We start from the raw sequence: 53,517 nt of genomic DNA on the forward strand, positions 1-53,517 counted from the left end.
CGGCTTGTGTGCCAATTGTGTGCCATAATCAAAAAAATCACCGGCCTACCCTGTACCGACGTTCGATCTCCCTCACGGTCCGCTCCGTGGCCCCATACCTGATGGCGGCCAGGTCTGCTCTGATCTGCATGTGCATGACGGCGAGGCGCTCGCGGTCCTGCCGGCTGAGTCCTGTCTGCTGCTCCTGGTCGATGATCTGGTCGAGCCGCTTGTGCAGGAGGATGGTCAGACGCTCCCGCTCGTCATCCGATGCTGGGATGTAGGAGGGGTGGCTGTCGGAGATTTGGGAGATTTCCTCAGGGATATAGGCCATACCTGGATGATAGGCTGGAATCGACGGAATCATGCGGAAAGCAGATGCTCTACTTACTACGGCATACAACGCCAAGCGATGCACGGCAAGGCCTTCCCAAAGCGTTGAGCTAATACTTCGAATATAATTTAGCAATCATCGTCATACGAAAGGCGAATAGGCGTGATGTCTACTTTTTTGAGTTTCTTCTGGTTCTTAAGAGATGAGATAAAGGGCATGCTAGACAGATTGCCCAACAAGAAAGAAACGCTTCAAAAACTAATAATCTCTATTACAACCGCAATCTTGATCTTTTTGTGCCTTTGGCTTTTGGTCACAAAAAAGCCGTTTGGCATCCCGGCACAAGCGGACATGACAACAATCACAATAACTTCTGTAGAAGTATTCTCATGCTGTTTCTTTATACTTTCTTTCTACTACGCACATAGCGCCAGATATCATGTCTGGCAGGCCACCTATGGTATAGGCGCGCTGAAAACCATATTTATTGCTCTTCTATCTTTGGGCCATTATGATTATATTATTAAGGTATTCTCTCTGAATCTTCGGGATTTTTCTCATAATCTAGTATTCACGGCTATGATGCTTGTCCAGGTGATCACAGTAATTTACGCTGGCTTCGACCTTCTCAATTTTAACAATCTGCATTGGTTTCTGAGAACATGGCCGTATAGCGCAACTGGAATTTTTTTCATTCAAGTCGCCTTCCACCAACTGGAAGACCGCAATCATTCTCTTCTTCTGGAAAACAACTCAGTTGCGAATACTATCCTTTCATTCATCACCATAACATATTTCGTTCAGGTGTTTAATGAACGCTTCTGCAAGAAACAGGACGACCAACCGAAAGCTCAAAGCCGAAACCGGCTAACGGGCACAAGGAAAAAATCGATCATGACAACAACGAATGACGAGATCAAAACTGCCATGAAACGACTACACTCGGGAAACAAGAAGAGCTGCTACGTGCTGGTCAACCCATCATTCCTGAGATTCTCCTGCCCCATCAGAGAACCCGTCAATCATGGCATCTCATACAGGTTTAACGTGGCCAAGTTTGAGGGTATCCTCCTGTATGATTCTAAGACCAAGCTGTATCTGGGATACTTCTCCTTAGGCCCTAAGCATCACAGGGAGACATTGCTTCTGCCTTGCACCAATGGCGAACAATATGACAAGACCGGCGAAGAGCGCCTGGCACCACCACCAGTCGACGCTGCATACGGAACTTGCACCATCGACGGATCCCCCAAGAAGCCTTAGGAAGGGTCATGCAGTCCGTATTATTCGGGGGAGTGGGACGGTGTGACAAAACCAAGTTACAGGCCATCGGCAGCACAAGATGGCCTGGCTGCAAAATGTGGATAAGTCATAAAGGCCCCGCCGAATGGGCATCAGGACTCATGTCCGAGAGGCAGGGCGGGGGACAATCAACTCCCATTTTACACGCTGAGACGCGAAAAACGCCCTCGCTCCGGTCTCCCGAAGCGAGGGCGATGTAACTATTGAATGCGGGATTGAGTAACTCTGGTATCGAGATTGTTCAGTTGGAAACGCCTGTAGGGCTTTCGATGTGCGAAACTCTTTTGCCCTCGTATACTGCCGTGTTGCCGGCTGGGAAGCTGCCGATCGCATAATAGTGTGTCCAAAGGGACCACAGCACTTTCCATTCTTTGCTGTCTAGATCTGGTCTTGTGACGGGCAGGCCGCAACGCTTCGCATTCTCATAAGAGAATACGGCTGCATGGTTCGTCGGCACATCAATCAGAGGCCCCTTCAATTGATCGCATAGGCGGTCCACGTCATCTTTGCCTCGTGGTTTGACCGCCTCCAGCGCCTCTCTCATCAACGTTCCCGAACGGTCAATAGCCGATTTTGACTGCTCGTATGTCAGCATATTGACTTCAGACAATAGTGACGAGTACAAGGCATACGCTCCGGGATTATCCCGCACTTTTGCCTCGGCATCCTCCACGGCACGCACCAGTTCCTTTGCACTGACCATGAATCTTGACTGAAGGATCATCTGGGGGTCGATGGGACCCAGATCACCAGCCGGTCCCATCACTATCTCGTCAGCACCGAGGCAAAGCACGGTAGCAGCGCTTTTTGCCATATCAGGCACGATCACGCGCACGGCTCGGCACTGATCCTGCATGGATTGCACCATGCGCAACGCCATCTCCCCGCTCCCGCCGGGTGACGACAAGAGCACATCAAGCTCTTTATCCGGGTCGCAATCACCCAGGAGCTCCTGGAATACAGTCATCTTCCCTTCGTATATCTGATCGACGACTGCAATCAGATTCCTGCCGGTGATTTGCTCGTATCCCCTGATGAGCTTCTGACGTTCATACCGCCCTGAATGCTCCGACGCATACAGAGGGGTCCTGCTGTCTATAAGGAGATCCTCCCAATTGTTTTCTGAAAGCTTATCGGCTTTCCTTCGCGTAGCTTTGCTCCGAGAGCCCTTGCTTCTAACGCCATCGTTTTCTGCTCCTGCCATGAAGTATCCACCTTCTTTTCAAGGAGCTTTCGACGCTCCTTCTTCGTTTCCTCCATAGAGTCCTCCAAGGGTAGGTATCGGACATTATTACACTGGGCCCGGATTAACGCTGGCTATCAGAATTTAAAACCGCCCCCACTCTGAAAATACCGGAGCGGAGGCGAGTTACAGACACGACGTGGGGACAGATCTACTTGCTGAGCGCGGCTTTAGCCTGACTGACTCCGATGCAGCCTGCGATGAGCACTCCCAGCGCGTAAATCGTAGTCACGATGGCATCCGTGTGAGGCAGACCCCAGACGGGGCCGACGCTGTGGACGAAGCCCCCCAGCAATGGCAGGAAGCCTAGTCCCACCCATTTGAGGATCTGGTAGAGCCAGTCGGGCAGCCAGTAGGGCTTGCCCTCGTCCTCGGGGATCGTATCGGTCATAAATATCACCTCCTCAGTAGTGAAGCACTTCGCCTGCATAGATCAGGCTGGGGTTGCCGGACCGGTAGCCGTGCAGCCGGCTTTGAGGGATGCCGAGCCTGGCGGCAATCCCGGAGAGCGTGTCACCGCGACGCACGGTCACGGTCCGCCCACCGCCTCCGCCACCGCTGCCGGTGGCGAGACGCTGGCCCGGATAGATGACGTAGGGTGCTCGGATGCCGTTGAGCTGGGCTATCACAGGCCAGGAGCCGCCGAAGACCATGCTCAGACAGTCGCCGGGACGCACCACATAGGTGCCAGAACCGTTGCCGCCGCCGGAGTTGCCTCGCAGGCGCTCGTTGACCACGGCCATGACCTCGGCATAGCGGTTGCCTAGGAGGGCGTGCCGCTGCGGGTCGTTGCCGTACTCGCCCCGGATGACTGCCGTGGCGAGGCTGCCCACGTCACCGACAGGCGCACCCTGGGATGGCGTGGGAGACGGCGTGACCGGATTGGCCTGCGTGCCGATGGGAGCATTGGCGTACTTGGCCCAGGTCCCCGCGTCGCCGTAGAACCAGTTGACGTCAACGGCGTTGCCCACGCCGGGCACGTTCCCCGTGGAGGAGTACTGCCAGGCAGCCGCAAACGGCCAGGGTGCCACCGAGTAAGGCGGTGCCCCAGGATCACGCAGACGCTCGCCTGTGTAGCCTCGCGGATAGCCGGCCACCCAGAGCCCATAATCGGCTCCTGCCACAGCCTGCCAGTTTCCGGCCTGGATGTTGGAGGCCTGCATGTAGATGATGGGCTTGGTACCCCAGTAGGAGGTCACCCGGTCAAGCCACCGCTTCGCCCAGTCCGTATGCGAGTTATACGGTGCTGGCGGCTCCCAGTCCAGGAAGGGGATCACGCCAGCATGCACGAGCCCGCGGGCGTTGGCCTGGGCGTTGAAGTGGTCGGCCTCGGCCTCCGGGCTGGTGCCTTTCTCCGGCCTGGCGTAGGCGTAGGCCCCGAGTCTTAGGCCGGCGGACCGGTTGGCGGCGATCTGGCAGTCGGCGGCTGGATTGACGTACCAAGTGCCCTCCGTGATCTTGGTGATCGAAAAGCTTGCTCCCGAGTCCTTGGCCGCCTGGGCGTTGTAGCACCCTTGATAGGACGCGTTGTCGAAGCCGGCGTCCGCGTAGGCGGCACCTGGGGTGAGCATGGCCAGGACGGCGAGCGCCCCCACCATGATCCGCGCGTATCTGGGCTTGGCGCGGGCGTGCCGCGCATGGGACCATCGCATGCATATCCTCCTATTTTTTGGCATGAAAAAGCCGCCCGGATGGGCGGCGGGACAGGTGATGGGCGGTCAGTCGATGGTGGGCAGGGCCTTGATCTCCTCGTAGATCTTGGTGCCCGTGCCGTTGCCTCCCAGGCTGTGGTAGGCGCGGTAGACGCGGTCGGCCTCGTCCATGACCGCCACCGGGATATAGCCGAGCGGCACATATTTGGCGTGGATCTCCAGGAGCTCGGCCCGCAGAAGGGTGCGCAGGCCCGTCTCCATGGCCCGGTCCCTGGCTTCCTCCTTGCGGTGGCTTTTCAAAAGCCATCCGCACAGGCCGCCCACGCCGGTCAGGAGCATGGGCACGATGGACTCCAGGATGATCATCAGCAGGTCAGGCATCCACAGGCCCCCTCTCAGCATTCCGTGAGGAAGACATAGCGGGCGAAAACGTGAGGTTTCGTATAGGGTTCGGCGAAAGCCCAGTCGGCGTTCATGTCGATGCTCACGTCGCCGAACTTGATCGTCTGGATGCGCAGAACGTAGGTGCCGGCCTTCATGAACACCATCCTGCTGCTCGTGAAGTTGTCGATACCGCCGTTTTTTGGCGGGGAGAGCAGGGCATGCCTGACAGGGTCCCACCCTCCGGGGGTGAAAATTTCCAAGCGGATAGCGTATTCGCCGGATCCTGCCACGCGGGCACCTATATCACACATGTACCATCGGCCCTCGCCCGGCCCGGGAACCACGAACGTCTGGTTTGCTACTTCGGTGACCCAGCCGTCTACTGGTACGCCCGACCAGTTTGACATCCACTGGTAAACGCGGCGACCCACCCCGTACCGGGGCATGGCGTTGACCGTGATGTCCCCCGAGATGCTGGCGGACTCCGACCCGGCGATGTCCACCCGGTTGGCCGCCACGCCCGCGGTGCTGCCCTGCGGGCCGATCGTGGCCGAGAACTGCGGCTGCTGCGGGCTCGTGCCCATCAGCAGCCGGCTGGACATTCCGTTGTGGTCCCCCCAGATCAGCCAGTAGGGGTGCGTCGGATCATCCCCGATACCCTGCAGGCCGCCAGTCGTGGATCCTTGGATCAGGGTCTGGCTCAGCTGGATGCGATCCCCGGACAGGGCCGTTTGGAAGCCGCCCACCGCTTGCACGCCGTCACCCGATGCACGGAAAAGATACTTGCCGTCCTTGCCCTTGGCCCAGTATCCAGACTCGTCGAAGCCCACCAGCCCGTCAGGCGTGGAAAACTGGCCCGACCTGACGATGGCGGCCGTCAGGCTCCCCACGTCGATCTCGTCGGCCTTGATCTTGCGCACGAGCAGTTTTTCGAGCAGGGCCTCGCTGGCGGTCACCTTGTCGGCGACCACCGCCCCGTCTGCCAGGCAGATGGTGCCCACGCTGCCCGCCACCAGCACCTGCTGCGCCATGAGCACGTAGTCGATGAAACTCTTGCCGTTCCACACCTGGATGCCCGTGACGTTACTGGCCTTGTCCAGCTGCATCCACAGGTCGCCCAGGGCCAGACCGCCGTGCGAGGGCTCGGATGCGGCGGCGATGATCCGGTTCTTCCCGTCGGCCGTGGTCTGCGCCCTGGCGGCCTGGTCCTTGGCGTCCTGGCTGTCGGTCACATCCCGGACGGTCAGGCCGGTGATCCACCAGCCCGTCGCCTGGTCCCCATAGCCGGCGATGTTGAGCCACACGCTCAGACTATGGTCCGTGTCGGTCCACTGGTCGGGCGTGCCGACGACGGCCTCCCGCCACACCCAGGAGGACGCCTCCCCCGGGGTGACCGTGACCGCCTCATCCCAGTGCGTGCCGGGGTTGACGTACCGCCAGCCGATGCGCAGATCCTCACGGTTTTTCCCGTCGCAGATGCACCAGAAGCCGAAACGATACTTGCGTCCACGATCCAACGGAAAGCGCCAGGAGCTGAAGTAATCCCTCTGCGTCAAGGCCCCGTAGGTGGCGTAAGGCAGAGGCGGCTTGGCCGGGGCACCGCTCGTGCCCATGCTCAGCCCGAAGCCGTCCAGGTTCCCCCACGCCGGGTCGAAGGCCGGATTGCGGACCAGCTCCACGCCACGCGAGAGGGCCGCATCGGCCTTGCTGCTGGCCGCCGCGCTCTGGCTGACCGCCGTGGTGGCACTGTCCACAGCCTCGCCGGCTTTCAGCTTGGCGTCGCCGGCGTCCTTCGACGCCTGCTTGGCCGACTCTGCTGCGTTGTTGGCCGTGGACACGGCCGTGCCCACACTGCCTGACAGGCCGTCGGCGATGCTCTTGGCCTGGCTGGCCGTGCTGCCGGCGTCTGCCGCAGCCTTGCCCGCGTCGGCGGCCGCCTGGCTGGCGCTGGACGCGGTCTGCTGCACCCCGGCGATCTGGTTGATGGCCTGCTGCGCCTTGTCCTGCGCATCTTTGATCTCGCTGGCGTCCACGACACTCTTGACCGTCACACTCACCGGCCCGGTCAGGTCGGACCCGTTGGGGGCCGGGCTGCCGTCCTCCGCATGCGCATCATCCCACGCCCTGACGGTCACCTGGTGGACGCTGTCCGCCTCATACGGGCCCAGGGTCGCCGTGCCACGGACCCGCAGCTGGCCAGCCTCCACACCGTCCACCAGGATCTGCACATGATCGAAATCCGCAGGGATGCAGCCCTGCAAAGTGCCGTCCCAGGAGACCAGGATCATGCCCGCAGCCGAGTCCACACCCACACCCGTGGGCATGCCCGGAGGGGTCGTATCCCCCACCCAGGGGGCGATGCCCTGCAGACCGGCCGCCTCGCCGGCGATCAGCTTGGTGCCGTTCGCCGTGGGGATGGTGACGCTGCCGATGTTGCCCGTCTGCTGCCGGCTGGCCATGTCCAGGGCTCCGGCGGCCAGGGCGGCCAGCTGCTCCCCCGGGCTCTGCGGGGTGATCAGCGTATGCTGCACGATAATCCCTCCTTACTGGTAGGGGTCTTCCATCACGTCGAAGGTGACCTTGGCCGTATTGGTCTGGTCGCCGGACAGGAGCATGACCGCCGTCCGATAGTCGCCGTCCGGCAGGCTCGGAAAGCCCTGGATGCTCAGCACGACCGGCATGCCCGGACGAAGGCTGGCCGGGGACAGGGCCACGTTGCCGGCGGTCAGATCCCCGAAATGCACCTGGGCGGTGATCTGGATAAGCTTGCGCCGGCCTGCCTGCAACTGCGCCCGGGCGTGGGACTTGAGCACGGCCGGATTGTCCGTGTCCGTGTCCGAGTAGGCCGTCTCCCGGAGGATCTGCGGGTCGGGCCCGCCGGTGATGCCCGACAGGTCCTGGGCCAGGGCCGTGAGCACGCTCTCATCGCTCCCGGCCCCGGTCGCATACACCCGCTGGACCGGGGAGGCGTGCGCCACCTGCAGGTCATCCAGCAGACTCGCCCCCTGATGATAGGCCAGGCAGACCGGAGGCCGGTCGGCGAACAGCCGCCGGTCCCCGTCGCTGCCGGCCTCGAAACGCACCCGTACATGCGACCCGTCAGCAGTCAGATAAGGGATGAAGGCGAAGTCCGGCCCGTCCTGCAGGTCGGCGATGTCGCACAGGAGCTTCTTCGCACCGTTGTTCTGGATGTTCCAGGCTTTCCAGCTGGTCTTCTGCCGTGTCCCGTGCTCGCCCTGGTAGGGCCAGTCGATGGGCAGCTGGCCGCCCTGCTTCCGCCCGCTCGCGTACAGGCCGGCCTCGCACATGATGCCCCGGTAGGACAGGCCGTCCACGCCGATCACATCCGTGCTCTTCCCGTCCCGGAAGGCCCCCTCGCGGACGACCAGCCGCTGGGCGAGAAGCTCCAAGGGCGATGAGAGGGGGAAGGATGTGTCCTGCTGCGTGTCCTGCCGCTCGCCGATCACCCCCCAGATGGCCGGGTCGCCGAAGTCGTCGCCCGCCATGGAGCCCGCCCAGGTCAGGCACAGGGCACGCCTGGTCGAATCCAGGAGCAGGCTGCGAGCATCAGGTGTGTCCGCCGGCAGGGCCGTCCAGGGCAGCGTCATGTTGGAGGCGCTCCGGTCGCCGGGCTCACGGGACGTGGTCGTGAAGGAGGAGTCACGGATGCCCATCTGCCATTGGAATGAGGGGATGTCCACGGGGGCGATGACCCGCCCGTCGCGAGCGTCGGTCAGCCAGGCCCTCCAGCTCACCGGGCCGGCCCCCGGTCCCACACCTGGACGGTGCGCCCCGGGTAGGTCAGCCCGTCGTTCTCCCCGTAGTGCATGTAGGACTGGCCGTTGCCCTGCTTGCTGGCCAGACCCTGCTTGACCTTGATCGTATGGGTCCCCTGCCGCATGGTCATGATCACACTGTCATGCGCATGCGTCCACACGCCGTGCATGAGCAGCGTCTCCCTCGTCGACCCGGGGATATCCTGGTCGTCCAAAATGAAGGTGACCGCCCAGGACGCCCAGTCGTTGTCGCCCACAGGCAGCATCTGCCCCTGGTCGCCCCTGATGGCGTAGGCCACGTCCGCGTCGTAGGTCAGCTCCACCACCCGGTCGGTCGGCAGGTAGACGGTCACCGGATACTCGATGGACCACTGGCGGGGCCGGGGATCCCCCCACACGTTCGTCCGCCGGTCCACATACTCCTCCAGCAGGCCCAGGTTGGCCTCGTAGGAGATCGCATAGTCCACATCCCCCCAGGCCATGGCCGACGCGGTGCTCATCGCCCCCGCAGGCAGCCGACGGTAGCCGACCACCAGGCCGCCGGCCTCCACCTGCGGAGGCTGCGGAGCCGCGGACGGCGTGCCCTGCTGCACCTTCACATGCACCCGGTTGTCCGGCTGGCCCGTATAGGAGACGATATAGACCGCGTCGATACGCGGATAGGCCGAATCCCCCGCATCCACCGCATTCTCCGTGAAGGGGCTGCCGCCGCCATCCCACCAGGCGATGCTCATCCCGTCCGTCTCGCCCATGGAGCACACCGCCAGGCCCGGGCTCACCCCGTAGCGCAGATCCTGACGGCCCGACACCGACAGGCCGCTGAGCACGCCCGTGCTCGCCCACTGGCCGGCGATCACCCTCCGGTGCGTCAGCGCATCACACCCCTGACCGTTGCTGTCAGGGGCCACACCCAAAGCTGTAGACATAGATCACTCCTTACAGATACGTGTCACGGACACTCACGGTCGCCCAGCCCGAGCCAGGCGACATCAGCTGCACCGACAAAGACCCCATCGCCGGGACCGCAGGAAAGCCCCTGCTGGCGAGCAGACGGCTCACATCTACGCCCCCCATGGACGCCGTCTGCGTCCGGCAGTCGAGGACCAGGGGGACCATGCCCACGCTCCCCGACCACTGCAAAGCCCTGCCGTCAGAGCCCACCAGGAGCACCCCGTCAGGCATCGGACCCGTCACCGTGATCACCGGATACGCCATGGCCGAGCCAGCATTACGCAGCAGGGCCACACTCTGCGGGGAGCCCGCATCAGCCCCATACGAGAGCGGATACACCAGGCCCAGGCCCTTGCCCCCATAGGAGAGACCTCCGGATGCGGAGGACACAGGGAAAAGCTGCACGTCCATCGACCGCCAGGAAAGACGCTCGGGACGGCGACACAGGACGGTGATCAGGCCAGTATCGGTCTGGGCTGCCATGTTTTGTGGTGCCTTGTCGGGGAGCACCTGGAGCACCTCCCCCACCTGGTAGGTGTCCTCGGGAGGGTCCACGACCCGCAGGCGGACCAGCCGGTGCGTCAAAGCGCCCAGCATGCCGCGCAGCTGCTCCAGCCTGCCCCGGTCGCCGGCCAGCAGCCGGTAGGAGACGGACACAGTGCGCGCCCCGTAGGCGATGTCCGCCTCGCCCACGTCATGGTCGCCGTCACCCCACTTGCGAGGCGTGGCCTCAGTCCGCGACTCCGGGGTGCCATACCAGCCGTCGATCTCCCTCATGATCATCTCCCGGTCCCCGTCATCCCCATACAGGCGGCACAGCTCCTTATCACCGGTTTGCGGATAGAAGATCACCGTGCTCACAGCATGCCCCCTCTCCTCAGCAGGCCGAGGGTCGCATGACGCACCCTGGCCGAGTCCAAGGCCGACTGCGCGTAAGGGTCCTGCACCACATGCTGGTGGAAAGTGACCGGCTGCTCATACACGATCCGCGGCTCCTGACTGGCTGGCTGTAGCAGGTTCGGGGTGATCGGCGTGGCCTCGTACTTCTGCACGTAGCCTCCGGTCGCATAGCGCTGCCAGTTGATGGCATTGAGCATCTCCGTGCCGTACTGGCGCACCGCAGCAGCCCTGATCACGTACTCCCCGTTGGACAGGCGGGCCGGGATGTCATCGCTGGTGCCCGTGCCGGGGCCGGTGATCAGACCGCCGATGGCACGGCCTGGGACCGCTCCGATGTTGATGTGGAAGGGCTTGCTGAGGATGCTCCCGATGGTGTCCCAGAAACTGTGTGTATCCGCATCCACGGAAATGTGCTTCCCATCTATATGAGCGTCCTCGACTGCTTTCTTGGCAGACATGAAAGGTCCGTTATCACCGGAGATGAGCCCGGTCTTCGGCGCTATCTTCCAACCGTTGGCCTCGGCGATCTTGTGCCAGTAGTGGTTGTCTTCGCCCTTGAGCTGGCCGGTCTTGGTGTCGATGGTCGCCCCGTTGGCCAAGGCGAGCGCCATGTCGTACTGGTGCTTGTCCAAGGTGAGCTTGGAGTGCTTGTCGTCGATCTTCGCTCCGGTCACCTCGCGGATGGCCATCATGGCATCCTTGTTCTTTCCTGTAATCTGGATGGTCTTCCCGTCAGGCAGTCCCTTGGCCGCCAAACCCACCTGCTTGAGGGTCTTCGATGCTTCGTCCTTTATTTTGAGTGGCTTGGCATTGGCTCTCTCGATCTGGTTCACCAGGTCCTTGACCCGTCCCGAGGACAGACCCACCGAGTCAGCGAAAGCTGCGGCGTCGCCGTCGCTCATGCCCATGGCTTTCGCGTAGTCGATGACCTTCTGCCGGCCCTGCTCCATGACCTGGCTCACCTTGTCGATGCCTTCACCGTTTCGGGCGTGGGCCTCGGCGCAATCCTGCGCTGCTGTCGCCAGGTCCTTCAGGGCCTTGCGGTTGGCCTGGCCTTTGGGGTTGAACGCGTCCAACGACTTGCCGTTCTTCTTCACGGCCTCGTCAGCTGCGGACAGGGCCTCCCCCCATTTGGTGTCAGCGTCGAAAGCACCTAGTTTGAAGCCGTAGTACTGTTTCAGCGCATCCACGGCCTCGCCCAGCGCAGAGGACTCCTCGTTCACGCCTTTGTTGGAGGCGTTCAGCTGGTTGGCGAGGATGGATGATGCGTCAGCGGCTTTCTGAGTCTGCTCGGCTGACTGGCCTTGCGCCTGAGCGTGCTGGCCGGCCGCGTCGGCTGCCTTCTTTTCACTCGAGGCCAGCTCATCCTTGCCCTCCTTGTTGCGTTTTGTCTCTTCCGTGGAATTCTTGTACTCCCGGGTCAGCTGGGAGAGCTTGGTCTGGCCCTCGGTGATGACCCCGTAGTACTGGCTGCCGGACTGCTTGTTGGCCTCAAGCGCTTTGTTGACCTGGTCTATGGCGGCCTTGTTGCCCTGCACAGCGCGCGTAAAGGTACCTGCGCTGATGCCACAGGCTTTGAGCATGTCATCAAGGCTCCCAAAGCCAGTGTCCATTCGCTGCACCCAGCCCCAGTCGACGTTTTCGCCCTTGGTGATCATGTCGACGAGCTTTTCGCTGGCGTCCCCGCCTTCGGCCATAGCCTGGGCAAGCTCATCCTGCGCGGCCTTGGCCTGGGCCGCATGCTTTGCGAAAGTATCAAGCACAGCACCGGCCACGCCAAGGGCGATGCCCCATTTTCCGCCGAGCAGGTCGACGAGGCCGCTGCCGGCGCTTTTGAGTGCGCCCATGCGCAGGGCGGAGCCGCTGGTGGCGGTGCCCACGCGGCGCATCTGCTCCTCATAGGTGAGCGTGGACAGTTTGATCTGCTCCACCGCCGTGCCGAAGTTGCCCATGGCGGCCTGCACGCGCTGCACGGGGTCCACGATCATGCCGAAGCTGCGGCTCAGCGCGCTGGTGCTTTGCGCCGTCTGTCCGAAGACCTTGTGCAGGCCTACGCCGGCTCCGGCGGCCAGGCCGAGCATGACGACGGTCTGCTGCACTGGGGCTGGCAGGTCGCCGAACGCGGTCACCAGGCTGGTGACCGACTGGATGACGTTGCGGATGGGCCCGTTGGCCCCGGACCCGATCTTGATTAAGGAAGTCTCCACCGCGCCGCCGAACTGCTCGACGTCGCCTTTCAGATTGTCGGTCAGTGCAGCGGCCTGTTTGGCGGCGAATCCCTGCTGGTTGACCTGCTTCGTGAATTTTGTGACGCCTTCGGCACCCTGCTCGTAGAGGGTGTTGCCCACGCTCATAGCCGCGTTGCTGAAGAGCACGCCCATGGCGTTGGCCCGCTGTTCGGGGGTGAGGGCTGACAGCTTCTCCTTGAGCTGGCCCGCAAAATTCGCCAATCCCACAAAGTTGCCTTGGCTGTCGTACATGCTGATGCCCAGCTGTTGCATCTCCGCCTTGGCTGGGCCGGAGGCGCTGGTCAGGCCGATCAGCGCGGATCTGAGCTGCGTGCCCGCGTCGGAGCCGACGATGCCCTGGGAGGCCATCATGGTGATGGCTCCGGTGGTGTCCTCGATGCTCATGCCCAGCTGGCTGGCGGTCGTGCCCACCATTTTCAGGGCCTCGCCCATGTCGGAGACCCCGCCCTGGGCGGTGTTTGCTCCGGCTGCCAGCAGGTCGGCCACATGGCTGGCCTGGTTGCCTTTCAGGCCGAATTCGTTGAGTGCGGAGGCGGTGAGTTCTGCGGCGTCGGCGACGCCCATCTGGCCGGAGGCTGCCAGGTCGAGCGCCCCGTCCAGGCCTCCCTGGAGGATGTCCGTGGTGCTCACGCCGGCCTTGGCGAGCTCGTTGATCGCGTCGGCGGACTCGGTGGCGCTGTACACGGTGCGCGCCCCGGCCTCCAGGGCCGCATCCCTGAGCAGCCCCATGGTAGAGGCGCTGGCACTCGTATTGGCCTGCACGGCGCTCATCGAGGCATCGAAGTCCATGAAAGCCCTGACGGCTGCCACGCCAATGGCGGCACTCAGAGCGCCCACGCCCAGGGCCACCTTCTGACCCATGGCAGAGAACCGCTCGCCCTTGCTCATGGGGCGTTCCAGGGCTGTGGACAGCTCCGTGGCCGAGGCCGAGGCGGCCTGCATCTTGGCGGTGTAGTCCGTGCTGTCGGCCATGAGCCTGATGACGATGTTTTGGTTGAGCGCCACGATGCACCTCCGCGGTTATCTGGGGTTGAGTCTGGTGGTCTGTGAGTTGGGGGCCTCCACCGTGCCCGACTGAGCGAACCGGTCCATGGCCAGTTCGCGCATCCGCCCCACGTAGCAGGTGTCCACGGCAGCGTCCTTGAAGACGGTGGCGACGGCGACCTGGTCGTGGCAGAAGCTGATGTCCATGCCGCATACGGGGCACTTGTGGGCCCGCTCGTACGTGTCCAGGGCCATCATCCAGTCGCGCTCGTATTCGTCCCATTCGACCGGGTCGTCGGGGGTGGGCTGCCAGCCGAGCCAGCGCTTGTAGGAGATGCCCAGGCTGCGGGCCACGCGCAGCTGGGCCAGGACATCGGGATGTTGCGCGAGCCAGTCCGCTAGCCGATCAGGTCGCGCACCGCTTTTGGGAGCGCATCTATGGGCGTGTTAAGCGTCTGGATGGTCTGGATCAGGTCGGCCACCTGGATGTCGGTCAGCGAGCCCATCAGCCCGGCCAGGTCCTCCCCGCCCAGGTCGATGTCCTCACCGTCCTTGTAGCGGGCTTTGACCAGCATGCGGGGCACCGCGTCGGCGACCATGCCCTGCAGGTCCTTGACGGCCCGGTCGCCCTTGACCTGCGTGTGGTCGATGACGATGGCGTTCCAGGGGCTGGAGGGCAGGCCCCGGAGGGTGAGCACCAGGGTGCTTTTGTCCAGGTCCTTGACCATGCCGGCCAGACGCTCCTTGTCCTTTTTGTTTGGCTTGTCCTGGCTGTTGATCCGGTTGCTCAGGTCGATGATGTCGCTCATCAGCTGCAGGTCGGTGACGATCTCCACGTCCTTGGTGATGGGTTTGACGGCGATAGGCATGCGTGCTCCTAAAAGATAAGTGGCGTGCTCCAGGGAACGGTTGCGAGATCCCCGCATGGCCGGAGCACAGGGTCATGCGGGGAAGCATCATTTGGTCAGGCCGTGACGGTGGCGGTCTCGTCCTGGGATCCGGGCGCGACCGAGAAGCTGATGGTGCTCATCATGCGGGCGTTGTCCGCGTGGGCCACGGGGGTGGCGATGCCGATCACGGTTTTGAAAACCGACACCTTCTGGCCGGCCTTGTATGCGGCCTGGCCTGCGCCACGGCGGCGCACCAGATACCCCTTGGTCCCCTTGACCAGGGTCTCTATGGCCGCGTTGGCATAGCCCTCGTTGTTGACGTTGTTGATCACCTGCAGGGACCCGCCGTCGTACTTTTCGGCTCCCGGGATCTCGCCCACGTCGGCGGAGGCTTCGCGGTCGTCCTTGATGGACTCCTGCGTGTGGTTGAGCTTCCATCCGGTCGAGGTCAGGTAGGCGGAGACGTTCAGGTTCCCTTCGGCGTTGAGCTCGGCCTCGGTGGGCTTGGTCATGTCCTTGATGCTTCCGTGGCCGGGGACGAAGGTGGTCAGGATATTGCCGTCCTCGAGGATCGCGGCAGGCAGGCCAGTCTCCTCGTTCACCGCAGGAGTGGTCGGCGTGGTGTTTTCATTGGTATCAGTGGTGTCTGGCATGGGTGCCTCCGAATCATGGTTGTTGGGTTTAAATATGGAAAAGCCCCGCGGATAGGCGGGGTGAATGCAAGTCAGCTGGTCCAGGCGAAGCGCCAGGTGAGCACGCGCATCAAGAAAGGAACGGATGTCTTTGGGTCGGTGAGCTCGGCCGCGTACAGGCCGGAATCCTGGTCGGGGATCAGCCTGCTGGTCCTCCGGTCGGCGGGCTTGGCACCGTCCAGGGCGGCTTTGAGCCGGTCCATGGCGATGCTGATGCCGTCGCCCTGGCGGCCGACGACGCGGATGTCGAGCACCCCGTCGTGGGAGACGGCATGCAGATCCTCCGCTCCGCTGCGCCCGGTCTCGGAGACGCGCACCACCACCCAGGGCGGGCTCTGCCCGGTGGCCACGTCCTCATACACCTTCCACCCGGGCATGTCCGGCACCAGGGCCATGACGGCTTTCCTGACCTCCACGGTCCGGCTCATAGCTTGGTCGCCGCCTCTCTGACATACCGGGCGGTCGGCTCCAGCTCGTCAGCGCCATGCTCGTAAAACCGGTGGTGACCGCCGCCCCGGCTGGTGCCGAAGAAGGCGAGGTTGGCCAGGCTGGATGCGCCGCCCTGCTCGGGGCCGATGTCCGCCTCCACGACCGGGCCCCGCTCCTGCATGTCGTAGTGGATGCGGATGCGGCGGAAGGCATGGTTGCCGGAGGATTGCAGGTCCTCGCTCACGCTCTGCTTGATGTTCTGCGCCCCGTGCTTGACCGCGGCTGCGACCAGCGCCTGGTTGCGCAGGGGCACGGCGGCGAGCGCCTTGGCCAGGTCCCCGACCTGGCTCACATCGATGGTCGGCATGTCAGTCCTCCTCGGGTATCTCCTGCACGTTCCACCGTCTGGCCGTCGCCAGGGTCTTCTCGGATTGCATGTTGACCAGGCGCATGCACCTGCCCATCAGGTCCGGGTCATTGGAGTCGACCACCTGGGCCACGTCCTTTTCACGCAGTCCTGTGGCGCTGATGGGCAGGTGCAGGTAGAGGCTCCATTCGAGGACGAGCCCGCCCGCGTTGGAGGAGTCACCGGAAGCGGTGGTTGTCTGGGAGGCCATGCCCCCGGAGGTCTGCACCTTGCCCGGCCCCTCGTACAGGACCTCCCCGGTTGGGGTTTCCGCCCCCGTGACGGGGTCGACAGCTGGCTTTCCGGGCCGGGTGATGCGGATGGTGTCGGTCATGAGGCTTTCGGCTGCGCGTCTGAGCCTGGGCAGGCTGGCGGCGATCATGCTTGCTGGGTCCATGCCGGCCTCCTGTCAGGCGTAGGGGTATGAGGGCAGGGGCACGTATACGGGGTCCATTTGGGCCTGGATGCTGTTCCTGCCTGTGTTGTCGATGCGGAGGAGCTGCTCCCATTCCTCGTCGAGGATGATGATCTCTCCGGTGGAGCGGGTCGAGTCGATGGTCTGCTGGATGTTGCCGTCGTCGACCTGGGTCATGACGGAGCGCAGGCCCTCGGGGTTGAGGGCCTTGCGTTCCACGGCGCTGACGAGCACGTCCTTGACGGTGTCCTGATAGGCGGGGTCCTGGCTGGCCCACTCGTCCAGGAGGGGAACGCGGGAGCGGACCTTCCTTTCGGCCTTGTCGAGCCAGTATTGCATCTGCCGGCCTTCGGTCCCGTCCTGGTCGATGCTTCTGCCCAGGGCGGTTGCCACGTCCTGGACTTCCGCATACTTCGCGTGCCGCTGCTTGTCGTCGCCTGCCATGGTCACTTGTTTGCGGGCTTGGCGCCGGCCATGACCTTGACGCCGCGCAGGACGGCGGCGGCCTTGGTGGCCTTCAGGCAGACGGCCACGGGCCCCAGCTCGACCTCGCCGGACTTGACGGCCTTGGCGGTGCTGAAGTCGGGCAGCCAGGTCTTGACCAGCTGGCCTCCGGCGGTGCTGACCGCGTGGAAGCCGTCCAGGCCGACCCGGTAGGCGTACACGCTGGTGGTGCCGTCGGCGGCCACGGGGATGATCGGGTCGTTGGTGCCGGCCTTGGCGCCGGCGTCCACGAGGGTGATGCCTCCGTAGGTCTCCCTGGTGATGGGCCGCCCGTTGGCGCCAACCAGGTCATCGACCGGGCTGCGGGTCCAGGCGCTGGAGCGTCGGGCAGCGGCGCGGATCTTGGCCAGGGCCTTCTCGTTGCCGACCAGCACGGTGGGGGTGCCGTCCAAGAGGGAGAGGAACTCGTCCAGGCTGTCCAGGATGTTGAAGCCGGAATCGCTCATGTCGGTCCAGTCGGGCTTGCTGTCCGTGTCCTCGGTGGAGGAGCCGGTCAGTGCCTTGTCCAGGCCGTCGAAGCTGTTTTCGTTCTTGGTCTGGTCGCCGTTGATGACGGTGTCCTCGAAGAGGGTAGTGGTGGCCTTGATCTTCTGGATCAGGTTCTGGGTGACCGCTCCGGATGCGGCTGGCCCGAGGCCGGCGATGACCCGGTCCACCTCGAAGGCGCCGCCCAGGACGGCCAGGTCGACGCTCTTCTTCTCGGTCTTGACCTCCTGCGGCTCGTACTCGCTGTTCAGGGCGCGGAAGGCGGCGGTGGGCTGCGTGGTCTGCCGACGGTAGGAGTAGGTGAGCGTCGCCCCGCCGCCTGCCGGGTTGACGACGTCGTCGAAGATGAGGGAGTCGAGGATCTCGGAGTTCTTTCGGAACTCGTCGATGACCATGGGGTCGTAGTCCTCGAGCGTGTTGTTCTTGGCTTCCGCCAGTGTGACTGCCATACGGATTCTCCTTAGTGGGTTTTACTGCTTGTAGTGTCCGGCGATGGCCTCGGCCAGGTTCGCGGGTTTGGGGCCTCCGCCCATGCCCTGGCTCTTGTCGGGCTTGGGTGCCGGAGGCTTGTGGTCGGCTGTGCTGATCAGGGCGGAGAGCTCCTCGGCGTCCTTGGCCATCTCCTCGGCGGTCTCCCCGCGCAGCCTGGTGGCGAGCTTGAGGGGGATGCTCTTGGAGGCGGCCACCTCGTACTGCGTGGCTTTGCGCCGGCTGGCCTCGGCGTCATGCTGGAGCTGTTCGAGCTTTTCGGCCTGCTTCTGCTCCTCGCTCTTGTCGCGGTCCTGGTATTCCTTGAGCTTGGCTTCCAGTTCGGCCGCCCTGGCCTTCGCGGCCTTGGCTGCCTGGCGTTCGGCCTCCAGGGCCTTCTTGCCGCCTTCGCCCAGCGGCTCGTCGCCCTGACCATGCTCCGGACCTTGATTGCCGGCCTGGCCTTGGGTCTGCGGGTCCGGGTCGCCCGTCCCCTGCCCTTCGGCGTCCGGCTGGTCGATGGTGCGTATCCGCATCCAGTACAGGTCGCGCATTCGCATCCATTTGAGGTTGTGCATCGTTTCTCCTTGCTGTTGCCATGTCGCATGGCTGCGCCGGACGCCTCGCGCGACCGGTGAAAATCCTGTTTGTCGGCTAGTTGAGCCAGCCGTAGTTGTGCAGAAGCCGGAGCGCCTTGTCGTGGTCGCTGCCGGCTATCTGGTAGATGGTCTCGGGCATGAGCCTGGGCCTGTCCACCCGCGTGGAACGGCCTCCGGCTTTGACGAAGTCCTTCGCGTAGCCGGCGTCGATCATCCGGTGTGAGGCGTAGCCGCGCCTGGTGGTGGATTCGGTGGTGTATTTGATGCGCCGGTCCCAGGCCTGGGCGGCGCTGACGCTGCCCTTGCGCCGGTAGGCGTTGACCAGGGCGTTCAGATCGGCCCCGTCACGGTAGGCGCGCGCGTTGGCCCGGCTGCCCAGCGTCCTGGCCAGCTGCCTGTCGTCCAGCCGGTCCAGCCAGGCCCTGGGGTCGGCGCAGGCGTTGTCGGGCATGCGGGTGGCGTACACGGCGATGCAGTCGCATCTAGGGTGGCGTTCGAAGGCCTTGGCGCCGCTGGGCTGTCCGGCGAGGATGACGCACCGGCCGCATGAGGGCGGGGTGAGCGCCCGCACCCAGACGGCCGTGTGGCGCCGGCTGCGTGCGGCCATGGCCGATGCGGACCGGGAGGTGTCGGCCAGGATGGTCCTGGCCCGCTGCTGCAGCTGGTCCTCGATGATCTTCAGGGCGATCTGCTCGTCCAGGCCTTTTTTGACGGCCTGCTTGCCGGCGACGACCGCCCCCCACATATCGTCCAGGGTGTCGTAGCCGGCCCCGTCCACGCCCACCCACTGGCGGGGGTCGACCGGGTACTGCGCGTACAGGGGGTGTCCGTCCAGCTCGCGCATGGCTTCCGGCGTGGCGGCTGCGGAGTCGGCTGCCGTGGCCTGCTGCGCCTGGTCCAGCGAGGCGAACAGGGCCGGCATGATGGCCGCGTAGGAGTCGGCGAAGTCACTGCCGGCGTTGGCCCGCCACAGGAGCGTGATCCTTCTGGCCAGCCGGTTGCTGCGTTTTCGGAGTCTTCTGGCCTGTCTGACCGCCGTCTGGGGCAGGTCCTGCCCCACCATGGTCCTCATGGTCGTCCTCCCCGTCCATGGGCTTCACGTAGCCCCAGTCCTGCATGTCGTCGTCGGTGAAGCGTTCGCGTTCCTTGTCCTTGCGGGCTTCGGACCAGCCGAGCTCGTCCCAGGCCCCCTCCCTGCTGAGGATCCCCGTGGCAACGAGCTTCTGGATCGCGTCGGCCTTCTGCGCGAAGGTGGGGGTGTTGGGGTCGTCCCAGTCGGTGCGTATGCGGTGCCCGTCCACCTGGTCGCCTGTGGCCATCCGCCAGGCCAGGGCCATCACATCCCCCCAGGAGTCGCCGTCCAGGCTGTTCTTCAGCTCCACGTTCTTGACCAGGCGCACCTCGTCGGCGCGGATGGCGCCTTCGCTGGCCGGGTTGGCGCTGTTCTGTCCGAAGTAGCGGACGGGCAGGCCGGTGACGGCGCTGACCTGCTCGGCCAGCAGGTCGATCACGGTCTTGAAGTTGCTCAGGTCGCTGGCCGTGAACTGTCCGAACTTGGCATCCTTGGACTTGCTGGTGGTCATCGCCGTGTAGTAGGCCTGCCAGGGTGTGGCGATCCTGCCGGTCCTGGCGTCGATGAAGTCCTTGTCGGACAGGCCGACGGCCCATTTGCCGGGCACGGCGTGCGTCTCCATGGCCACCTGCAGGTCCATGAGCGCCCTGGCGGCCATGTCGGTGGGGCGCAGCACGTCCTGCATTTCGCTTTCGCCGGTGAAGTCGCCCACCCTGGGGCGGTTGATGAACTGCACGACGGGCACCTGGCCCAGATGGTGCTCGTCCCGTTCGGTCACGGCCCAGTTCCAGCCGGTCCCCTTGTCCAGGTAGACGGTGGAGTCGGGCTGGTAGAGGGTGGCCTGCGTGGGCGCGTTGGCCCGGTACGGGTCGTAGTAGACGCGCAGGGCGGCGGTGATCCTGCGGGTCCTGGGGTCGATGCGGGCGATCATGGACTTGGAGGATTCCACCGTGATCAGCGGATGCGCCTTGTCGTCCGGGTTCGCTCCGACGGTGACGAACCCGTGCCCCTGGATGCGTGTCTCCAGGTGCGCCAGCACGCTCTGGGACTCCATGTTGTTGGCCTCCCAGATCTCCCACAGCTGGTCGCTGGCCTGTGGCTGGTCGGGCATGCTGAAGCTGCGCACATGCTGGCGTTGCACCACGGTGTCCACGGTCACCCGGGGCCAGTTCAAGGGGAATTCGAAGGCGCGTAGCTCCGGGGGGACGGCGATGCCGAGAATCTGGAGCATCTGCGCGCCACGGTAGTAGTCGTCCAGCTGCTGGTGGGTGCGGCGCAGGCGCGTCAGCCGGTAATACAGTGAGCGAACCAAAGCCTGCTCGTCAGAAGATAGACCCGTTTGCGCCATGCCAGTCCCCTTCGTCGTAGTCGCTGAATACGAATGCCTTGCCCTGGTCGCCGTTCCAGCCGAGCGCCCTCATGTCGCTGGCGGCCTCGTGGGCGAGGATGTCGGCCATGCTGATGTCGATCTTCTGGTTTTCGCTGGGCTTGCCCAGGACGAACCTGTCGCCGGGCTTGGCGACCATGCGGGCCGCCATCATGTGCAGCTTGGCGGTCGGGTCGGGCGAATGCGTGGTGGTGCCGTCCGCCGTGTCCTCCCTGAATCTGACCAGAGCGTCGTACATGCGGCCCACCTGGTTGGTGGGCCAGGCGACCACCGTGTCCTCACCGTAGCGTTCGCTCCATTCGTCCACCTGCGTCTCCCAGGGGTGCGGGTCGCAGTAGAAGCGCATCACCCGGTATTTTCCGAACAGTTCGGACACGCAGGCGTCGACCTCGCTGCGCGGGATGCGTCCCTCCCACTCCCTGGGGTTCCACCAGGCTGGCCTTTTTGCCGGTCCGTAGGTGGGGGTCCACCGCCATCCGTCCATGGTCTCGGCCCGCAGGGCGGTCCAGTCGCCGGACTGGGAGCCGTCGAAGCCCATGCAGATCTCCGACCCTTCGGGCGGCGGATCGCGGTCCACGGCCGTGCTGTCGTACAGCTGCTCGGGCATGTAGGAGCCCAGGCCCTGCACCAGTTCGCATCCGAAGAACCGTCTGGCCTGCGCCGGGTCGCGTTCCAGCAGTTCGGAGGCCGTGGCCTCCACCGCGTCAAGGTTCACCCATGGGGAGCCTTTGTAGACGAATTCGAGAATCTTCCTCCGGTCCTTGGGGTCGGTGAAGTCCAGGCTCGGGTCGTGCCTGGGGAAGTATTTCATGATGTCGTCGCGGCGGCTCTCGTAGGTGGCCTGGCCGAAGCTTGCGTCCATGGGGTCCCAGGGGTTGGTCAGCTCCAGCATGCGCCCGTCCATGCCGGATACGCCTCGGAGCACCGTGTCGGCCACTTCGAACATGCCGCTCCTACGGGTGTAGATGCCAGACTCGTCCAGCAGGGCGAAGTTGACCGGATTGCCCAGCTTGGATCTGGCCGAGGCGGTCACCGGGTCGATGCGCCCGCCGTTGGGCAGGCGGATGAAGCCCTCGCGCACGGTCATCAGGTCCGAAAGCCTGCCGTTGCGGATCATGGTCTGCAGCGGCCTGTACACGTTGGCGGTCTGCTCCTCTGAGTTGGCCAGCAGCTGCACCAGTGCGGTGCGCCTGGGCATACCCATGGGCTCGCCCGGACGGTACTCGTACTCGAAGCCGCACCCGCACCCCCAATCGGAGCACCGGTACACCTCGCCGCCCTTGGCCCAGCCGCAGAACACGCACGGCCCGCCGCCCTCAAAGCAGGCCACAGCAGCGCCGAAGGGGCTCTTGCCCAGCTTCTGGCCGCCCACGATCTGACCCCGGCGCCACTTGTATGCGGACCCCTGCAAAGGCCGGCGCACGTCATAAGAAGCGTCGGCACGCACCGTGTAGAAGTCCACCGCGTTGAGCAGCTGCCAGCCGGTCAGGATGAACGGCTTGCCCAAGTCGAAGCCGCTGGGCACCACGCAGTGCCAGGCCGTCCAGTCGGCGAACAGGAAGCCGAGCGACTTCGGCGGGGTGTGCCGGGCTTTCTTCGCCAAAGCGCTCACCCCATCTCCTCGTACCGTTCCCTCGCACTCGGGAACGCGATCACGTTCCTGGCCGGCCTGGTCTTCTTCCTGGTCTTGACCTCGTGGGGGACGATCCGCCACCCGTTGAGCTTCAACCCCTGCGGGGTCAGGCCGATGGTGTCCGCATAGCGGGCCAGTGTCGCCCTGTCCGAAGCCGTCGACGAGGAGGATTCGCAGATCACATACTGGCGCGCATACAGGGCCACCGTCCCCTGCAGGTAGGCGTAGCAGGGGTCATGCCAGGCGATGGCCTGCGGCAGCCTCCACAGGCCCTTCCACACTTCGAGCTCGCGCTCATGCCAGTGTTCGGTCGCGGCATCGTCCTCCAGCTTGTAGGTGCCTAGAGGGAATCTGGGCGGCCGGTACCGATAGCCGTTCGCATCCAGGGCGAAAGCGCCGCCGGAAGACCGTCCCAGACGGTCCGAACGAGCGGAATTCGGGTCATAGGCCGGGCCCGAACGGGCGCGGGCTCCTCCGGACACCATGGCCGCTCACCTCGCCTCCCGCGCATGCTCCCGCAAATTTTTGAACCCTCCGCACCTGTGAGCCACCTCACCGGCGGTCTAGAAGGCCCGCCCGGGGGGTCACCCCCCTGGGGGTGGGCAGGTCTGATGATTCGTCGACGCTCTCATCCTCGAAGATCGATTCCGGCTTCTCGTCTCGCATCGCTGTCGTTCGCTGTTCGCTGTTTGCCTGTCGTTGTGTGCTGTCTGCCGACTGTCAGGCTTGGCTTGGCAGATCGCAGTCCTTGGCTTACGTCCAATGTTCGCGCATGCGCACGCTGTTGGCTTGCCCTGCGCTGCGGTTGCAGTGCGCATGCTCAGGACCAGTCCAGGCCAGACGGTCGTCCGTGTGCCCCAGGTCCCACGCCTCGCCGCGTCGTATCGGCTTGCCGCATCTGCTGCACAGCACAGCATGCCCCTGGGCCAGGTACCGGGACCACCTGGCCCTCTCGGCCTGATGCCTTGCATCGTAACCGCGACGTGAGGCTGAGCCTCGCTCCCGCTCGTGCTCCTGACTGTGGGCCTTGCAGTAACGCTGACCTCGAGGGACAAGCCGCGGGCAGTTGTGCCACGCGCACCTGCTCAACGGCATGGAAGCCTCCTGCCTGGCCGAGGGGATGGATGAGTGGGATGCCTGGCTCGCGTCCAGATGTTGGGTTTGTGGCGTGGCCAGGCAAGGATGATGCCCGCAGGGAGAAGTCAAGGGGAAGACCTGCGGGCAAGTATTATTCGGCGATGACTCTGCCTGTAATGTCGCAGAGCTGCCAGTCGTCGGACAGAAGCTCGATCTGGGTAGGGATCCAGGGAATGAAACCATATCGGGAGGCAGCAGTCAGGTAGTCGTGGGTGGGCTGGCCTGCATCCCTGGTCTGTCGGTCGTCCTGGGCCGTGCGCAGGCGGATGTCCACATCCTGCGTCCAATGGGGCAGACGAACACTCACCTGCTCACCTCTATGGTCTTTGAGGTATTTGAGTGCCTTGTCGAATCCAGCCATGATGGCTCCTTTTATTCTTGTGCTTGCCTGACCCGTTTCTCGGCTATCGTCTGATAGTCGGTGACGATCTCGCATCCGATGAACTGCCGGCCTTCGGCCAGTGCGGCGACCCCGGTGGTGCCGGACCCCATGAACGGGTCGAGGATCGTGCCGCCTGGCCGTGATGCCTTGACCAGCTGGCGCATGATGCCTACAGGTTTCTGGGCGATATGCACGCGTTCCTTGTAGAACACGTTGGGCTCCTGCAGGATGCCGGCTTGTCCCGGCACGTCCAGGTGTGCGGCCTGGCCTTTGCTCCCCCAGACAACGTACTCGCAGCTGTTGGCGAACCGGCCAGGCTGGTGGCGGGAGTTGCTCTTGTACCAGGGTATGATGCCGCGCCAGGTGACGCCGGCCGCCTGGATGGCGTCGGTCATCAACGGCAGCTGACGCCAGTCCGAGAACAGCATGACCAGGCCGCCATCCCGTAATGCCGGCATCGCCTCCGTAAGCCAAAGGTCCATCCAGCGCAGGTAGGAACGCTGGTCGCGCTCATCCCCGGCAAAGTCCACCATCCGGTCACGATAAAGCTGCGATGCGGAACCATCCACGTATTTCTTCCTGGTGCTGCGCTGCCGCTCACCGGCTGTCCTGCCGCCGCTCGAATAGGGCGGATCAGTGATGATCGCATCCACGCTGCCGGACGGCAGCCCTCCCAGCATCGCCATCATGTCGCACCCGTACAGGGTTGCTTTTCCGTCGTCAAAATAAGGGGCGGACTGCACTAACTAAACCTCCAGCAAAAATAAAAAAAAAAATGGAATCGAAAAGAGAGAAAGATATGCGAAAGGGCCGGACATCTCTGCCCGACCCTTACATTGAAATTCAACTGTAACATAGTTTAGCGGAACAGGCCGGAATGTCAAGCCGCGCTCGCGGGACGGCCCATCTCGATCCTGGCGATGATGTCGCCGACCCGGTACACGTTTTTCCCGTTCGTCCCCTTCTCGCAGGGGATGATGCCTTTCTGCGCCCATTTGCGTATCGTGCGGGGCGTGACCTTCCATCCGCATTGGGTGAGCAGGTGGGCGATCTCGCCCGACGTGCCCTCCTGGTAGGAGTCCATGAGCCAGTCGCGCTGCGCCTGTCTGGTCTCTGCCAGATCGTTGAGCTGGCCGCAATTCTGGCAGAAGGCGTACTGGGACTTGTCCAGCACCCAGAGGATGGCGCCGCAGGCCTGGCACCAGCCGCCTCTCCTCTTGTCCTGCTCCCAGTCGAAGATCCGTTTGACTCTCTCTGCCGCCTGCCGCATCTGCCGCTGGATGCGCGCCGCTCGAGGGTTGCGGGCCAGTGAAGGTACGCCCTCCATGAGCAGACGCCTACCCTCCTGCCTGCCCGTGCTTTGCGGCACCAGGGCTGTGTAGAACTGGCGGAAGAACTGCCATGTCGACCAGGCGTCCTCCCTTAGCGGGTCCGGGCTGGAGGCTCGAGGGCCCATGCTGCCCTTGGCCAGCTGCCTGGGTCCTGGCTTGGCCTGCCTGGTTGCCACCTGGTACAGATCATCCGCCCTGTCGCACAGGTAGCCCAGATCAACCCTCAGCACCCGCTGGCAGTCCTTGCAGATTCGCTCCCCGTCAGCGAGCGCTGCTCCATCATTTGGGCATGTTTCAGCCAAGTTGCATCCTTTCCTGTCCTGGGTCGGCCGACTTGTCCACGCGGAGTCGGTCGGCCAGGAAGGTGACCGTCACTTCGCTGGTTTGGAAGTCGTCGCCGGGGCGGACCGTGATGGACCCGTCCTTGATGTATTTGGACAGTTCTATGCCGTCCACCTGCAGGCTTCCGTCGTTGATGCTGACGGTGGTTCTTGGTCGTGAGGTCAAACGCACTGTTGGCATGGTCTCCTCCGCTTGGCTGGTCTCCTTCGGATGTTTGCTGCCCTTCGGGGTCTCAAAACTTGGGTGTCCCCGTTTCTATGCCCAGATTATCGGCTTGCTTGTCTGACTCACGCGAAACCGTTGCTCGCATGGCAGCGATGACTGCCGGCGGATACCCGTATTTGCGTTTCAGCTCCTCGTCGTTTGCGCCGTTCCGGATGTCCTGCAGGGCCTTGGCCTGCTGGCTGGCGCGGGTCATGACTGCGGCCATATCATACAGATGACACATACAGCCGAGATCACTGCCAAGAACCCGAACACAAGGGCCAGACCCGCAAAACCGCATGAGATAACTTCCTTACCGCGATCCTGGTAGACCTGTGAGATGATCAGGCTTGCCACAATGAGCACTACGGCCACGCAGAATATGATGATGGCCTGAGTTTCGTTGCTCATGCTTCCTCCCTTGGTCCCAGTTCCCAATGCCCGTCGTCCATGTCCATATGCCAGTGTCTGGGGCAGTAAAAGCCTTTCCCGTTTACATAGATCCAGCTGGTCGCTGGCGGGTTGCCTACGTCGAACATCACTCTAGGGTCCAAGTCATTGAGCGCATCCACCAGCTTCTGGTCGCACAGTGCCAGGCTCTTCCCGCATCCCGGCCAGGTACAGAGGACCGTCTGGCCTTTCCAGAATGTCTGCGTGGGGTTTCTGAGCGTCTTTTCGATGCGGTCTGCCGCCTGCTGTGGCGTATGCCCGTCCCATTCGGGGGCGCAGTCGACTGCGGGGCAGTCGAACAGATACCAATACAAATCCCGGTAGTGGTTGCTGACCTGGCCGGATGGCAGCTGGGCGGTGACGATGAACCATCCCCCGCCGAAGCATAATTGTCCGTCGTGGTGGCGTTGGGATTTGACGACCGGCCATCCTGCCTGCCGCCAGGCTTTGACGGCCCAGGCGTGGTAGAGCATCCGATACCGGTACAGCTCGTCGAACGTGTGGTAGCCGTCGCTCAACTGTCCTGTGTCCTGTGCTGCTATGCTCATGCTTCCTCCCTGAGCGTTGTGGCTTTAATCCCTGGGCCAACGTCTGCTGGTATCCCGATGGTGGTGACATAGCTGCCGGCGATGCAGGCTACGATGATCGTGCACATGGCGACGCCGAAGCATAGGCCCATGAACGCCGCCAGCCACTCGCGCGAAACGAAGGCCACGCCGACGCCGATGCCTTCCAACATCATCGTCACTGCCTCCAGGACAATAAGCCAGTATTTTGGACGGTATTTGATGATTCTCATTCCCCCTCCTCTCCATCCAGGCGTTTGCTCTGGCCGTCCAAGGCGATGCTCTGGGCCGTCAGCCCGTTGATCACCGGCAGGCAGGCTTTCGCCTGCTCCAACTGACCGGCCGTCTGGAAGTGTCCGATGGCGGACTGCAGTCGGCTGATGGCCTCGTCCACGCTCCGTTTCGCCTCCCATATCTGGTATTGGGCTTTCCATCGTGCTTCATCCTGCAGTGTTGCGGTCATGGTATTTCCTTAATACTTTGATGAATTCTTCTCTTTCCTGGGCTGTCATCGGCGGCGTGGGATCGGGGCCTGTGATCCGCTCGTCCAGTTGGTCGTCGATGTGCCAGTGCTCTGGGCAGTAGTCGCGTCCGTCGTCGGTGTGCAGCCAGTCTTCGTTGAAGCTGTCTGGATCGGCGGTCTGGTCGCAGTCCGGCCAGTCACAGACCAGCGTGTGCGCCTGGAAGGTCATGTCGCTCATCGTCTCGTCTCCTTGGTGTTGTAGCTGCCGGCGTCCGAGTAGTCGTCCTCGTCGAGCACCCAGTCCCGCCATCGGGCCGGACTGTGCGCATCGAGACTGGAGACGGTGGTGTACCCGCAGGTCATGCACCGGTACAGGACCAGGCTGATCAGCGAGGGCCGGCCGTCTGGCAGGATGCGCACCGCCTGGCCGGTGATGGACCGGGGCATGGCGTTCGTCCCACACCCGGGGCACCGGTAGGGCCCGCCCAGACCTTTGCCGCAGATGAGCAGCCCGTCCATGGGCTCCCAGTGATCCCAGAGGATCGGCCACCCGTCCCACTTGACGGGCAGCACATGCCGGCTCATGACTGCCACCTCGGGTCAGGCCCAGGCACCCGGTGCGGCCACTTTTTGCCATACCAGTCGTAATGCCAGTGGTCCGAGCAATAGTCTTTGCCTGTGGTTGGGTCGTGCATGAATTCTTTGTCGGAAAAGTCGTCGTATTCCTCGTCGGGCAGGTAGGCCCATTGGCGGACAGCCTCCTCATAGGTGGCGTTCCCGTCGTACAGGTCGTTCTGCGCGGTTTCTTCGCAGTCAGGCCAGTCGCAGGCGAGGCGATGGTAGGTCAGCACGCGGTCGCTCATGATTCCTTCTCGCCGGGTTTGTACCTGTCGGGGTAGGCGGCTCCGAGCAGCTCGGCTACATGCTCGTAGGCGCGCTCCAAGCCGATGCTGTGGTCCTTTGCATAATCCTCGACATCGTATTTCGTCAGGCATTCCTCGGGCAGCTCACCTGCAGGGTCCTGGATGCCGGTGATCCACCATCCGTGCCGGAGCATGGCCATCAACGCGTCAGGGCCATTAGGATCGTCGTACTCGTCCAGCCAAGGCACCCTTTGGGCGCGCACCTTCGTAAAGTCGGCGGTGAAGTTGTTGAACTCGTACTGCGCCTTGGCCTGGCCGACGGTGTCAGCTCGGACCACCATGCCGTTCTCGGAATCCTCATCATCTCCGAAAAGCGCGTACGTCTTGCCTGTCCTGCTCATGCTGCACCTCCTAAAGTTTCTTTCAGGCTCATGGCCCCGATCTGCTCCTGTCCCCTGCCGGCGAAGTAATGCCGCTTCGGACGGGGCTTGGCGGGCTTGGGCGCTTCGATCGCCTGCCTGTGCGCGGCCTCCACAGCCAATTCGTGCGCCTCCTGGACAGGCGTGCCCTGCTCCGTCTCCCGGATCAGCCTGCGCCGGTAGGCGAGCGCCTGGTCCGAGCTGATGCCGGCCTGGTCCATGAGCCGGCCGATCTGCGCCTGCTCGGGGATGCGGGCCGCACGCATCCGTTTGGTGAGGATGTTCACGTCGCCGGAGCGCATCCAGTCGGTGCCCGGGTGGGAGCCGTAAAACTGCTCCACGGCGGCGAGCGCGTCCTGGGGGTTGACCCGGTCGTCCAGCTCATGCCAGAACTGTTGGGCGTCCGTGTCGTCGAAGGGGGCGTTGCCGTGGTGGCTCATGATCTTCGCGTACACCAGGGCCGCCTCCGAGTATTTGATCCGCTTGCTCATGCGGTCGGCTCCTTTCCTGCCTGCTGTTGGCGTTCCTGCTCCTGGTCCAGGGCCAGGGCGCGTGCCACGACCTGCCGGTTGTGGTCCAGGTTCTGCTGGCTTCGGCTGGTTGTCTGGCCTGGTTGGCGCGCTCGCGGTTTGGGTTTGTTCTTCCAGCCGCCGGCTCTCAGCCAGTTGCCCAGGGTGGGCACGTACTGGGGGTCGCGGTGTTCGTTGGCGAGGATCTGCGCGCCGTTGAGGAGGGCGGCGAAGCTGGTGTGCGGGCTCTTGCGGTGCAGGACGCGCTTGAGCTCTCGGAGGCCGTCGTCGGGGTTGTCGTGGTTCGGGTAGATGCTCATGATCTGCTCGTACTCACGGGTGGGCTGCGATGAGGGCTGCCGGTATTCGGGCTCGTCGTCGCTCCCGCCCCCCGCTGGGGGGCTGTAGGGGGATTTATCGTTAGATAAATCTTCTTGTGTTCTTGTGTTCTTGTGTTTTGTCCGACTCAGGTCGGATTCATCCGTCTGAATGCCGTCTGAATCTTCATTCTTGTTGTCTGAATGGTGGCTGTGTTTGCGTTTCCGGTAGTCTTCGGCGTTCTTTTCGCGCTTCTTCTCCACCTGGTCGCGCCGGTTGTTGTGCTCCGTGTAGTCGTGGATCACATAGTCGTCGCCGACCTGCTTCAGCAGCCCGGCATCGCGCATCGCCTCTATCTCAACGTCCGTGACCCCAAGCACGTAGCGCATGTCACGGCCGGGAATCCGTCCGTCCGTCAGATTGTCCGAACAGTAGGCGATAGCAAAAACAAAAGCCCCTACCGCTGACGGGCAGCAAGCACGCAGCTGGCGGATCTTGCCGTTCATATAGAAGTCGTTCTTAAGCTTCGCATATCCCTTTCTAACCGGCATGACGGTAGCCTTTCTTCCTGCGCCGAAGGCAGCCGCAGCTTCTCGTGAAGCCGTGGACCAAATTGTTGCCGGCGTAGACCCCAGTACTCCCGCAGTCGCACCGGCAGGACCACATGATCAGCCGGCCTCGTTTGCCCGCATACCCAAGCACGGTCAGCCTCCCGTACCTCCTGCCAGTCAGATCCATGATGGCTCGCCGGCAGTCCGGCACCCGGATCATGGGCGTGGGCTGCCTGTGCAGGCTGAGCACGTCACCCCTGGATGCACGCCCCCCACGCCTGGGGTCAACCCAGTGCAGGCGACGCTCATACTCCCGCCTTGTGAAAGTCGGCTCGCGCAACGTCCGGGCGACCATCATGGTCTGCTCGTCAAGCCATGTCATGGTGTCCTCCCATCCAGGCGAGCAGGACCGCCGCAGCCAGTAGAACCAAGGTCTGCAGATCATCCGTGCTCATGACGCGGCCTCCGGGTAGATCCTGGTCTCGATACCTGCCGCCACAGCACGCCGGACCATGTCCCAAGTGCCCAGGCTCGGCCCATCAGCCGCCGCGTTCGGCATGGCAATGCACAGATCAGCCCCATGGTCCACCATGGCCTGGTTACTCAGCTCCACGGCGTCATCAGGGTGGCTTTCGAAGTCAGCCGGGTAAGTCTCGACCGCCATGGCAGTGTGTACCGCCAGATCGCGGGCCATGGCATCCACCCCATCCGGGCAGCCACCCTGGATGATGACCACACGGCGGTTTTGCACAAGCGGAACCGGCACAGTACGAAGCCCGGCGAAGATGGCCTCAGCCAGAGTGCGACAGTCCCGGTTCCCGCAACGCTTGCGTCCGCCAGTGACGATGATGCGCATGTCACGCATGGCCGACCTCCTCGTCTTCTGCTCCTGCGAGCCGGGCGAGGGTGTCCAGGTCCATGAGCACGTACTGGTCGCCCATATGCGTGGCGCCCATGCCTGGACGGTGGAAGACCACTATCCCGTAGTCGGCTCCGGCGTTCACGGCCTCCTGCCTGGCCTGGTCCATCCAGTCCGCGAGCGCGAAGCGTTTCTTGTTCTTGCACTCCAGGATCAGGCTTCTGGTGTGGATGTACAGACCTTTGATGTCGCCTTCGTCCGCGTTGCCGTGGAGGGCCTCCCGGTGGATCATGCCCTCCGGGTCGCCGATACGGGCGCGCAGGTAGTCCAGGACGGCGGTCTCGTATCTGGTGCCTTTGTCTTTCTGCCTGCTCATGCCTGCTCCCTTTCGTGGTTGGCCTGTACGATCTGCCAGAGCATTTCGCTGGCCACGCGCCTCCGGTAGGACTGCCTCTCGGGGCTGTAACCCATGGCCGGGCGCGGGATGAGGCTGAGGCCGGAGCGTGACGGGCACAGGACGGCGTTGACCGCGTCGAGCATGATCTTCTGCTCTTTCAGCTGCTCGTACAGGCTGAGGGGGCAGACCAGGTAGTTGCGGTCGCCATCAGAAGGTCAAGCCGTTGCCCGACGTGAAGTCCGCCATGCAGCTTTTGACCTCGTAACAGACGAAAGTCCCCAACTCGACGCTGGCCGGCTCCACCGCATAGTTGGGGGTGAAGGGTTTGAAGCCCACGTAGTCAATGCGCCGCTCCTGCGGGGTCCCCTTGTCGAAGCTCACCTCGGAAGCCCAGTAGTAATGCCTGTATGTGAGCCGGCGTTCAACCAGCCGTCCGAGCATCGCCGTCGTCTCCTTACGCGACTTCGGGTCAGAATTCGGGCTCGTCATTGCCGGCTCCTCCCCATGGGTCCTGCGGCGGCAGGGTCGAATCCTGCGCCTGCCGGCCGCCGTTGCCGTTGCTGTTGCTGGTCGGGTTCTTCGTCACCTGGGCGGTGTTCCGGGTCAGAGCCGGCCCGATCTCGTCCAGGTGCAGCTCCATCACGCTCCGGTTGTTGCCGTCCCTGTCCTGGTAGGAGCGTTGCACCAGCCTGCCGTGGGCGATCACCCGCATCCCCTTGGACAGGCTGGCCTGGATGTTCGAAGCCATGGGACTGTAGGTGGAGTCCCAGGCCGAGCAGCGCATGAACAGCGCCTCCCCGTCCACCCACAGGCTCGTGTTCCGGTCGTACTGTCTGGGCGTGGATGCGATGGTCAGGTTCGCCACCGTGCCTCCGTTGGACGTGGTGCGCAGCACCGGGTCGGCTGTCAGATTGCCCACCACCGTCAGATACGTGTCTCCAGCCATGTCACTTCCTCCTATGGGATCTGGAATTTCCGGTATCACCCTTCACCTGGTGGAGCCGGGTGATTGCGTGTCTGTCTTCCGCCTCCTGGTTGCACATGAACCCGTGCCATCTGGCGCGAGCGCAGGATGAGGAATGGCATTGGTCGCACACTCCTGTGGAGTTGTGCGTGCAGTATTCGCATCGGCAGCCGGGGCTGGTGGACAGGCTCATGACCGGGCCTCCCTGCTGTGTTCGGGGCAGTGGCAGCGTGGGTGCAGCCGGGTGTCGCGCGTCCACCCGTAGTGGGTGGCGCCCAGGTCGAAGGCCGTCATGGCGTCGTCGAACCCGCAGACCAGGTGGTCTTCCCCGCCGGCTGCTCCGTCGAAGACGTGCCCGTCCGCGTGGATGGTTATATGACGGTCGCAGCCCGTATGATCGCAGTCGAAGCGCCAGCCCTCCTCCGGGACGTGCGTGGTGTACCCCTTAACATGGCTCATGCTCATGAGCGTTCTCCTCTCCCCAGGCACCAGCCCCAGCCGGCCAGGGCGGCCAGGTCGACCAGGCCAAGCTGCGGGTAGACGATGGTCCAGATGGTGCTGAACAAGCCCAGCGTGCCGCAGACGGCGGCCGCGAACAGCCATCTCATCATTCGGCCTTCCCGCTCTCAAAATGCACGGGAGTCAGAGGCACCCGGTCCAGCATCTCATCGCAGCTCATCGGGGGGATCATCGCCGCATACGGCTCCACCATCCGCCAAGGCTTGTCCTCCTTGTCGCCCGCGGCCCTCACCCAGTGGAGTCCGCCCTTGTCCTCGTAATAGCCAGACGCCGTAGGGATCGCCCCCTTGCGGCGCAGGGCGCAGGACACAAGGTACATAGGGATGCACTGCCCCAGGGGCGTATCCGTGAGGATCTGCGAGTAATACTCGCCCGGCATGATGGCTGACACCTTATACAGCCTGCCATTGGCCACCACGGCATCCCCATGGCGTAAGGGCTGATCCTCGATCTGCTTCCAGTCGCGCTCATCCCACACCAGGTCCAGACTCTTGATGCCGTCGAAAGGATGCCACTGCTCATCCTCGCTGTACCAGAGCACTTCAGGACACGGAACCGTAGTGGTCGACCCGTCGTCCCAAGTGGCCGACAGCTGTGTGCTTCCCAGCCACACGCTCTCATCAGACTGGTCATAGACGAGGCGACTGTCTATCACCGTGCCGTCATCCAACGTCACGCGCACATGCTTGCCGTCAATCCCGCCGGGCTTCAGGTGACTGTACCAGCTCGTCCTTTTCTCTTCGCTCATCACGCGGCCCTCCCGTCCGAAACGGGAATCTTTGGCATCAAATACTGGACCAGACTCTCAAACGGACCGCTGCTTTCGTGCTCCTCAGCCGCCCCCACCTTGCGCCGCAGTGCGCAGGAGATCATGGCCGTGGACACTCTGGCCGTGTGCTTCTCACCGGGGACGCGCAGCTGCCACAGGCCGCAGTCCGGCTTGTGTGAGACCAGCTCATAAATCCTACCCGACACAACGAGAGCGTCGATGGACTCGATGTCATCCAGGCCGATCCGATCCCAGTCGCGCTCGTCCCACACCAGGTCGATGCTCTTGACGCCGGTCACCGGATGCCACTGGCCGTCCTCTGCGCAAACCAGTATCGGCATATAGGCCGGCATGTGCGAGAGACTGCCACCCTGCACTACGTTGATGTTTGTAGCCATGCAGACGAATCCGGTGCATTCTCCCTTGGTATAGGCACTGCACTGGTCTTCATCGATGCTGTCGTAGCATACGGACCCTGCGACGATCGTTCCGTCGAAGAAGGTGGCCAACACATGCTGATTGCCGAAGTCCTGATATTTGAGATGGCTATACCACTTGTTGCTCATTGTTCTTCCCCTTATTGGTGTGCTTGATTGTTTTCCGTCGTCTCTTCAGCGAGCGCCGGCGGCGCCGGTGTCCGGCCTGCAGGGCGTGCATCCTGGAGTGGGTGATCAGCGCCCACAGGCTCACTTGTTCCAGGCTGTCCGCCGCATCATCCAGCAGGTCGTCCACCTCGTCAGCGTCATAACCCTGGTGGAGCCAGCCGCGCGTGGTAAGCAGTCTGGTTCGGATCTCATGGGGTGTGATCAGAGCCATCAGACCCACCACCCCCCAGTCCGTATAGGGCGCGAGTGGCCGGGTCAAGACGCTCCAGCTCCAGCTGGGCCAGCTCTTCCCGGCTCATTTGCCCGCCTCCGGCTGATCACCGTATGCAAATTTGTCTACGATTGCGTCAAGATTCTTCGGACGGTAGTAGTTGCTTTTGCCCAGGCGGATTGCATGGTCACCGAAGTATTTCCTGAAGGTCCGCTCCGGAAGACCGCCTACATACTCCTGGGCCTCGTCTTCACGCAAGAGTGCCTTGTTCATGCGGCCCTCCTCAGATCCTTGCTTTGGACTGCATCAATACGGTCCTGACTGACATGCCTGGCGATCAGGCTCAGACCTTTGGCGGTCACCCTCACCGGCGGGGCGAACGCAAACGAGGAGCCGTCCTTGAGCCGGCCGGTGCTCTGATAGGCGCGCATCATCAGATGACCGTTCTTCACCCGCTCCTGTGAGGCGACCCAGTGCCCGTCACGCCGATACACCCAGCCGTGCGAGGACAGCCAGTCAGCCAGGTCCCTGACACGCATAGCACAGCCGGCACCGCTGAGCATCTTCGCCGCCTCAGCCACCGAATAGGAGCCCGAAGCGTCAGCCAGCAAGTCCAAAGCCTTGGCCTTCGGCTGCAATTCGCCCACCTGCCGCTCCGCCACAGCCCTGGCCGCACGCTCATCCTTAAGAGCAGTCGCCAGACGGATCAGATAATCCGGGTCAGACAGGGTGCGCTCAACCACATCCTCCGACATGTACGCGCCATGCCTGCGGACAGAAGGCAGCACATCATGAGTGACCCAGCGTTGAAACTCCCTGGCCTGTGGCTTGTCCGAGCGGAGCACGATCTTGTAAAGGCCTGATTCGTTGACAATCCAACCCTCGCCCTGACGACCTAGATTGAATCTAGACCGTTCATCCTGGTCCAGCCGCTTGGCCAGATCGGAGGCATTCTGCACTCCCAGCACTTTCGCCACGTCGGAAAGCACCCACCAGGTCTCACTGGTCTCAAAAGTCAGAGTTCTGACCTGATGGCCCTTAAAATCAAAGCGCTGTATAATGTCAGTTGACATTGCAATACCTCAATTCTTTGTCACCGCCGCAGCTGGTACCTGCGGCATTACTTTTGCAAAGGCGAAAAATGCTTAAAGACCCGATAAGCACGTACAAGGAGTGGAGAGTCAGGCGGCTGAACGTCAGAATCGCCAAATTGCGCGGAAAGCAATGGGCAGAGCTGTATGTCGACAGATACAGCAGAGAGGAACTGCACCGGTTCTCCATCAAGCCGCTGTACTTCACAGACAAACGCTCCCTGCAGGACTTCATCGACCGGGTTAAAGGCGGGCAGGACATGGAAGCCCGCATCAGCATGCCGCTCCAGAAAGAAGCCACAGGCGACGACGCCGTGGAAAAATACGTCAGCCTCCCGCCAGGGGAAAGAAAAGAGCTGAGAATCACCTTCCGCTCCCCAGACGAAGAAAGAGAGGCCACCATCTGCTTCAAAGCCCGGCATGGCCGCCGGAAGGCGATCACAACAGTCGACGGTCCCGCCAGACTGGTCGATGCCATAGAACTCTCATGCCCAGACCTCACCGAAGACATGGGCCCGGTCAGACGCCGCCGCGCGGTTCCCGTCATCGAGCCGCTCGACTCCCGCGAGGAATCAGACAGGCGGAACAGCGCGGAACTAAACTGGAGGAATACGCTCCTGCCTGCAGTATTAGGCTTCATTGGAGGCGTCCTCCCCCTCCTGGCCAAGGCTGTCCTGCATATCTGACAGCTGCCGCTCCAGGTGATGCAGCAGCCAAGGATGCCGAACAGGCGGCTCCGTCCTTATAATGGCATCCCGCACCCTACCCACCGGCATGTCTTTCAGGAACGAACTCTCATCACACAGGTCCATGACCAGCTCACGGGCCCTGTCCGGCGACAGGCCCCGGTAGACGCCGAGCGCCATCATCAGACTCAGCGAAGCCCACGCCAGCGAGTCATACCAGCGCAAAGCATGGCAAAGAAACCACAACGCCCTCAACTTATGCCACATGTCACGCCGCCAGCCGGTTGTCAGACAGATCTTGCCTATGCATGGAGGCATCGAATTCCGCTGATTTAATCAAATCGTCAAAGGTAATACCAAGCCATTCAGCCACCTGATTCAGATCCTCGGTTGAGAATGGCCTCTGAAACCTGAACCGCTCGTATACATATTTCGGGTCCCTGCCCAATGCTTTTGCTACGTCCTTGCCGCTGTACCCGCAACGGGCCGCTTCCGCCCTCACTGCCCGGATGATCCGGGTGGAGGATTGCTTAAGTCTCATTTCTGGCACACCTTGATAGTGCCATATTTGGGACTATCTGTCAACTCAAAGCGGGACTTATTGTAAAAAGTGCCAAAATTGGTTACTATAAGGACTATGAAAAAGATAGACACGTTCACTGACCAAGCAATCAAAACTATTGAGTCCACTCGGCAGGAAGTGGGCATGACGACCCAGGAGCTCATCCGACGCTCCGGCATCAGGAGATCCACATTCTTCAGGAAGATGCGCGGGGATACCAGCTTCACCACCGAGGACATCGATGCGTTGGCCAAGGCCATGGGCGTCGACCCATTCCTTATCCTCAGCAACGCAGCCGAAAGAGCCGATACACTTAAGAAGACACATTTGGACCTCTCCCAGCTTCCCGAGGATGAGAAGGTGGCCTACGTGCTGGACAAGGTCAAGGCCGGCGACCAGTCCCTGGCGGCCATGAAGGATCCCAACAAGGAGAAGGAGGCAGAAAGGCGGCGATGGCAGATAAGGGTCCAAGGCTCCTGGACGGTCTGACGTCGACGATGACGTACGGGCAGATGCGCCACTACGCCGACACACTGAACGTCACCATCGGCAGCGCGCTCCTGCCGGCAGGCATGACCGGCTTCTACGATGAAGCCACCAGGACCATCCTCATCGACAGGCAGCTCATCTACTGCCAGAAACGCTGCACCCTCGTCCACGAGCTCATCCACTGGCAGCACGCCGACGCCACCAGGAACGGCATATACGGAGCACGTCTGGAACGAAGGACGCGACGCGAAACCGCGTTGAAACTCGTCAACCCACTCGAATACCAGACAGCCGAAGCCATGTACGAAGGCGACCCCTACCAGATCGCCTGCGAACTCGACGTGACCATCCAAATCATCCAGGACTACCAGCGCATACTCGATTCAAGCCGCATGCACTGCAAAGCACAGAGCTAATCCCCACAAGCAAGATCTCCGTACAGAACAACTGGTAGTCTGCTGGTAGTCACAGAAGACGAAAGGAATCACATGGTCAAGAAATTGGCCTCGCTGCTCCTGGCGGTATGCGTATTAGTCTCGCTCGCTGCATGCGGAGGACAGAGCTCCGATGCAGTACAGCGGCTCAACGCCGAATGCAGCAAAGCATCCGATGCCATCCAGTACAACAAAAAAGAGAACAGCATACTGTACATATCTGAATTGGAGTCGAGCTCAAGCCCGGAGCCTTTGCCGGGCCTTTCATGCATCACAAAAACCATTGGCGTTACCGCTGACGAGCTGAACGACCAGGTGCAAGAAAACGGCAGCGGGTATTTGGAAAAGAATGGATACAGCATAGGCATATCTTCTACCGGGCAAAATGTCATGCTTACCATAGAAGACCAAGAGAAGTGACAGTAATGAAGTTCGGTATGCGCACGCCCAGTCCCAGGCGCTCCCTCAAGGCGCGAACCACGGGCAAGTGGAAGAGGCAGGCGAAGAAGGCCCTCATCCCCGGCTACGGGAGGAAGGACATGGGGTGGATACGGAACCCCAGGAAAGCCGCCTACAACAAGATCTACCGGAAGACAACGTTCAGCATCTGGGACCTGTTCAAATAAGGCAAAATATGAGCCCCGCTCCGGCGGGGCTTTTGTTTTTCTGTCTGCTTTGGCTGCCGTTGCTGCGGCTGGGCTATCCCGCGTTCTGTTTCTTATGCGGCTTGCGCCCGCCGATGCCTTTGCGTGATTGGATCCACTGCTTGCGCCGACGTTCCTTCTGGGCTTTGACCTCCTCTGCTGTGGGCTCCCTGCCGGAAGGCTTCAGCGAGGGCGGCAGTTGGAGCGCCTGGGGGATGGCTTCGACCGCGTCGGCCCTCTGCTCGCTGTCGATGGTGGTGTAGATGTCGTCGACCTTGACGCTGGTGTGGCCGATCATCTCCTCGATGGCCTTGGTGTCCTTGCCGGCCTTACGCATGAGAGTGACGGCGCTGTACCTGGTCTCATGCCCGGTGCGCTCCGCAGGGTCCATGCCTGCCTTGGTGAGCAGGGCGCGGAATTCCGCGCCGTCGGTCTTCCATATGCGTGGGCTCCCGTCCCTGTTTCTGAAGATGAGACCGTAAGGGTTGGGCCAATCCTTGGTGGCCTGCAGGTAGCGGCGCATGACCTCGGCCAGTTCGGGCACCAGTGGCACGGGCCTGGACTTGCCGGACTTGGGGGTGATCAGGCACAGCCGGCCCTCCAGCTGCTCCATGACGTACCCGTCGGGCACCCGCCACCGGGCTTTGGGGCATCGGGCTCCGAAGTGGTGTCCGCACGGCCATTTGCCGTCCTTCTTTTTCCCGCACCCGTGCACGCGGGGTATCTCCGCCAGGGTGGTCTTGACCTCGTACCAGGGCTGCTCCGCGTCCAGGTGCAGGGATTTGATCTGTGCGCCGAGTATCTCGGCCTGGCGCATGCCGGTGAGTATCCTCCACCACCAGATGGCCCCCTCGCTGGGAGGCATGTCCAGCGTGGCCATCAGCATGGCCTTGAGCTCGGGCACGCTGAACGCCCTCCGTCCGGTCTCCACCTCGCTCTGCCCCCTGACCTTGACGCCCTTGACGGGGTTGATCTTGATGACCCGGTCCCCCATGGCCAGGTCGAATATTTGATCCAGGCAGGTCCACAGCTGGTGCCGGTAGCTGACGGACCGCCCGTCCTCCCGGGCCTTGTCCAGGATGCTCTGGATGGTGGTGGGAACGAACTGCACCATTTTCAACCCCATCCAGTCCTTGCAGTATTTGGTGACGCATCCCCGGTACGCGGTGTAGGTCTTGGGCGACACCCGCTGCTCGGCCGAGGTCAGGAAGAACTGCACGTACTTGTACAGGCGTGCGGAATCGTCGGAGATGGTGCCGGTGCTGGCGATCTGCTCCCTGGCATCCTTGAGCTTCTTCTTGACATCGTCGCTGGTCTTGCCCGTGTAGGTCTTCCGGCGGCGCACCCCGTCCGCGTCACGCCCCAGGTCGATCTGTATCTTCCACCGCTGCACGCGCTTCTTCTTGGTCGTGCCGTCCGGGCGCTTGACGGTGTAGGTGCTCCAGTACGTGTACGGCTTCGCGGCCCCCGTGGCTCTCTTCTTAGGCATGCCGACTCCTCATCCGCTGTCCTTGTGTGCCATTTGTGTGCCATCCTACAGCAAGTCCATAGACATGCCGCAGCCCTGCTACAGCCCTGCAAATGGCTTAATTACGCCATTTCGTTCCGCGAGCGCCATGGCCAGTATACGTGTAGCAACAGACTTCTAATCTGTAGGTCGAGAGTTCGAATCTCTCCGGGGTCACCATTAGCACTCCCTGCTGTTGCCCGGGCACAGGGATACTTCATGTTCTGTGCATCTCGCCATTGCAGTATTCCTTACCTCATGCACGACCCACCCGCCTTAAGACAGAAGGGCGGTCAGGTCAAGAAAGGGCACAAGCAAGAACTTAGGACTTGCCTTTGCACAATTGAGGGTCGAACCAGTCCCGCAGCCCGGCAGGAACCCGGTTGCGAACAACGCACGTTCGCTTGCCTTATACAGGACGTTGATTGTTCGCGTCACGACACCCGAAGGATGCCATGGGCGCCCTTCTCAGCCAGGCTCATGACGTGGTTGACCATGGAATAGTCGCCAGGCTGATCGACCTTGAGCTCCACAAACCCGCCTTGGGCCGGCAGCAGGGGCAGGACCTGGGCTCCCGCTGATGAGGATGAGGCAGCAGCGGAATTCCCTCCTGCGCCTCCGCCTATCAGATAGCGTCCCTCAGTCCAGACCGTATCGAACTGGGTTCCCACAATGTGGAAGGACAGCGGCTGATTTGGGCCAGCATCCAGAACCCAGATGCGGACCCTTTGCCTCTTCCCCAGCTTGAGCGGGTGGGCGTCATATTGAAAAGCCCGTCCGTTGAAGGTCATGATATCCGGGTTCATGGCCGCTACCTTTTCCGCATCGGCAGCCCCTCCATTGGACCCCAGATAAATTTCGGACTGGACCAGAACATATTCAGCAGCCACGGGCGGCAGCATGCCGTCATCGACAACCACAGCCCCATACATGCCGTTGGCTATGTGGTTTGACATGGGGTCGCTGCTGCAGTGGTACATCCAAATGCCAGCCCGATCAGCGGTGAAGGTGTACAGGAGCTCCTTGCCCGGCTCAATATTGCGCATCATGGTCTGAGGGACGGCCGGACCGGCATGAAAGTCGATGGAATGGCTCATGCTTCCCTTGTTCCTGATGGTGACTTCAAAAGTGTCTCCCACACGGCCCCTTAACACCGGACCCTGAGCCAAAGGGCGCGATCCACTATCCCGCGAATCGTTCGCGTCGTCGAAGCTCCAGACCGTGCGCTCAAGCCCCGCAGCCACCTTTTCCTTGCGTTCCTTGATATCCAGTGCGTATTTTCTGGTTCCAGCCCTCCCCTGATCATCCAGTGGCGGAAGAGCGGCCTTGGCGGGGTCGCTCTTCTCAGCCTGAGACTTGAGCTTGGCGGCTGATGGGACATGGCTTAGGGCCACCTTCCCAGCTGATGACTGACCTTGCCCGGCAACGATTCCACCCCTGGTTTTGATCTTGAGCTCCATGCCCATCTGGCGGTGTCCTGCCAGCGAGCACCATCCCAATGTGTCCCCGCCTAGGACCCCCACGTCGACCGAGACGCTCTGGCCTACCGGAACTGACCCTGTGCTCTTGCCATTGGCGAAAACCAAGTCGTGCCGCTGATCTCCGGTGTTCCTAAAATCTACAATCAGCCGGTCTCCTGCATCGATGGTGATGGTATCCGGCACAAAGGCCATCCCTTTTACCTTGATCGTTGCTCTGCTGGTGTGACCCGTCGGCTGGACGCTCTTTGACGATGCCTCCTGGACGCCTCCGGCACTAGGTGCCCCGACCGAGACAGCCAGCGTCGGCCGCAGAGCCATCAAGACCATGGCAGCCACCAGGACCAGCACGGTAGCGGAAGTGGCAACCAGATCCGTTCTTAGGGCCAGGGTTCCCACTTGTTCGGTTTGCGAACCCTCAGGCTGGCGACGACGGTAGCGTTTGGATGCCAGGATCTGCTTGCCGCGAGCGGCCAGGTACACCACGGTCAGCATCATGGAGAGGATTCCCAGGACATTCAGCAGGTTCCCCGCCTTCCATAAGGGCGTGTAGAGCCGGATGGTTCCAAGGAGCCTGATCAGCAAGCCAACCTGCATAAGCGCCCAGGCAACCCAGAGGAGCGGGTGAAAGGGCAAGGGCCTGCGGATGACCGAGGGGACGATCATGCAGACATGGGCGATGACCATGGTCATGATGAATCCGATAGCCAAGGCATGCAGCGCCATATCCCCCCAGTAGGTGCTGGAATCCAAGGGCGCCGCCATCCAGATGAGGGCAGCCAGAAGTCCCCAGGCGTATGCCGACAACATGCAGGTGCCCATGAATCCTGGCAGGCCGCCATGGCGGAAGGTCCCCTTGGCCACGTCGTGACTGGCCATGACCAGGAGGAGCAGACCCAGCGACAACCCCAGAAGCGGATAGCCGACCGCAGGCGCCATGGCTTGGATCGGCAGCATCAGGACTGTCAGGAGGCTCAGACCAAGAATTCCCGATTCAAGACGGATATCCGAAAAGACCGCCCTGGCCAGCTCCACCCGCTCCCCCACGATGGTCAGAATAAGAAAGAAGAGCCAGGTTGGGGCCAGAACCGAGGCGTCCAACCCTGCAACCCACGCAGCAGCTCCGACCAGACCAACCAGGGATCCGAGGACCTGTATGAGCACCTCTGCAGAAGGCTGCCGACGCCAGATGGCCAAGTACATGGCTGTCAGGACCAACATGGACAAAGTCCACGGAATGCCGCCAAAAAGCTCCACCCTGACCCATGCTGGGGAATCACCATGGCTTGAAACCATCAACGACAGCAGGCAGAGCAGAGACCCCAGCAAGCCCAAGGCAGGAGCAAAAAATCCCCAGGAGGGTTTGCTGGATCCGCCGCTGCGGTAGGCCACTGCCCTCTCCAGGCCAATGGCTGCGCCCAAAAACCCATAGACCATGAGCCCGCCGTGCAGGTCAGCCAGCGGCACCCTGCCTGAAGGGTGAATCAGATCCGCGCGAATCAACGCCGCAACAAGGCCAAGCAATGCAGCCAGACCTGCGCCGATGAGAAGGGCCATCCTGGACCTGGGCAAGGCCGTCCTGCCGCCGGACTTGCGCATCTTTGGGTCATCCTGCATGGGTCTGTCCGCCTTGTCCTGGGTTGATAATTGATTGGATAGTTATACAATTTAATCGATGAGTCAGAAAATTCAACCCTCTAAGCAAGGGATCCATGCCCCCTCTGGGCGCAGAAGCGGGGAGGAGATCCGCTCTGCAATCTTGGATCATCTGCATACGGCAGCCGAACAGACCGGTGCAGGCCTAACTGCGCAGCAGATCGGAGCAGCCTTCGGCATCCATCCGACGACCGCTCGTTTCCATCTTGAACGCCTGGTCGAACAGGGCGATGCTGTCCGTCATACAAGAGACAGGGAAGGTCGATCGGCCGGTCGAGGCAGACCGTCTGTCATCTACTCCCCTATATTCACAAACCATGCCAGGGAGGATATGATCTCCTCGCTCTGCTTGGCGCTGGAAACTGCCTGTCCCGATGCTGACAGCAGAGGTAGGGCTGCGCTGAAAGCAGGTCAGGTCTGGGGTCGTACCCTGGCCAGACAAAGCGGGGCGAATGCCGAGAAGGACGTGGCCTCGAGCATGTCGCAGACGCTGTTGAATACTCTGGCCACCCTGGGTTTTGCTCCGGTTATGGCAGAACCGGATTCATCGAGCCTGTTTCTGACCGCATGCCCTTCTTGGACAGTGTCAACGCCCATCCCATTATCTGCACGATCCATCTGGGGATGGTCCAAGGAATCGTGGAAGGCAGCAGCAAAGCGGCCGGGAATAAAAGAGCCCGTGTATCGCTGGAACCTCTGTCATCGCCAAAAGGATGCTTCCTGAAAGTAGCCAAAGCGGACAACCAATCAAAAAGGAGAGCAAAGCAATGACCTACGTGATTGCCCAGCCCTGCGTGGACGTCAAGGACAAGGCCTGCGTGGACGAATGCCCGGTGGACTGCATCTACGAGGGCCCCAGGAACCTATACATCAACCCCAACGAATGCATCGACTGCGGTGCCTGCGAGCCCGTCTGCCCGGTGGAGGCCATCTTCTATGAAGAGGATCTGCCAGAGGAATGGACCTGGTTCAAGGATGCCTCCGAAGACTTCTTCGCCCAAGTCGGAGATGCCGGAGGCGCCCAGGCCCAGGGACCCTACGATCACGACCATCCACAGGTCGCCGCCCTGCCCCACCAGGATAATTTTGTCTGCATCCAGCCGGAATCGCGCGGCCAGCGCGCGGTCTGGGTCCGCAAGGACCAAATGGAATGAAGGCCGGTTCAAGCCAGGACGATCACCTGGTCTTCCCAGACTTTCTGGACCGCCCTGTGGAGGAAGCCGCCCGTCTGCTTTTGGGCTGCCTGATCATCCGGGACTACGAGTCGGAAGGAAAACAGGCCAGGGTACGGATCGTGGAAACCGAAGCCTACGATCAGAATGATCCGGCCAGCCATGCCTACCATGGACAATCGGCCCGCAACGCCGCTCTCTTCGGCCCCAGCGGACACATGTATGTCTACTTCACCTATGGCATGCACTACTGCCTGAACATCTCCTGCCAGCAGGACGGGTTCGGCGCCGGTGTGCTGATTCGGGCCTGCCAGCCAGTGCAGGGTCTGGACCTTCTGCGCAGCCACAGGCACGGACGTCACACGGACCGGGATCTGACCAACGGTCCCGCCAAGCTCTGCCAGGCATTGGACATTGACAAGCGCTACTACGGCCATGACCTCAGAAAACCGCCCATCCGTCTGGCAGCCGACGGACTGGCCCAGGACGAGACCATCACAGCAACGCCACGAATAGGCATATCCCATGCCAAGGAGACTCTGCGAAGGTTCGTCGTCACAGGCAATCCCTACCTGTCTCGATAAGTGAGCGACAATGCTTCACCTTTGGCTCGCACTGTCTAAAAGAGTGGCTTATCGCTCAATAAAGCGTGACTCGACACAGCTCTGGAAGCGGACAAGCGAGAGAATGACGGCAGCCAGCAGAGCGATGATCAGCATGCCCATGAAACTGCCGGTCACCGGATCCAGGCCAAACACTGTTGAGAAAGCCTTGAAGACCCAGGTGGATGCCGTAAAACCAAGGCTGGTGGTGGCTGAAAAGACCCCCATGACCAGCGGATAGCGCTTGTGCTCAGTCAGATTGGACAGATAGTAGGGGCAGGTGGCCATATTGATGGCACTGCCCGAACCAATCAGAAATGCCGATAAACAAACCAGCGGGAATGAGCGAGTGGTCAGGAAGAGCAGGGCGCCCAGGGCCATCAAAAGGAAGGCAACCGGAATGGTCCATTGCCGGCATATCCGCTTGATGCCGTTGATGCCGAGCCCGATCACGACTGAGGAACCCGTGTTGAACATCAGGGCCACCCCGGCTGCACTGGTGCCGCCCAAACCATACTTGGCTATGTAGACCGCGAGCTTGTTGTATAGGACGGCGACCAGGAAAATGCTCAGAAACCCAATGAGAATGCAGGAAATGGTAGCCCACCAGCATTGTCCACTTTTTCGGGAGGACAGTGCCTCAGATCTTACGGCCTTTTCCGACTCCTCTTCGACGGCGCCAACCCCAGGAACCATGAAGATGACCAAGACCAGGGCAGGCAAGGCCAGAAAATAGAGCCAATAGTTGTGCAGCCAACCTCCCTTGGCCAGTACACCGCCCAGAGCAAGAACCAACATGGAAGAGCCATCCTGAACAGCCAGGACCAATCCCATCAGCGCCGCCAACTGTTCTCCACGGAAGAACCTGGCCGACAGGCTGGGTAGAACCGTAGTGGCGATGCCCACGCCAAACCCGACAACCAAGGCAAACAAGAGCAACTGGTTTACACTGCTGTGCACAACAAGGGGCATCAAACCACCCAGAGCGACACACAGACAGCTGATGCAGGCAGCGGTTCTGAAACTCATTCTGGTCAAGAGCTGACCGAACAGAAGAGCTGAAACTATGGCAGCCGAGGAGCCTATGGAAACCACCGACTCGACAGTGGAAGGATCGGCGCGAGGAAAGGATGCCTGAATGGCCGCCACGGAAGGAGAGATGATGGAGTCAAACCGCGACATGATGGCCAAGGCCATGATTCCGACCAGAACCCCAAGGTTTCGTCTGGCCAATATCCCTGTGTTCTTGGGCTTAGACGCGCACGGGTCCGGTTCCACCGTCGCTGCCTCCCTCTCAATATCAGCGGCACCATTCCTGGTTGATGGGGGTAGTCTACTCCAGCAGCAGGGCCATGCCAACCAACACGACGAGGAAGAGCAGATTAAACGCGGTATAGATTTTCAGGTAATCGCCTTTCTTGCCCGGATACTGCTTGACCACAGCCTTGTAGGAAATCAGTGAGGCCATTGAAGCGACCAGGGTGCCGAGCCCTCCCAGGTTGGTGCCCAGAATGATCGGGCGCCAGGCTGTCGAAAAACCTGAGACCAGCAGGGCTGTTGGCACATTGCTGATGACCTGGCTGCACAGGACCGAGGTAATCAAAGGGTGGATATTGACCAGGCCACTGACCAGGTTGTAGAACTGGGGGATCCGTCTGGCATTGCCTATAAAGATGAAGAAAGCCACAAAGGTCAGGAGCAGTCCCCAATCCACATGCAGAAAGACCCGTCTGTCGCAGATCAGAAAGGTCACCGCCACCACCAGGACCATGGCCCACTGGGGAATCAGCTTGGCCACACCGAGCAGGCAGACAAGAAAGAGCAGGAGGTAGACGGTGATGCGCCATCCGCTGGACTGCTGCATCTCCTTGACCTGAGGCTGTATCCCCTCCTCCCTGGGCGCTAGTATGCTGCGGCGGATCTCTTGCGCATCCATGCCCTCGAACTTGTTCAGATGCTGATTCCTGAAGACGAACCAGCAGCACAGGAAGAGCATCAGGGCTGCAGCCAGGGCATAAGGTGCCATGAGGAGGAGGAACTCCCCGGCAGGCATCTCAGAGCGGGCCTTGAGATATAAGTTGTGAGCATTGCCGATGGGCGTCAGCATGCTGCCCACATTGGCACCCAGGGTCATCAGGGTGACGATCAGCAGAGCATGGTTTTCCAGACCAGCCATGATGAGAACAGCAATGGCGAAGGGCACGAAGGTGACCAGGGCTACATCGTTCGTGATGAACATGCTGGAGAAGAAAGGCAGGGAAACCAGCACCAAGGCCAGGCCCCGCACCGAGCGGACACGACTCAGCAGGCCGGCACCAATGGCATGGAAGACCCCGATGCGCTGAAATCCGCAGACCACCATCATGAGGGATCCCAACTGGGTAAGGGTATTGACGTGGATGTAGCCAAGATACTGCCGGTCAGGAGGAATGAGGATGCAGGATACGAGAGCGATGACTGCCGCGACGACCAGGACGGTTTCGTTCTTCAGCAGTCCGATCACCCGATGTTGCATGGTCACCTCCGGCGAACGAATTCCTCACTTAGTTTACGCGCCCGCCCACGGCTTACAGGGCCTCTCCCGGCGCTATTTTCCGCCCCTAAGACCAAGGTCGGGACACTCGGCGCTACTGGTTGCTTGCCTGCCTAGTCCCGACTTTTGATCCTTGTCGGATACGCATAGAGTCGGATCCTTATGAGGCATGGAAAGGGGTCCTGCGAATCAGTGCATTCGCGGGACCCCTGTCAGTCGGCAATATTACTTGTCATTCATTCGTTCCGGATCGGGAATCAGATAGGACAGAGCCAGGGCGATCAGCACCAGCACGCCGCCGCCGATCATAGCCGCAATGTATCCAGTACGGGCTCCGCCGGATACTGCCAAGCCGCTCATGCATGCATAGAGGACCGCATAGCTCAGGCCTGAGCCCAGGTTGAAGGCTCCGGCGTTGAGTCCCGGCAGATAGCCGGTGTTGTCCGCAGGAGACAGAACCACGCCCAGCCCATTGAGCATAATGTTGGCTGTCCCCGCATAGGAGACACCTAGGATCAGGGAGAGCGCCACCAGGCTCCAGATGCTGGGAGCAAGGCAGACGTAGATGCCAAAGACCAGTCCCAGAACGCTGACAAGCTGACCGACTCTCAGAACCTTGAGATAGCCGAAGCGCGAGGCCAGCATCCCGGCCACAGGGCCAAAGACCAGACCGACCAGGGCATATGGGGTCAGCGTCGCAAAGGAGACGATGCTGGCCTTCAAGCCGACGCCGACCTCGCCATCCTGAGCAAGTGCCGGAACGATCCCGTTCATTATGGCGAAGACGCCGACCATGGTGGTCAGAGTCGTCAGCAGAAGGCCCCAGGTGCGCCGCTGCTTGAGGTAGGTGGTGGTGACCATGGGTGCCGACGTGGTGCTTTCGACTTTCCAGAAGATCATGAAGAAGACCGCAGCAACCAGGATCTCGACGACCACCAGGATCCAGCGCGCCTGAGCCAGCTTCTCGACCTCGTTGATAGCCAGGTAGGCCGCCAGGAAGGCTATGCAGAGGAAGACCACGCCGGCCCAGTCCATGCGGGGACGATCGTCTGCATAGCTCTCGCGGGCGAAAACTGCTACTAGGAGGACAGCGATCACTGCAATGGCCACCATGAACCAGAAGACCGAACGGAAGCCGAAGGTGCCGGCCAGCCAACCGCCTAGGATGGCATCCACGCCTCCAATGCCGCCGTTGACCGCCGTCAAAACGGCCATGAGCTTGGCGTAGCGGGCCTCATCGGTCACTTCGGCATGCAGCATGATCAGGGTCATGGGTACGACCGGACCGGCCACTCCTTGAATGACGCGCCCAATCATCAGCATCGTCACATTGGGAGCCAAAGCGGAGACCACGCATCCCAGCGCCGTCAGGCTCAGCATGCCCAGCAGCACCTTCTTGCGGCCGGCCAAATCGCCCAGCCGAGGCAGGAAGAGGGAGAAGACGGCACAGGAGGTGAAGAACACCGTTTGTGTCAGACCAATGCTGGAGCTGCTGGCATTGAGCTCGGTTTCCATGGTCGTTAGGGCCGGCGAAAGCATGGAGGCGTTGAGCTGGAAGGCGAAGACGGCGGCCATCAGGGCCGTCATCAAGGCGGCAATAGAAGCGCCAGAGCCACCAGCGGTCGTGGCAGCGGGCTTGTCAGTCTTGGGTGCTGCTGCGTTCGAAGCCTTCATTGATTTCATCCAATCGTGGTGATGGCCTTGACCACCAGGTCCCAGAATCCCTGGAAGTCCAGCTTGACAGCCACCTGGGTGTGGCAGTCCTCAGCAGAGGGCTCAGGGCCGCGCAGATCGGCCACGGTCATCCCGCAGGTCAAGTCCCCGCGCAGCTCCACATCAACCGGGCAACGACGGGTGCTCACAATAGAGGGGTCGATCAGATAGGCCACAGTGCAGGGATCATGCACAGGCGGATCCACGAAGTCCTGGTTGTCCTGGTAGGACTTGCGGAAGAAGTCCATCAACCCGCTGACGAAATGGGCCAGATCGGTGCCGATGCCCTCAATGCGCTGCTGGACCTCCGGGGTGCACAGGGCCTGATGAGTCAGATCCAGCCCCACCATGGTGACCGGCCAGGGCTCGTTGAAGACGATATGCGCGGCCTCGGGATCCACCTTGATGTTGAATTCAGCAACAGCGCTCCAGTTGCCCACATGGTAGCCGCCACCCATGAGCACAACCTCTTGAACCCGATCGACAATGCGGGGTTCCTTGCGAACGGCCATAGCGATGTTGGTCAGGGGTCCAGTGGGAACCAGAGTCACCGTGCCCGGCTCCTCGCGCATGATGGTCTCGATGATCCAATCGACAGCATGGCTAGGATCCAGGGGCCGGGTAGGCTCGGGGAGTTCGACCCCGTCCAGACCGGTCTGGCCATGGATGGAGGCGGCTACTTCCTGAGGACGCACCAATGGCCTATCACATCCGGCATGGACCGGCACCTGGCGCGCATGAGCCTTTTCCAGCACAGCCCTCGCGTTGTAGGTAACCTTGTCCAGACTCTGGTTGCCGCCAACCGTAGTCACTCCGATCAGGTCGATCCGCGGATCGCCTACTGCCAGAAGGATAGCCACCGCATCGTCATGACCTGGATCGCAGTCCAGGATGATCTTGCGCGTCGTCATATACTCGCCTGCGCCTTTCTCATGAATATGTCCTGGGCCATGGATCATGGCCCAGGACATGATACCCCTGATTGGCATTCAATCCTTGTAGGCGCGTTAGGTGAAACTTTTAAAGCTGAAACGCAACTCCAGCCACGTCGACCTTAGAGCACGCCAACTAAGCTCCTGTAATCTGGTCTGTTTTGATACCGATCAGCGGTATGCCCTGCACCTTGAGCAATACGACTGATTGCGTACTACGCCATTACCCATATCCCGCCAGCCAAATTCGCTCAGCGGCTTAGTCTGTCCGCACCTGGGGCACTCCCTTGTCGGCTCACTGCCGTTATACCCATTCGAATTGACAATAGCAATCTGATCATTGGCACTTGTTGCGGTCATAACTACTCTTCCCCCTTGAATCTAACACTGGACTTTCCAGCAATCTGTAATGTTCAAGTCAATATTACCTCGCCGCGATCAGCCTACGATTATCCGAAACTTTTCTTTCTGACCCATATCGGACCATTCCTATAGCAGGCCAGTTATATGCTGATACGCATAGACTTGTGGTGTTTTCTAAGGAGCTGCATGAGTAAGAACCGTTCACTGCGTCCAATTCTCAAATGGGTAGGCGGCAAACGTCAGCTGCTCGGTTCTATACGCCCATTAATTCCACAAGAGTTTGACACATATTATGAGCCGTTCGTCGGCGGAGGCGCTGTACTATTCGACCTGCAGCCCCAAAAGGCCGTTATTAATGATTCCAATCCCGAGTTGATCAACGTATACATGTGCATAAAGAAGCATCCTGCTGAACTCGTGAAGCAATTGGAAAAGCACGCCGCTAAGAACAGCTCTGAATATTTCTACAAGATACGCTCGCAGGATCGGGAACCCGGGTATGCTCAACGTCCTGCGCCAGAACGTGCAGCACGTATTATTTACCTCAACAAGACCTGCTACAACGGCCTCTACCGCGTCAACTCGGCTGGGCAGTTCAACACACCCTATGGACGGTATGCTCATCCCAATATCGTCAACAAGGAACTTATCGAAGCCATGAGCGACTACTTGCAAGGCCAAATTAAAATTCTCAACGGTGATTATCAGACTGCCTTGGCTGATGCTGATGAGCACTCTTTCGTCTACTTGGATCCCCCGTACATGCCCATCTCTTCATCGGCATCTTTCACCGGATACACCGAGGGAGGATTCGGCTACAAGGAACAAGAAAGGCTCAAAGAGACTTGCGACGATCTCAGAAAACGAAAAGTTCATTTTCTTGAGTCCAATAGCGACAGCGATAAAATCCGAAAACTCTATTCGGAATATGACATTACAACCGTAGAAGCCAAACGCAGTGTGAATTCCAAAGCCAATAAACGCGGAGCTATCAAGGAAGTGCTCATACATGATTGATACCGTTAACAAGGATGCCCGGGATCACACCCTCGCCAGCACCGCTTGGAAGGCAATTATCCAGGATTATGACATCATGGATGAAATTAGCCGAAAAGGCTACTACCGCATTAGTGCTAAAACAATCAAAAAATATCGTGAGCCCCGCTTGATGGCTAAGTGGGACTCCAACGAGAATCTACCCGCAGCACTCAGAGATCGACATCTAAACATCTTGCCAGTATCACGCTCCGAGTATCTGCTCTCCAACGTAGATCTGTACGAGCCCTTGCCGGAATTCATCACCACAGAACCAGGAAACCTACATCATATAAAGCAACTTGATTTGGAGTCCTTGGACTGCGGAAACATCACCTCCGAATCCAACGCTATTAACGCCATGGTGGCGACAGGCACCCTCGACCGCTTTTTAGGTAATGATGATCGGACTGTAGAAACCTTCAATGGCCGCATGGGTACCGATGCTTTCAGTTTTGACATCAATAGATATTCAGGTGGTTCTTTAACCGTGCATGTGGATCGTGCACAGATGGAAATAGACGGTGGATTCGAAAATCACAAAAACGTAATTATCATCGAAGCCAAAAACGTCCTGAACCCAGACTTTCACATCCGGCAGCTGTACTACCCCTATCGGGTTTGGTTGCAGCGCGTCAACAAGCCCATACGATTGATTTTTTGTCAGTATTACAACATGATGTATCGGCTTATTGAATATCGATTTACCGATCCGATGAACTACTCCTCTATAGAGCGGGTAAGCAGCGCCTATTACACCTTCCAGGACATTTCCGTCACTATGCGCGACATCATCAAGTTGTGGAAATCAATCACTCCTGTGCCAGACGTTCCAAATTCCGACATCCCCTTCCCGCAGGCAGACAAGATGGATAGAATCATCTCGCTCATGGAGCATATGCAGGACAATGAACCCATGACCACGGCAGATATTACCGATTATATGGGCCTGGACGTTCGCCAGAGCAATTATTATGCCAGCGCCGGGCGCTATCTGGACCTGTTTGAGCGCCAAAGTCACGGTTCCACGGAATGCACGCTGACCTCGGAGGCCAGACGAATCCTATCGCTCGACTATAAGAAAAGGCAGCTGGCACTTGTCTCCAAGATCCTATCGCATCAGGTCTTCCACGATTTTTTCAGCCGTCTTTTCATTGACAAGATCAGTCCAGTTCGACTGCGGTCAGAGGCAACCACCTATCTTGAGCAACGAAACATATGCAACCACACGACCAGCGGGCGCAGAGCTTCAACGGTCCTGGGCTGGCTAAAGTGGATTGGAACGCTTCCAGAATTCACAGAGAACCAGTAACCTGAATCGCAATGTAAACAAGCCCATGCAAGACCTAAAGTTCAGCCTAGGGTCTTACTGAAAATAAACAAATATTCATGTTCTAGGAGCAAGAAGGGCAACTGGCGTTCGGCAGACCAATGGAGTCTGGTTCCCCGCATATTATGCTGAATTTTGATTACTATATTTTCTAATCGAAATCCTTCGTCCACGAATCTGTGCATAACAGCGTCAGCCAGAGCGATGTACCGCCCAGCCCGACGCATATCGCCCATCATCAAGGCGATCATTCTTCCCGGCTTGAGCACACGAAGACTTTCACGAGCTACCGTAGTCATCGACTTTAGGAACGTCTGCAGCGTCATGCCAGACAGATCACGGTCATCACCGCCATACTTAATCACATTCGCATAGGGTGGATGCGTACATATCAGATCAATCGATTCATCGCTGATGCAAGCAAGATTCCTGGCATCAGCTTGAAAAAGCTGAATCCTTTCAGCATGTGGCACAGACGATATATGACACTGTGCGACATGCAAAGCCTTGGTATTAATATCCAACCCAATTCCACGTCTGTTAAGAAGGGCGGCCTCAACCATTGTTGTGCCCCCTCCTACAAATTGGTCGAGAACAACATCGGATTCCTTAGAATAACGAAGAATCACATTGCGGGGCACATAGGGGGACCAATTGCCCGGATAGCTACCGTTATGACCAGCCCACTTTCCCCTG

At 61.1% G+C, this 53,517-nt stretch carries 68 protein-coding genes and 1 pseudogene (1 of these 69 cut by a window edge); 11 read left to right on the plus strand and 58 right to left on the minus strand.

Annotated features, from left to right (window positions below; all coding sequences use genetic code 11):
* Positions 1-37 precede the first annotated feature (37 nt).
* Positions 38-313: a hypothetical protein gene (locus RAM15_RS05670; RefSeq protein WP_306221121.1), complete on the minus strand. Its 276-nt coding sequence runs from the start codon at positions 311-313 to the stop codon at positions 38-40.
* Positions 314-478: 165 nt separating this feature from the next.
* Between RAM15_RS05670 and RAM15_RS05675 the strand changes: the two genes are divergently transcribed.
* Complete coding sequence (locus RAM15_RS05675; RefSeq protein ID WP_306221122.1) at positions 479-1,576, plus strand: hypothetical protein; 1,098 nt, start codon at positions 479-481, stop codon at positions 1,574-1,576.
* Between the two features lie 280 nt (positions 1,577-1,856).
* Here the strand turns inward: RAM15_RS05675 and RAM15_RS05680 are convergent, their stop codons facing one another.
* The 50 genes and pseudogenes from RAM15_RS05680 to RAM15_RS05925 all read right to left on the minus strand — a co-directional run bounded on the left by RAM15_RS05680 (position 1,857) and on the right by RAM15_RS05925 (position 35,667).
* The gene (locus RAM15_RS05680; RefSeq protein WP_306221123.1) at positions 1,857-2,819 is read right to left on the minus strand and encodes an SDH family Clp fold serine proteinase; all 963 of its coding nucleotides are present in this window, start codon (positions 2,817-2,819) and stop codon (positions 1,857-1,859) included.
* A gap of 190 nt (positions 2,820-3,009) precedes the next feature.
* The gene (locus RAM15_RS05685) at positions 3,010-3,249 is read right to left on the minus strand and encodes a phage holin (RefSeq protein ID WP_306221124.1); all 240 of its coding nucleotides are present in this window, start codon (positions 3,247-3,249) and stop codon (positions 3,010-3,012) included.
* Between the two features lie 13 nt (positions 3,250-3,262).
* Positions 3,263-4,510: a GH25 family lysozyme gene (locus tag RAM15_RS05690; RefSeq protein WP_306221125.1), complete on the minus strand. Its 1,248-nt coding sequence runs from the start codon at positions 4,508-4,510 to the stop codon at positions 3,263-3,265.
* Between the two features lie 66 nt (positions 4,511-4,576).
* Positions 4,577-4,891 carry a hypothetical protein gene (locus tag RAM15_RS05695; protein WP_306221126.1) on the minus strand — a complete coding sequence of 105 codons (315 nt, stop codon included), beginning with the start codon at positions 4,889-4,891 and terminating at the stop codon, positions 4,577-4,579.
* 14 nt (positions 4,892-4,905) lie between these two features.
* Entirely contained in the window at positions 4,906-7,425 is a 2,520-nt protein-coding gene (locus RAM15_RS05700) for a hypothetical protein (RefSeq protein ID WP_306221127.1), read from the minus strand.
* Positions 7,426-7,437: 12 nt separating this feature from the next.
* On the minus strand, positions 7,438-8,649 hold the full coding sequence (locus RAM15_RS05705) for a hypothetical protein (RefSeq protein ID WP_306221128.1): 1,212 nt from the start codon (positions 8,647-8,649) through the stop codon (positions 7,438-7,440).
* Complete coding sequence (locus RAM15_RS05710; protein WP_306221129.1) at positions 8,646-9,596, minus strand: hypothetical protein; 951 nt, start codon at positions 9,594-9,596, stop codon at positions 8,646-8,648. The genes RAM15_RS05705 and RAM15_RS05710 overlap by 4 nt, the downstream gene beginning before the upstream one ends.
* 10 nt (positions 9,597-9,606) lie before the next feature.
* Positions 9,607-10,482 (minus strand): hypothetical protein, encoded by an 876-nt coding sequence (locus RAM15_RS05715; protein WP_306221130.1) that lies wholly within the window; start codon positions 10,480-10,482, stop codon positions 9,607-9,609.
* Positions 10,479-13,775 (minus strand): phage tail tape measure protein, encoded by a 3,297-nt coding sequence (locus tag RAM15_RS05720; RefSeq protein ID WP_306221131.1) that lies wholly within the window; start codon positions 13,773-13,775, stop codon positions 10,479-10,481. The genes RAM15_RS05715 and RAM15_RS05720 overlap by 4 nt, the downstream gene beginning before the upstream one ends.
* A gap of 15 nt (positions 13,776-13,790) precedes the next feature.
* Entirely contained in the window at positions 13,791-14,108 is a 318-nt protein-coding gene (locus tag RAM15_RS05725; protein WP_306221132.1) for a hypothetical protein, read from the minus strand.
* A gap of 44 nt (positions 14,109-14,152) precedes the next feature.
* Positions 14,153-14,623, minus strand: coding sequence for a hypothetical protein (locus tag RAM15_RS05730; RefSeq protein WP_306221133.1), 471 nt, complete (start codon positions 14,621-14,623; stop codon positions 14,153-14,155).
* A gap of 95 nt (positions 14,624-14,718) precedes the next feature.
* Positions 14,719-15,297 (minus strand): phage tail tube protein, encoded by a 579-nt coding sequence (locus tag RAM15_RS05735; protein WP_306221134.1) that lies wholly within the window; start codon positions 15,295-15,297, stop codon positions 14,719-14,721.
* Positions 15,298-15,368: 71 nt separating this feature from the next.
* Entirely contained in the window at positions 15,369-15,764 is a 396-nt protein-coding gene (gene gp17 / locus RAM15_RS05740) for a tail completion protein gp17 (RefSeq protein WP_306221135.1), read from the minus strand.
* On the minus strand, positions 15,761-16,117 hold the full coding sequence (locus RAM15_RS05745) for a hypothetical protein (protein WP_306221136.1): 357 nt from the start codon (positions 16,115-16,117) through the stop codon (positions 15,761-15,763). The genes gp17 and RAM15_RS05745 overlap by 4 nt, the downstream gene beginning before the upstream one ends.
* 16 nt (positions 16,118-16,133) lie before the next feature.
* Entirely contained in the window at positions 16,134-16,568 is a 435-nt protein-coding gene (locus RAM15_RS05750; RefSeq protein WP_306221137.1) for a DUF6093 family protein, read from the minus strand.
* 12 nt (positions 16,569-16,580) lie between these two features.
* A complete protein-coding gene (locus RAM15_RS05755) occupies positions 16,581-17,030 on the minus strand; it encodes a Gp19/Gp15/Gp42 family protein (protein WP_306221138.1) in 450 nt (149 codons plus the stop codon).
* A 2-nt stretch (positions 17,031-17,032) separates the two neighbouring features.
* Positions 17,033-18,025, minus strand: a complete 993-nt coding sequence (locus tag RAM15_RS05760; RefSeq protein WP_306221139.1) for a major capsid protein — start codon at positions 18,023-18,025, stop codon at positions 17,033-17,035.
* A gap of 21 nt (positions 18,026-18,046) precedes the next feature.
* Positions 18,047-18,622: a capsid assembly scaffolding protein Gp46 family protein gene (locus RAM15_RS05765; protein WP_306221140.1), complete on the minus strand. Its 576-nt coding sequence runs from the start codon at positions 18,620-18,622 to the stop codon at positions 18,047-18,049.
* A 76-nt stretch (positions 18,623-18,698) separates the two neighbouring features.
* On the minus strand, positions 18,699-19,706 hold the full coding sequence (locus RAM15_RS05770; protein ID WP_306222258.1) for a VG15 protein: 1,008 nt from the start codon (positions 19,704-19,706) through the stop codon (positions 18,699-18,701).
* Entirely contained in the window at positions 19,591-21,063 is a 1,473-nt protein-coding gene (locus RAM15_RS05775) for a phage portal protein (protein ID WP_306221141.1), read from the minus strand. Before RAM15_RS05775 ends, RAM15_RS05770 begins: the two co-directional genes overlap by 116 nt.
* Positions 21,038-22,714, minus strand: a complete 1,677-nt coding sequence (locus RAM15_RS05780) for a hypothetical protein (RefSeq protein ID WP_306221142.1) — start codon at positions 22,712-22,714, stop codon at positions 21,038-21,040. The genes RAM15_RS05775 and RAM15_RS05780 overlap by 26 nt, the downstream gene beginning before the upstream one ends.
* Positions 22,711-23,220, minus strand: coding sequence for a hypothetical protein (locus RAM15_RS05785; RefSeq protein ID WP_306221143.1), 510 nt, complete (start codon positions 23,218-23,220; stop codon positions 22,711-22,713). The genes RAM15_RS05780 and RAM15_RS05785 overlap by 4 nt, the downstream gene beginning before the upstream one ends.
* Before the next feature lie 743 nt (positions 23,221-23,963).
* A complete protein-coding gene (locus RAM15_RS05790; protein WP_306221144.1) occupies positions 23,964-24,233 on the minus strand; it encodes a Thoeris anti-defense Tad2 family protein in 270 nt (89 codons plus the stop codon).
* An 11-nt stretch (positions 24,234-24,244) separates the two neighbouring features.
* Positions 24,245-24,943, minus strand: a complete 699-nt coding sequence (locus RAM15_RS05795; RefSeq protein ID WP_306221145.1) for a DNA-methyltransferase — start codon at positions 24,941-24,943, stop codon at positions 24,245-24,247.
* Positions 24,944-25,134: 191 nt separating this feature from the next.
* Complete coding sequence (locus tag RAM15_RS05800; RefSeq protein ID WP_306221146.1) at positions 25,135-25,887, minus strand: hypothetical protein; 753 nt, start codon at positions 25,885-25,887, stop codon at positions 25,135-25,137.
* A complete protein-coding gene (locus RAM15_RS05805) occupies positions 25,880-26,107 on the minus strand; it encodes a hypothetical protein (protein WP_306221147.1) in 228 nt (75 codons plus the stop codon). Before RAM15_RS05805 ends, RAM15_RS05800 begins: the two co-directional genes overlap by 8 nt.
* A 52-nt stretch (positions 26,108-26,159) precedes the next feature.
* A complete protein-coding gene (locus tag RAM15_RS05810) occupies positions 26,160-26,345 on the minus strand; it encodes a hypothetical protein (protein ID WP_306221148.1) in 186 nt (61 codons plus the stop codon).
* Complete coding sequence (locus RAM15_RS05815; protein ID WP_306221150.1) at positions 26,342-26,542, minus strand: hypothetical protein; 201 nt, start codon at positions 26,540-26,542, stop codon at positions 26,342-26,344. The genes RAM15_RS05810 and RAM15_RS05815 overlap by 4 nt, the downstream gene beginning before the upstream one ends.
* Positions 26,539-27,129, minus strand: a complete 591-nt coding sequence (locus RAM15_RS05820; RefSeq protein ID WP_306221151.1) for a WDGH domain-containing protein — start codon at positions 27,127-27,129, stop codon at positions 26,539-26,541. Before RAM15_RS05820 ends, RAM15_RS05815 begins: the two co-directional genes overlap by 4 nt.
* The gene (locus RAM15_RS05825; RefSeq protein WP_306221152.1) at positions 27,126-27,380 is read right to left on the minus strand and encodes a hypothetical protein; all 255 of its coding nucleotides are present in this window, start codon (positions 27,378-27,380) and stop codon (positions 27,126-27,128) included. The genes RAM15_RS05820 and RAM15_RS05825 overlap by 4 nt, the downstream gene beginning before the upstream one ends.
* On the minus strand, positions 27,377-27,610 hold the full coding sequence (locus tag RAM15_RS05830) for a hypothetical protein (protein WP_306221153.1): 234 nt from the start codon (positions 27,608-27,610) through the stop codon (positions 27,377-27,379). The genes RAM15_RS05825 and RAM15_RS05830 overlap by 4 nt, the downstream gene beginning before the upstream one ends.
* Complete coding sequence (locus tag RAM15_RS05835) at positions 27,588-27,848, minus strand: hypothetical protein (RefSeq protein WP_306221154.1); 261 nt, start codon at positions 27,846-27,848, stop codon at positions 27,588-27,590. The genes RAM15_RS05830 and RAM15_RS05835 overlap by 23 nt, the downstream gene beginning before the upstream one ends.
* Entirely contained in the window at positions 27,845-28,195 is a 351-nt protein-coding gene (locus RAM15_RS05840; RefSeq protein WP_306221155.1) for a hypothetical protein, read from the minus strand. The genes RAM15_RS05835 and RAM15_RS05840 overlap by 4 nt, the downstream gene beginning before the upstream one ends.
* The gene (locus RAM15_RS05845) at positions 28,192-28,473 is read right to left on the minus strand and encodes a hypothetical protein (RefSeq protein WP_306221156.1); all 282 of its coding nucleotides are present in this window, start codon (positions 28,471-28,473) and stop codon (positions 28,192-28,194) included. Before RAM15_RS05845 ends, RAM15_RS05840 begins: the two co-directional genes overlap by 4 nt.
* Positions 28,470-28,874, minus strand: a complete 405-nt coding sequence (locus RAM15_RS05850) for a hypothetical protein (protein ID WP_306221157.1) — start codon at positions 28,872-28,874, stop codon at positions 28,470-28,472. The genes RAM15_RS05845 and RAM15_RS05850 overlap by 4 nt, the downstream gene beginning before the upstream one ends.
* Positions 28,871-29,383: a hypothetical protein gene (locus tag RAM15_RS05855; protein WP_306221158.1), complete on the minus strand. Its 513-nt coding sequence runs from the start codon at positions 29,381-29,383 to the stop codon at positions 28,871-28,873. Before RAM15_RS05855 ends, RAM15_RS05850 begins: the two co-directional genes overlap by 4 nt.
* Positions 29,380-30,270, minus strand: a complete 891-nt coding sequence (locus RAM15_RS05860) for a hypothetical protein (protein ID WP_306221159.1) — start codon at positions 30,268-30,270, stop codon at positions 29,380-29,382. Before RAM15_RS05860 ends, RAM15_RS05855 begins: the two co-directional genes overlap by 4 nt.
* Positions 30,260-30,652: a hypothetical protein gene (locus tag RAM15_RS05865; protein ID WP_306221160.1), complete on the minus strand. Its 393-nt coding sequence runs from the start codon at positions 30,650-30,652 to the stop codon at positions 30,260-30,262. The genes RAM15_RS05860 and RAM15_RS05865 overlap by 11 nt, the downstream gene beginning before the upstream one ends.
* A gap of 69 nt (positions 30,653-30,721) precedes the next feature.
* On the minus strand, positions 30,722-31,135 hold the full coding sequence (locus RAM15_RS05870) for an SLOG family protein (protein ID WP_306221161.1): 414 nt from the start codon (positions 31,133-31,135) through the stop codon (positions 30,722-30,724).
* The gene (locus RAM15_RS05875; protein ID WP_306221162.1) at positions 31,128-31,505 is read right to left on the minus strand and encodes a hypothetical protein; all 378 of its coding nucleotides are present in this window, start codon (positions 31,503-31,505) and stop codon (positions 31,128-31,130) included. The genes RAM15_RS05870 and RAM15_RS05875 overlap by 8 nt, the downstream gene beginning before the upstream one ends.
* Complete coding sequence (locus tag RAM15_RS05880; RefSeq protein WP_306221163.1) at positions 31,502-31,669, minus strand: hypothetical protein; 168 nt, start codon at positions 31,667-31,669, stop codon at positions 31,502-31,504. The genes RAM15_RS05875 and RAM15_RS05880 overlap by 4 nt, the downstream gene beginning before the upstream one ends.
* Positions 31,670-31,733: 64 nt before the next feature.
* Entirely contained in the window at positions 31,734-31,967 is a 234-nt protein-coding gene (locus tag RAM15_RS05885; RefSeq protein WP_306221164.1) for a hypothetical protein, read from the minus strand.
* Between the two features lie 43 nt (positions 31,968-32,010).
* Positions 32,011-32,472 (minus strand): annotated as a pseudogene (gene ssb, locus RAM15_RS05890) (single-stranded DNA-binding protein); the annotation flags it as partial.
* Positions 32,473-32,679: 207 nt separating this feature from the next.
* Positions 32,680-32,949 (minus strand): hypothetical protein, encoded by a 270-nt coding sequence (locus RAM15_RS05895; RefSeq protein ID WP_306221166.1) that lies wholly within the window; start codon positions 32,947-32,949, stop codon positions 32,680-32,682.
* Positions 32,950-32,951: 2 nt separating this feature from the next.
* A complete protein-coding gene (locus tag RAM15_RS05900) occupies positions 32,952-33,101 on the minus strand; it encodes a hypothetical protein (protein WP_306221167.1) in 150 nt (49 codons plus the stop codon).
* Positions 33,098-33,757, minus strand: coding sequence for a hypothetical protein (locus RAM15_RS05905; RefSeq protein ID WP_306221168.1), 660 nt, complete (start codon positions 33,755-33,757; stop codon positions 33,098-33,100). Before RAM15_RS05905 ends, RAM15_RS05900 begins: the two co-directional genes overlap by 4 nt.
* Positions 33,757-34,344, minus strand: a complete 588-nt coding sequence (locus RAM15_RS05910; protein ID WP_306221169.1) for a hypothetical protein — start codon at positions 34,342-34,344, stop codon at positions 33,757-33,759. Before RAM15_RS05910 ends, RAM15_RS05905 begins: the two co-directional genes overlap by 1 nt.
* Positions 34,325-34,642, minus strand: coding sequence for a DivIVA domain-containing protein (locus tag RAM15_RS05915; RefSeq protein WP_306221170.1), 318 nt, complete (start codon positions 34,640-34,642; stop codon positions 34,325-34,327). The genes RAM15_RS05910 and RAM15_RS05915 overlap by 20 nt, the downstream gene beginning before the upstream one ends.
* 36 nt (positions 34,643-34,678) lie before the next feature.
* Positions 34,679-34,867 carry a hypothetical protein gene (locus RAM15_RS05920; protein WP_306221171.1) on the minus strand — a complete coding sequence of 63 codons (189 nt, stop codon included), beginning with the start codon at positions 34,865-34,867 and terminating at the stop codon, positions 34,679-34,681.
* On the minus strand, positions 34,864-35,667 hold the full coding sequence (locus RAM15_RS05925) for a phage antirepressor KilAC domain-containing protein (protein ID WP_306221172.1): 804 nt from the start codon (positions 35,665-35,667) through the stop codon (positions 34,864-34,866). Before RAM15_RS05925 ends, RAM15_RS05920 begins: the two co-directional genes overlap by 4 nt.
* Before the next feature lie 68 nt (positions 35,668-35,735).
* Here RAM15_RS05925 and RAM15_RS05930 point away from each other — a divergent pair, with 68 nt between their 5' ends.
* The 5 genes from RAM15_RS05930 (at position 35,736) to RAM15_RS05950 (ending at position 38,482) form a co-directional block, all read left to right on the plus strand.
* Positions 35,736-36,371: a hypothetical protein gene (locus RAM15_RS05930; protein ID WP_306221173.1), complete on the plus strand. Its 636-nt coding sequence runs from the start codon at positions 35,736-35,738 to the stop codon at positions 36,369-36,371.
* Between the two features lie 706 nt (positions 36,372-37,077).
* Positions 37,078-37,422, plus strand: a complete 345-nt coding sequence (locus tag RAM15_RS05935; RefSeq protein ID WP_306221174.1) for a hypothetical protein — start codon at positions 37,078-37,080, stop codon at positions 37,420-37,422.
* Positions 37,386-37,838, plus strand: coding sequence for a hypothetical protein (locus tag RAM15_RS05940; protein WP_306221175.1), 453 nt, complete (start codon positions 37,386-37,388; stop codon positions 37,836-37,838). Before RAM15_RS05935 ends, RAM15_RS05940 begins: the two co-directional genes overlap by 37 nt.
* A 72-nt stretch (positions 37,839-37,910) precedes the next feature.
* Positions 37,911-38,276, plus strand: coding sequence for a hypothetical protein (locus tag RAM15_RS05945; RefSeq protein WP_306221177.1), 366 nt, complete (start codon positions 37,911-37,913; stop codon positions 38,274-38,276).
* A 5-nt stretch (positions 38,277-38,281) separates the two neighbouring features.
* Entirely contained in the window at positions 38,282-38,482 is a 201-nt protein-coding gene (locus RAM15_RS05950) for a hypothetical protein (protein ID WP_306221178.1), read from the plus strand.
* Between the two features lie 73 nt (positions 38,483-38,555).
* On the opposite strand, the gene RAM15_RS05955 is transcribed toward RAM15_RS05950, so the two are convergent.
* Together RAM15_RS05955 and RAM15_RS05960 are read right to left on the minus strand one after the other, a co-directional pair.
* Positions 38,556-39,989, minus strand: a complete 1,434-nt coding sequence (locus RAM15_RS05955) for a tyrosine-type recombinase/integrase (RefSeq protein WP_306221179.1) — start codon at positions 39,987-39,989, stop codon at positions 38,556-38,558.
* 452 nt (positions 39,990-40,441) lie between these two features.
* On the minus strand, positions 40,442-43,102 hold the full coding sequence (locus RAM15_RS05960) for a multicopper oxidase domain-containing protein (RefSeq protein WP_306221180.1): 2,661 nt from the start codon (positions 43,100-43,102) through the stop codon (positions 40,442-40,444).
* Positions 43,103-43,160: 58 nt separating this feature from the next.
* Between RAM15_RS05960 and RAM15_RS08545 the strand changes: the two genes are divergently transcribed.
* The 3 genes from RAM15_RS08545 to RAM15_RS05970 are packed head-to-tail and all read left to right on the plus strand — an operon-like array spanning position 43,161 to position 44,897.
* Complete coding sequence (locus tag RAM15_RS08545; RefSeq protein ID WP_372338648.1) at positions 43,161-43,865, plus strand: helix-turn-helix domain-containing protein; 705 nt, start codon at positions 43,161-43,163, stop codon at positions 43,863-43,865.
* A gap of 43 nt (positions 43,866-43,908) precedes the next feature.
* Positions 43,909-44,295 carry a ferredoxin gene (gene fdxA / locus RAM15_RS05965; protein WP_229131754.1) on the plus strand — a complete coding sequence of 129 codons (387 nt, stop codon included), beginning with the start codon at positions 43,909-43,911 and terminating at the stop codon, positions 44,293-44,295.
* Positions 44,292-44,897 carry a DNA-3-methyladenine glycosylase gene (locus RAM15_RS05970; protein ID WP_306221181.1) on the plus strand — a complete coding sequence of 202 codons (606 nt, stop codon included), beginning with the start codon at positions 44,292-44,294 and terminating at the stop codon, positions 44,895-44,897. Before fdxA ends, RAM15_RS05970 begins: the two co-directional genes overlap by 4 nt.
* A 48-nt stretch (positions 44,898-44,945) precedes the next feature.
* On the opposite strand, the gene RAM15_RS05975 is transcribed toward RAM15_RS05970, so the two are convergent.
* From RAM15_RS05975 to uriH, 4 genes are all read right to left on the minus strand, one after another.
* Positions 44,946-46,148, minus strand: coding sequence for an MFS transporter (locus RAM15_RS05975; protein WP_306221183.1), 1,203 nt, complete (start codon positions 46,146-46,148; stop codon positions 44,946-44,948).
* A gap of 100 nt (positions 46,149-46,248) precedes the next feature.
* A complete protein-coding gene (locus tag RAM15_RS05980; protein ID WP_306221184.1) occupies positions 46,249-47,430 on the minus strand; it encodes an SLC13 family permease in 1,182 nt (393 codons plus the stop codon).
* Between the two features lie 243 nt (positions 47,431-47,673).
* Positions 47,674-49,122 (minus strand): uridine transporter UriT, encoded by a 1,449-nt coding sequence (gene uriT, locus RAM15_RS05985; RefSeq protein WP_444832398.1) that lies wholly within the window; start codon positions 49,120-49,122, stop codon positions 47,674-47,676.
* Positions 49,123-49,127: 5 nt separating this feature from the next.
* Complete coding sequence (gene uriH, locus RAM15_RS05990) at positions 49,128-50,072, minus strand: uridine-preferring nucleoside hydrolase UriH (RefSeq protein WP_306221185.1); 945 nt, start codon at positions 50,070-50,072, stop codon at positions 49,128-49,130.
* A 570-nt stretch (positions 50,073-50,642) separates the two neighbouring features.
* Between uriH and RAM15_RS05995 the strand changes: the two genes are divergently transcribed.
* Positions 50,643-51,473 (plus strand): DNA adenine methylase, encoded by an 831-nt coding sequence (locus RAM15_RS05995; protein ID WP_306221186.1) that lies wholly within the window; start codon positions 50,643-50,645, stop codon positions 51,471-51,473.
* Positions 51,466-52,803 carry a type II restriction enzyme gene (locus RAM15_RS06000; RefSeq protein WP_306221187.1) on the plus strand — a complete coding sequence of 446 codons (1,338 nt, stop codon included), beginning with the start codon at positions 51,466-51,468 and terminating at the stop codon, positions 52,801-52,803. The genes RAM15_RS05995 and RAM15_RS06000 overlap by 8 nt, the downstream gene beginning before the upstream one ends.
* 41 nt (positions 52,804-52,844) lie before the next feature.
* Here RAM15_RS06000 and RAM15_RS06005 read toward each other — a convergent pair whose 3' ends face one another.
* Positions 52,845-53,517, minus strand: partial view of a TRM11 family SAM-dependent methyltransferase gene (locus RAM15_RS06005; RefSeq protein WP_306221188.1) — the 3' portion only. 71 nt of this gene lie beyond the right edge of the window; 673 of the gene's 744 nt are visible here — the last part of the coding sequence; its start codon lies beyond the right edge, outside the window; the stop codon is at positions 52,845-52,847.

Source organism: Bifidobacterium asteroides, from assembly GCF_030758775.1.
Taxonomy (GTDB): Bacteria; Actinomycetota; Actinomycetes; order Actinomycetales; family Bifidobacteriaceae; genus Bombiscardovia; species Bombiscardovia kimbladii.

Bases quoted from the DNA above. Each gene is read 5' to 3' on its own strand.
- RAM15_RS05865 (WP_306221160.1), bottom strand. From the start codon at position 30,652: ATGACATGGCTTGACGAGCAGACCATGATGGTCGCCCGGACGTTGCGC.
- RAM15_RS05675 (WP_306221122.1), top strand. From the start codon at position 479: ATGTCTACTTTTTTGAGTTTCTTCTGGTTCTTAAGAGATGAGATAAAG.
- RAM15_RS05760 (WP_306221139.1), bottom strand. From the start codon at position 18,025: ATGGCAGTCACACTGGCGGAAGCCAAGAACAACACGCTCGAGGACTAC.
- RAM15_RS05910 (WP_306221169.1), bottom strand. From the start codon at position 34,344: ATGAGCAACAAGTGGTATAGCCATCTCAAATATCAGGACTTCGGCAAT.
- RAM15_RS05765 (WP_306221140.1), bottom strand. From the start codon at position 18,622: ATGCACAACCTCAAATGGATGCGAATGCGCGACCTGTACTGGATGCGG.
- gp17 (WP_306221135.1), bottom strand. From the start codon at position 15,764: ATGAGCCGGACCGTGGAGGTCAGGAAAGCCGTCATGGCCCTGGTGCCG.
- fdxA (WP_229131754.1), top strand. From the start codon at position 43,909: ATGACCTACGTGATTGCCCAGCCCTGCGTGGACGTCAAGGACAAGGCC.
- RAM15_RS05880 (WP_306221163.1), bottom strand. From the start codon at position 31,669: ATGCTCGACGCGGTCAACGCCGTCCTGTGCCCGTCACGCTCCGGCCTC.
- RAM15_RS05785 (WP_306221143.1), bottom strand. From the start codon at position 23,220: ATGGTGTCCGGAGGAGCCCGCGCCCGTTCGGGCCCGGCCTATGACCCG.
- RAM15_RS05970 (WP_306221181.1), top strand. From the start codon at position 44,292: ATGAAGGCCGGTTCAAGCCAGGACGATCACCTGGTCTTCCCAGACTTT.
- uriH (WP_306221185.1), bottom strand. From the start codon at position 50,072: ATGACGACGCGCAAGATCATCCTGGACTGCGATCCAGGTCATGACGAT.
- RAM15_RS05875 (WP_306221162.1), bottom strand. From the start codon at position 31,505: ATGAGCAGGCAGAAAGACAAAGGCACCAGATACGAGACCGCCGTCCTG.
- RAM15_RS05750 (WP_306221137.1), bottom strand. From the start codon at position 16,568: ATGGACCCAGCAAGCATGATCGCCGCCAGCCTGCCCAGGCTCAGACGC.
- RAM15_RS05905 (WP_306221168.1), bottom strand. From the start codon at position 33,757: ATGAGCGAAGAGAAAAGGACGAGCTGGTACAGTCACCTGAAGCCCGGC.
- RAM15_RS05835 (WP_306221154.1), bottom strand. From the start codon at position 27,848: ATGAGCGACATGACCTTCCAGGCGCACACGCTGGTCTGTGACTGGCCG.
- RAM15_RS05900 (WP_306221167.1), bottom strand. From the start codon at position 33,101: ATGATGAGATGGCTGTTCGCGGCCGCCGTCTGCGGCACGCTGGGCTTG.
- RAM15_RS05805 (WP_306221147.1), bottom strand. From the start codon at position 26,107: ATGCCAACAGTGCGTTTGACCTCACGACCAAGAACCACCGTCAGCATC.
- RAM15_RS05795 (WP_306221145.1), bottom strand. From the start codon at position 24,943: ATGATGGCGATGCTGGGAGGGCTGCCGTCCGGCAGCGTGGATGCGATC.
- RAM15_RS05955 (WP_306221179.1), bottom strand. From the start codon at position 39,989: ATGCCTAAGAAGAGAGCCACGGGGGCCGCGAAGCCGTACACGTACTGG.
- RAM15_RS05825 (WP_306221152.1), bottom strand. From the start codon at position 27,380: ATGAGAATCATCAAATACCGTCCAAAATACTGGCTTATTGTCCTGGAG.
- RAM15_RS05845 (WP_306221156.1), bottom strand. From the start codon at position 28,473: ATGAGCGACCGCGTGCTGACCTACCATCGCCTCGCCTGCGACTGGCCT.
- RAM15_RS05770 (WP_306222258.1), bottom strand. From the start codon at position 19,706: ATGGTGGGGCAGGACCTGCCCCAGACGGCGGTCAGACAGGCCAGAAGA.
- RAM15_RS05710 (WP_306221129.1), bottom strand. From the start codon at position 9,596: ATGTCTACAGCTTTGGGTGTGGCCCCTGACAGCAACGGTCAGGGGTGT.
- RAM15_RS05930 (WP_306221173.1), top strand. From the start codon at position 35,736: ATGCTTAAAGACCCGATAAGCACGTACAAGGAGTGGAGAGTCAGGCGG.
- RAM15_RS05885 (WP_306221164.1), bottom strand. From the start codon at position 31,967: ATGCTCGGACGGCTGGTTGAACGCCGGCTCACATACAGGCATTACTAC.
- RAM15_RS08545 (WP_372338648.1), top strand. From the start codon at position 43,161: ATGAGTCAGAAAATTCAACCCTCTAAGCAAGGGATCCATGCCCCCTCT.
- RAM15_RS05755 (WP_306221138.1), bottom strand. From the start codon at position 17,030: ATGGCAGGCGACGACAAGCAGCGGCACGCGAAGTATGCGGAAGTCCAG.
- RAM15_RS05995 (WP_306221186.1), top strand. From the start codon at position 50,643: ATGAGTAAGAACCGTTCACTGCGTCCAATTCTCAAATGGGTAGGCGGC.
- RAM15_RS05775 (WP_306221141.1), bottom strand. From the start codon at position 21,063: ATGGCGCAAACGGGTCTATCTTCTGACGAGCAGGCTTTGGTTCGCTCA.
- RAM15_RS05810 (WP_306221148.1), bottom strand. From the start codon at position 26,345: ATGACCCGCGCCAGCCAGCAGGCCAAGGCCCTGCAGGACATCCGGAAC.
- RAM15_RS05690 (WP_306221125.1), bottom strand. From the start codon at position 4,510: ATGCGATGGTCCCATGCGCGGCACGCCCGCGCCAAGCCCAGATACGCG.
- RAM15_RS05730 (WP_306221133.1), bottom strand. From the start codon at position 14,623: ATGCCTATCGCCGTCAAACCCATCACCAAGGACGTGGAGATCGTCACC.
- RAM15_RS06000 (WP_306221187.1), top strand. From the start codon at position 51,466: ATGATTGATACCGTTAACAAGGATGCCCGGGATCACACCCTCGCCAGC.
- RAM15_RS05855 (WP_306221158.1), bottom strand. From the start codon at position 29,383: ATGAGCAAGCGGATCAAATACTCGGAGGCGGCCCTGGTGTACGCGAAG.
- RAM15_RS05695 (WP_306221126.1), bottom strand. From the start codon at position 4,891: ATGCCTGACCTGCTGATGATCATCCTGGAGTCCATCGTGCCCATGCTC.
- RAM15_RS05940 (WP_306221175.1), top strand. From the start codon at position 37,386: ATGGCAGATAAGGGTCCAAGGCTCCTGGACGGTCTGACGTCGACGATG.
- RAM15_RS05860 (WP_306221159.1), bottom strand. From the start codon at position 30,270: ATGCCGGTTAGAAAGGGATATGCGAAGCTTAAGAACGACTTCTATATG.
- RAM15_RS05685 (WP_306221124.1), bottom strand. From the start codon at position 3,249: ATGACCGATACGATCCCCGAGGACGAGGGCAAGCCCTACTGGCTGCCC.
- RAM15_RS05735 (WP_306221134.1), bottom strand. From the start codon at position 15,297: ATGCCAGACACCACTGATACCAATGAAAACACCACGCCGACCACTCCT.
- RAM15_RS05815 (WP_306221150.1), bottom strand. From the start codon at position 26,542: ATGAGCAACGAAACTCAGGCCATCATCATATTCTGCGTGGCCGTAGTG.
- RAM15_RS05960 (WP_306221180.1), bottom strand. From the start codon at position 43,102: ATGCAGGATGACCCAAAGATGCGCAAGTCCGGCGGCAGGACGGCCTTG.
- RAM15_RS05920 (WP_306221171.1), bottom strand. From the start codon at position 34,867: ATGAACAAGGCACTCTTGCGTGAAGACGAGGCCCAGGAGTATGTAGGC.
- RAM15_RS05945 (WP_306221177.1), top strand. From the start codon at position 37,911: ATGGTCAAGAAATTGGCCTCGCTGCTCCTGGCGGTATGCGTATTAGTC.
- RAM15_RS05790 (WP_306221144.1), bottom strand. From the start codon at position 24,233: ATGGCTGGATTCGACAAGGCACTCAAATACCTCAAAGACCATAGAGGT.
- RAM15_RS05925 (WP_306221172.1), bottom strand. From the start codon at position 35,667: ATGTCAACTGACATTATACAGCGCTTTGATTTTAAGGGCCATCAGGTC.
- RAM15_RS05870 (WP_306221161.1), bottom strand. From the start codon at position 31,135: ATGCGTGACATGCGCATCATCGTCACTGGCGGACGCAAGCGTTGCGGG.
- uriT (WP_444832398.1), bottom strand. From the start codon at position 49,122: ATGAAGGCTTCGAACGCAGCAGCACCCAAGACTGACAAGCCCGCTGCC.
- RAM15_RS05680 (WP_306221123.1), bottom strand. From the start codon at position 2,819: ATGGCAGGAGCAGAAAACGATGGCGTTAGAAGCAAGGGCTCTCGGAGC.
- RAM15_RS05670 (WP_306221121.1), bottom strand. From the start codon at position 313: ATGGCCTATATCCCTGAGGAAATCTCCCAAATCTCCGACAGCCACCCC.
- RAM15_RS05830 (WP_306221153.1), bottom strand. From the start codon at position 27,610: ATGACCGCAACACTGCAGGATGAAGCACGATGGAAAGCCCAATACCAG.
- RAM15_RS05895 (WP_306221166.1), bottom strand. From the start codon at position 32,949: ATGAGCCATGTTAAGGGGTACACCACGCACGTCCCGGAGGAGGGCTGG.
- RAM15_RS05840 (WP_306221155.1), bottom strand. From the start codon at position 28,195: ATGAGCCGGCATGTGCTGCCCGTCAAGTGGGACGGGTGGCCGATCCTC.
- RAM15_RS05950 (WP_306221178.1), top strand. From the start codon at position 38,282: ATGAAGTTCGGTATGCGCACGCCCAGTCCCAGGCGCTCCCTCAAGGCG.
- RAM15_RS05980 (WP_306221184.1), bottom strand. From the start codon at position 47,430: ATGCAACATCGGGTGATCGGACTGCTGAAGAACGAAACCGTCCTGGTC.
- RAM15_RS05850 (WP_306221157.1), bottom strand. From the start codon at position 28,874: ATGAGCAGGACAGGCAAGACGTACGCGCTTTTCGGAGATGATGAGGAT.
- RAM15_RS05935 (WP_306221174.1), top strand. From the start codon at position 37,078: ATGACGACCCAGGAGCTCATCCGACGCTCCGGCATCAGGAGATCCACA.
- RAM15_RS05820 (WP_306221151.1), bottom strand. From the start codon at position 27,129: ATGAGCATAGCAGCACAGGACACAGGACAGTTGAGCGACGGCTACCAC.